The sequence below is a fragment of the Algoriphagus jejuensis genome, from assembly GCF_039523455.1.
GTDB lineage: Bacteria > Bacteroidota > Bacteroidia > Cytophagales > Cyclobacteriaceae > Algoriphagus > Algoriphagus jejuensis.
This window is the reverse complement of record NZ_BAAAFI010000042.1, coordinates 1-57,671: the sequence shown is the minus strand read 5'-3', so window position 1 is coordinate 57,671 and position 57,671 is coordinate 1. Positions and strand designations below refer to the sequence as shown.

Sequence of the window (57,671 nt, the reverse complement as noted above, 5' to 3'; positions counted from 1 at the left end):
GCAGGCCACCCATGTGGATAGTGAAGGAGCCCCGGTCGATTCCTTTTCGGCTCATAAATTCCCCCTCGGCATAGTACAGCACCTCGTCCGAATCGATGTTCGAATGATTATAGGGTGCTGGTATTGCCAGCGGATGGTAGTCGAAGAGCCTTGGCACAAAGGAACACACCACAAATCCCCAAGCCTGAAATGTCTGATGAACTGGCGGCGGCTGATGGATTCGTCCGGTGATGGGTTCAAAGTCATGAATCGATAGCGCGTAAGGATAGAGGAATCCATCCCAACCGACAATGTCCAACGGGCTGTGGCCGTAGGTGTACTGATGGAGAAAGCCCTGTTTTTTGATCTGGACGAGGTGAGTTTTTTTTTCAGCCTCCACCACCAATTCATGTGGAGGTCGAATGTCACGCTCGCAATAGGGGGAGTGCTCCAAGAGTTGCCCTACTTCATTTCGGTACCGTTTTACCGTTTCGATGGGACCATGTGATTCGATCACGAGAAGTCGCAATGGCCCGTCCTCTGCAAATTCAAATCGATAGATTGTGGTTCTTGGGATGACGACATAATCACCTTTTTTGACTTCCAATTTTCCAAATTGAGAGTAAAGTATCCCCTCTCCATCATGGATGTAGATGATCTCGTCTCCGTCCGCATTTTTGAAATAATAATCCATCTTGCGTTTTCGGGGCGTGCAGATACCCATCATCACGTCATTGTTCATCATTAGCATGCGACGTGCGCTGAGGTAATCTTCTCCGGTAGTTTCTACGCCGGAAGTTTTTAGATGGGTTTGTTTTAGGCCATGGTCTTTTGCGGCTTCCCAACTGTATGGTATGGGCTGGCCGATGGCTTTGACTTCGTTTGGATTGTGGGTGTGATAGAGGATAGAGTAGATACCGGAAAATCCCTTGGAGCTCACCAGCTCTTCTTTGTATAAGCTGCCGTCTGGTTGGCGAAACTGGGTGTGTCTTTTGGGAGGTATCTGTCCCAGTTTAAAGTAGTAGGCCATGATGTTGGGTTTATATGCCTTGCTAAATTACCATTTTTGGCTGGAGCCTGAAAGCTTTCGATTCTGGCGATTCAGTCTCTTTGTCCTAATCTGACTCAGAGGTTTTGGGAAAGTTTTGTATTTTTCTTGGAACCCAAAAAACATGAAACCCTTCTTACTGCTTTTCTTGGTGATGTTGTGCGGCTGTTCTGCCGTTTCCCAGCCGAATCCAGCGGCCAAACTGATTTGGTCGGACGAATTTGAAAATTCCGGACTACCCGATCCTGCCAAGTGGGATTACGACATAGGGGATCATGGTTGGGGCAACAATGAGTTGCAGTATTATTCTAAGGCAGATATGAAGAATGCCCGCGTCGAAAATGGCAGGCTGATCGTGGAGGCAATAGCAGATCCAGCCCATCCAAAGGGCTATACCTCTGCGAGATTGGTGTCGAAGGGAAAAGGCTTTTGGCAATATGGATACATTGAAGTGAAGGCAAAACTTCCCCAAGGCATCGGTACTTGGCCTGCGATCTGGATGCTTCCTGAGCAAAATACGTACGGTGGATGGCCTAAAAGTGGCGAGATCGACATCATGGAGCACGTGGGCTTTGATCCGGGCAAGGTTCATGGGACGGTACACACGGAGGCGTTCAATCATTCGATCGGCACTCAGAAAGGCGCACAAAAGATGGTTCCTGATTTTTCAGCGGAGTTTCACACCTACGCGATTGACTGGACGGCGGAAAAGATCGACTTTTTCATCGATGGTCAGGTCTACTTCACATTTGAAAATACGGGAGGGGATTACAAGGAATGGCCCTTTGATCAGCCCTTTCATTTGATCTTGAACATTGCTGTTGGTGGAAACTGGGGCGGTGCACAAGGGGTAGATCCAAACATTTGGCCACAAAAAATGGAAGTGGAGTATGTGAGGGTGTACGATCGGCAGCCCTGAGTTCTCGAAACGCATGAAGCGATTTCTTGGAATTTCTTCCTTTGGATTCTCTTAGAATGTGCCGTATTTAGAAGTTGAAGTATCTACCAAATACCTGACCCATGAAAGATTATAACCTGACCAGAAAAAAAATCCGCACACTGAGCATCATTGGAGTTTTGCTGCTGCTATTGTATGGGAAAAACCTCGTGGAAAGGCAGTCATTCACAAGCATCAGCAGTACTTTCACGGAGGTCTACAATGACCGGCTGGTCGTGGAAGGGTATATCTTTGAAATCTCGGATCGCCTTTTTCAGATCCAAAAACTAATAGATCACTGTACGATCGACTACGACTATTCTAAGGTAATCGAAGAAATCACAACGAATGAAAACTCGATTTTGGCAACAGTCGTGGAGTTTGAAAAAACCAAGCTTACCGATCAGGAAGCTATATATCTTGCCAATTTTAAAAAGATCATCGAGCAGGATCTGACGATTAAAAGTTATGATTTGCTGTATTCGGATTCGTCCGGAGTGAATCGTGAGCAAGTGAAAATCTACGATGCTAAAATCTCCCAGGCCCGTCAGGATCTTCAGAACCTGAGCAAAATTCAGATGGTGGAAGGAGAGAAGTTAATCAGCAAAGCCAAGATTCTGATCAACCGATCCCAGATTTGGGCGCAGTTTGAGGTGGCTTTGCTGATTATATTGGTGGTGGTAATATTTCTGCTTTTATTCAGGAAGTCAGATAGCGGTCAGGACACTGATCAATATTCCAGTGCTGATAGGTAAGTTGCGTTAGCCGCGGCCGCTTCCATCGGTGTGCCGGTTGGGAATCTTTCCTGCTCTACGATGAAATACTCCATGCCCAGACCCTTGGATTGTTTGATCAAGTCGGCAAAAGGAATCTCTCCTTTACCCACCAAAACTCCTCGCTGATGTGGATCGCCGGTCCCAGCCTCAGCGTCTTTGATATGGCAGAGGCGAAATCTTCCGGGATATTTAGCAAGGTATTCGGCTGGATTGATGTTGGCTACATGCACCCAATAGATGTCCATTTCAAAGTCTACCAAAGCTGGATCGGTATTGTCCATCAGGACATCTTGACCGAGTCCACCCTCTTGCGGAATAAAGCTGTAGTCATGATTATGATAGGCAAATCGAAGTCCGTGAGACTTTAGCTTTTCGCCGATTTGGTTAAACTCCTCCGCTCTTTTCTTGTAGTCATCCAAGGTTTTCTGAGCTCCGATCCAAGGGCAAATCAGGTATTTCATGCCGACCTCTGCCGCTTGTTCTGCCTGTGCGTCCAGATTTTCATATACGTTGGTGTGCGAAGACACCATCGTGGCGCCACTTTCCGACATCAAGGTCTTAAACTCTGCAGGTTGCATGCCCCATAGGATACCTTTGCCTCCGTCAAAACCTTCCAGTTGCTTGTATCCGTACCCTGCCAAAGACCGGATCGTTGCTTGGGCATCGGCACCCATATCTTCTTTCACAGAGTAAAGTTGGATACCGAAGCTATCCAGTTTAGACTTGGATACAACTGCGTCGGCAGCTGCCTCTTCTTTTTTCGGAGCAGTACAAAACTGCATGGGCATAAATGCTGCCCCCATGCCGAGCATGGTACTCATTTGAATAAATTTTCTTCGTTGGTTTTTCATAAATATTTCTGAATAAAAAAGCCTGCCACTCAACGGAGGCAGGCTCGATGTTAATTAAAATCCGGCTTACGCCCAGGCTCTGTCGCCTTTTTTGTATTCCATGCAGCCATCGTATCGACCCGGTACCTCTTCGTAACGAAGTGCCTGAGTTGCGCCGATTTCGGAGCTGAAATATCCCAATACAGTCAGGTCACGAAGCATGTTTATCACGATTGGTTCTCTGGAGTCTCCGCTGGCTTTGAATTTTTCTTGCATCGCATTCAAGTATACAAGCCGGTCTTCACCGCTTGCTTCCATGAAATCAGCACCTTTCTCAGCTTTGAAGTCTTTACTCAGCATATTCAAGCCGTCGATAAATGCTTTTTGTTGGTCGGCATCATAGCAATCTTTGACCATCATCACCATGAATTCTCCGATTTTGGTTGCTTTAGCTCCCGGAGTATCGGTAGTTGGAATGATCGTTTCTCCGATTTCATCCAAGAAAGCAAGATCTTCCGGAGTAAAATTCAGGTCTTTAAGCTGTCGCTCAGGAGAGCAACCGGTAAGTAGGGCAGAGGCACCGATCATTGTACCTCCCATCATCAGGGCGACGCTTTTCAGGGCGTCTCTTCTATTCATTACAGTCATGTCGTTTTCAGATTAGAGGTTCATCTTTTTCAGTTCATCCACTGCGAAAGCTGCCGCTCTAGCAGTCAAAGCCATGTAGGTCAGGGACGGGTTTTGCGCAGCGGCGGAAGTCATACAGGCTCCGTCGGTGACAAACACGTTTTTAGCGTCCCACACTTGGTTGTTGCCGTTTAGGACGGAAGTTTTCGGGTCGCGCCCCATTCTTGCAGTTCCCATTTCGTGAATGCCCTGTCCGAAGGTATAGCCCGCGTCGTAGGTGTTGATGTTTTTGAATCCGGCCACTTCCAGCATTTCTGCTGCATCTGCCATCATGTCCTTGCGCATGTCAAGCTCGTTTTGCTTGATCTCTGCATTCATGACCAATGCTTCCATGCCCCATTTGTCTTTCACGGTATCTGACAGCTTGATGGTGTTGTCGTGATAAGGAAGGATTTCGCCGAAGGCGGTAAACCCTGCTCCCCAAGGTCCCGGTTCCGTCAAGGCATCTTTCATAGGTGCACCAAATCCCAATTCAGCCACATCTCTACTCCAGCCGCTGCGGCTGGCAGCACCTTGGTATCCAAAGCCACGAATGTAATCTCTTTTTTCTCCGTTCAGATTTCTGAATCTTGGGATATAAAGTCCGGTAGGTCTTCTGCCAAAATAATATTTGTCATCATAGCCTTCCATCGTGCCATTGGCTCCCAATCGGAAATGGTGATCCATTACATTATGTCCCAATTCGCCTGAAGTAGAACCCAATCCGCCTGGCCAAATGTCCGTGGCAGTTCTCATCAGGATTGCTGTCGAGTTGAAAGCCGACGCACAGAGGAAGACGATCTTCGAATCGTAAACGACGGTCTGATTGGTTTCCGCATCCAGTACTTCTACTCCGGTGGCCTTTTGAGTGTCTTTGTCATAGATCAGTCGACGGACGATAGACCAAGGGCGGAGGGTCAGATTTCCTGTGGCTTGCGCGGCTGGCAAGGTCGAAGCTTGCGTACTGAAGTAGCCGCCAAAAGGACAGCCCAGGGAGCACTTGTTGCGATACTGGCAACCCGGGCGACCGGGCAGTGGTTGGGTAATATTTGCAGGACGACCGATCGTCCATGTTCTGGCACCTTTGTAGTGTTCCTTGATCTTAGCTGCAGCATCGGTTTCGACGCAGTTCATCGGCATTGGCGGCATAAATTCCCCGTCGGGAAGGATGTCCAGTCCATCCTTAGAGCCTGCTACTCCAATGAATTTCTCCACGTAGCTGTACCAAGGTGCGATGTCGTTGTACCGGATCGGCCAATCGGTAGCGATGCCGTCTTTTGCATTTGCTTCAAAATCTACATTTGCCCAGCGATAGGATTGTCTGCCCCAAAGGAGTGACCGACCACCGACTTGATATCCTCTAAACCAGGTGAAGGGTTTCTCCTCTATATAAGGTGATTCGTCCTCGTGTGCCCACCAGTCTAGATTGAGCTCATTGAGCACATAGTCTCGTCTGAGGTTTGGGTGATTTTCCAGTTGCTCTTGGGTTCTCCTGCCTCTATGTGGGACCTCCCAAGGCGCCAGTGTGGCTGTTTTATAATCTTTCACGTGCTCGACCATTGGGCCACGCTCCAGGAGCAGTACTTTCAGCCCCTTCTCCGTCAGCTCCTTAGCAGCCCATCCGCCACTGATTCCTGACCCAACTACAATTGCGTCAAACGCTTCATTTGCCATAAGTATGGATGTTTTGGTTTTAATGTTAGACGTCGCAAACCTGCACAGCCTGAGCCAATGCTGCAATTTTGTCGTCGGATTTTGGTATAAATTCATGGGAAACATATCCCTGATAGCCGGTCGCTACGATTGCATTCATGACTGCGGGATAGTTAATTTCCTGATTTTCATCTAGCTCATTCCTTCCGGGGTTGCCAGCAGTATGATAATGACCAAAATATTGGTGGTTTGTTTGAATGCTTCTGATTAAATCTCCCTCGTCGATCTGCATGTGGTAGATGTCAAAGAGCAATTTGAAGTTTTCGCTTCCGACCATCTTGCAAAGCTCCACGCCCCAAGGAGAGAGGTCGCACATGTAGTCTTTATGATTTACTTTACTGTTGAGCAATTCCATCTGGACGATCACGCCATGCTTTTCGGCTACGGCCATGATTTTTTTCAATCCTTCTGAGCAGTTTTTCATTCCCACTTCGTCATCCATTCCGTTTCGGTTTCCGGAGAAGCAGATCAGGTTTTTATAGCCGTATTTGGCAACTTGAGGAATGAGCTCGGTGTAGTTCTTGATCAGTTGCTCGTGGTATTGGGGATCGTTCCAGCCTTTTGGGATTCCCAGCTCGGCGCCGTTACACATGGAGCACTCGACTTGGTGGGTTTTGAGCGTGTCCCAGCCTTTTGGGCCGACTAGGTCGATGGCGTTGAAGCCGATTTTTTTTACCGCTACGCAAAGTTCGTCCAAACTGAGCGAAGGCATAGTCCAGGCGCAGACACCGTGGTGGATATTGCCTTTGAGTTGGAGTGGCGCTTGGCCTTCTTTCCAATCGAAAGAAGACAAAGTGCCCATTGCAGCTCCTCCTAAGATCATTTTCTTAAAGGAAGATCTCCTGCTTGAGTCAAAATTCATGGTTAATGGGTTTAATATTGAGGCTTTATTTTTTCTTCTTTGAAAAAAGAGATGAAAAATAGTAAAACCATGACGGAAATGCCAGCGGGAATTAACCAAATTGACCTCCAGGCGTGTATGCCGTTCTCATATAGGTAAAAATTTGAGATCTGCCCGGCAGCCCAAAAGCCGATAAGCATCCCCACACCATACGTTGCCAAGGTGAATAATCCCTGCGCCGAGGATTTGAATTTTTCGCCCGCATGAGAATCGGTATAGATCTGCCCTGCGACAAAGAAGAAATCGTAGCAAATACCATGAAGGACAATGCCGATCATCAGCATCCACAGACCGGAGTCAGCATCACCCAGCGCGAAAAACACGTAGCGAACGGCCCAAGCGAGCATTGCCGCGATGAGTGTCTTTTTGAGGCCGAACCGATAGAAGAATATTGGCAAGGCGAGCATGAACAATACCTCTGAGACTTGGCCCAAAGCCATTTTTCCGGTGGAATTGTTTACACCGATTTCTGTCAAAAATGGACTTGTGTTTTGGTAGTAAAAAGCCAAAGGAATGCAAATCAATACGGAGGAAAGAAAGAAGATCGCATAGTTACGGTCTTTCAAAAGACCCAAGGCATCGAACCCCAGGATCTCTGACAGTTTTAGTTTTTCGTTGGATTTGGCGCGGGGAGGAGTGGCTGGCAAAGTAAAACTGTAGATTCCCAAACACAGAGAAACGAATCCAGCCATGATCCAGGTGTTTTTCAGCAGGCCCTCAGCAAGTCCCGCCTGGCTGTCCCAAGCCAAAAAGGAGATCAGCAGCCCCGCCGATACCCATCCGATCGTACCCCACACCCGGATGATCGAAAACTCCTTGGCCGGATCTTTCATCTGATTGAAAGAGATCGAATTTACCAAAGCCAGCGTAGGCATAAACAAGATCATGTAGCCAAGCAAAAATGGAAAGAAGCCGGAAAAGTCTGTTGCGGAATACATCAAATACATCAAACCAGCGCCTATCAGATGGATCACTCCGAGGATCCGTTGTGCGTGAAAATATCGGTCGGCAATCAAACCCACGATAAAAGGCGCGATGATGGCCCCGAAGGACTGGGTGGAAAAAGCCAAGGAAATGTCCTGATCTTTTGCCTGGAGGTTGTTTCCAAGAAATGTCCCCAAAGTTACAAACCAAGCACCCCAGATAAAAAACTCCATAAACATCATCAGGGAAAGGCGAAACTTGGTCGGGAAATTCATGGGTTGATTTTGAGGGGTGGAAATGGAAATTCTTGCCTGAAATTTAGAAATTGGGCTTTTTGCCGTATTTTAAGCATCTCCTTTGAGAATCCTAAGAAAGTGACTTTAATGTTTTATCCAAGCCCGTTCATAACCCGATTTGACTACTGATCATATTACAGAATCTGAATTCTCCGGAACACCGAAATTCCCATCATGAACACTAATTTTCAACTCAAATAACCTATAAACTAATCTTTTGACCGATGTCAACAGCTAAAAAATTGAAACTCGGACTCATCGGCGGGGGGCCGGGTTCCTTCATCGGAGCGATCCACCTCAACGGTGCACTGATGGACGGAATGTTCGAACTGGTCTGCGGGGCTTTCAGCTCCAATCCTGCCAAATCCAAACAACGCGGTGAAGAACTCATGCTCGATCCTGCCAGAGTGTATGGTGACTACGATGAGATGTATGAGAAAGAATCTCGACTGCCCGAAGGACAACGCATGGATGTAGTCGCGATCGTGACGCCAAACAACGTTCATTTTGACCCTACCGTGAAAGCACTCAAATACGGCTTTCATGTAGCGCTAGATAAACCCATGACGCTGAATTACCCGCAGGCGAAAGAGCTTTATCATATAGTGAATGATGCGGCCCCGCGATTTCTCCTGACTCATACTTACTCAGGATACCCGATGATCAAACAAGCCAAGCAGATGATTGCTGACGGCGAGATCGGAAAGGTGCGCAAAGTCTATGTTGAATATCCACAGGGCTGGCTCTACAAACTTCTCGAAACCGAGAACAACAAGCAGGCGGAATGGCGCACTGATCCGGCCAGAAATGGCCTGGCGGGGTGTATGGGTGATATCGGAACCCATGCCTTTCACATGTCAGAATACATCACGGGTGAAAAAGTGTCCCATCTCTGTGCCGACCTATACATTAAGATTGAAGGCCGGCCGATCGATGACGACGGGGTAGTTTTGCTTCGCTTCGAAAATGGAGCCTCCGGCGTACTGATGGCTTCTCAGACCGATACCGGTTGCGAAAACAACCTGAAGGTCAGAGTCTATGGTGAGAAGGGTGGACTGGAATGGGAGCAGGAATTGAACAACTCATTGACGGTTCGATTCCCCGGTGAACCTGCGGAGATCTATCGTGCTGGCACTGGCTACTTGGGTTCTTTGGCGCAGGAAAACACCCGAACCCCGGCGGGTCATCCCGAAGGATATGTGGAGGCTTTCGGTAACTTATACCGCAATTTTGCGCGCTGCATCTATGCTGACCGCGCCGGAGAGACTCCTAAGTGGGAATGGGAAGACTATCCAGGTATCGAAGACGGTATCCGCGGAATGGCTTTCATCGAGCATGTCTTGGCTAGCACCAAGTCCGATACGAAATGGACTCCCTTTATCGTAGAAAAATAATTTTTGCATACTATTCAAACCCAGAACCAAAATGAAGACTATTAAAGGCCCTGCAATCTTTTTGGCACAATTTGCCGACGACATAGCACCTTTTAACAACCTGAAAAACATCAGTCAATACATGGCTGATCTCGGATATAAAGGAATCCAGATTCCTAGCTGGGATCCCAGAATGATCGATCTACAAAAAGCTGCCGAAAGCAAGACGTACGCGGACGAGATTAAGGGGGTCGTTGCGGATGCCGGGATGGAAATCACCGAGCTTTCGACCCACTTACAAGGACAGCTCGTCGCTGTGCATCCAGCCTATAACGAGCTTTTTGACGGCTTTGCTCCAGCAAACCTGAAAGGCGACCTGAAAGGCAAATCAGAGTGGGCAACTCAACAATTGATGTATGGAGCGAAGGCTTCTGCAAATCTGGGCCTGACTGCGCATGCGACTTTTTCCGGTGCATTGATGTGGCATACAGTTTACCCTTGGCCTCAGAGACCTGCAGGCTTGGTAGATACGGGATTCGGAGAACTGGCGAAGCGTTGGTTGCCGATCTTGAATGAATTTGACAAATACGGCGTAGATGTCTGCTATGAATTGCATCCGGGAGAGGATCTTCATGACGGGATCTCTTTTGAGATGTTTTTGGATAAAGTCGGTGGACACAATCGGGCTAACATTCTCTATGACCCAAGTCACTTTGTGTTGCAGTGTTTGGATTACCTGCAATTCATTGATTTCTACCACGAAAGGATCAAAATGTTCCATGTGAAGGATGCTGAATTTAACCCTACCGGAAAGCAGGGAGTCTATGGTGGATTCCAAGGCTGGGTAGAGCGTGCGGGGCGATTCAGATCTTTGGGAGATGGACAAGTTGATTTTGCAGGAATATTTAGCAAACTTTCGCAGTACAATTACAGCGGATGGGCAGTGCTGGAGTGGGAGTGTGCGATCAAGCATCCTGAGCAAGGTGCCGCAGAAGGCGCGCCGTTTATCGATAGCCACATCATTCGTGTTACCGAGAAGGCTTTTGACGACTTTGCCGGCACTGGAGCCGACGAAGCGTTTAACAGAAGAGTATTGGGACTGTAGTCGAATAGAGGTCTGCCTAAGTCAGTCACTACCTGGAAATCGGAGTGCCTTTCTCGGGATGAAACTTTGACGCGTGTAGAATAGTAAAGAAAAAACAACCTAAGAAAAAACTTAAAAACCAATAAATGAAAAAACAAATTTTAGTGTTCGCAATTGTTGCAGGCTTTGCTTTTGCCTGTGGAGGAGGAGAAAAAACAGCTGAGACCGCTGCTCCTGCCGCTGAATCTGCCGCTCCAGCTCCAGCAGCGGAAGTAAGTCTCGAAGACAAGTATAAGGACGATCCTATCTATATCAAGGGAGTCGAAAAAGTAAAAGGATCCGACTGCATGACATGCCACATGGTAGAACGGAAAATTATTGGACCATCTTATGCTGAAGTTGCTGCCAAGTACGAAAACACAGAGGAAAATGTGAATATGCTTGCTGCAAAAGTGATAGCAGGCGGGGCTGGTGTATGGGGCGAAGTAATGATGACTCCACATCCGGCAGTTTCAGAAGAAGATGCAAAGGACATGGTTCGCTATATCTTGCTTCTAAAGAAATAATGATGCGAGTGGATTATCTATCAGTTGTGGCAGCAGCGGGGCTTCTTTTAGCCTGTTCTGCGCCTAAATCAGAAGAAACTTCAACGGAAGAAATCGTCGTGGCAGAAACTACCGCAGGTGAATGGACGCCACTTTTCGATGGGCAGACATTCAATGGTTGGTCAAAGTACGGCGGAGGAGAAGTAGGTAAAGGTTGGAAGATCGAAAACGGTGAGTTTTACCTCGATGCCACCAACAAGGAAAATTGGCAGGACGGAGATGGTGGAGACATTGTGACGAACGAGGAGTTTGAAAATTTCCATTTCAAAACCGAGTGGAAAATCTCTCCTAACGGAAATAGCGGGATCATCTTTCTGGTGCATGAGTCACCGGAATTTGAACGGACCTATCATACCGGACTTGAAATGCAGGTGCTGGACAACGATGGTCATCCTGACGCCAAAATCATCAGCCACAGAGCCGGTGATTTGTATGATTTGATTGTCAGCAGCGAAGAGACGGTGAAGCCGGTCGGAGAATGGAACCAAGCCGAAGTAATCGTCAACCAAGGTAAATTGGATTTGATTCTGAATGGAGTCACCGTAGTCTCGACGACCCTATGGACGCCGGAATGGGAGGCTCTAGTCGCCGACAGTAAATTTAAGGATATGCCTGGCTTTGGTAAATACAAGAAGGGAAAGATCGCACTTCAGGATCATGGAGATGTGGTTCACTATCGAAATTTGGTCATCAAGAAATTGTAATCGAAAAAGCCTCCGAAAGAATTCGGAGGCTTTTTTCATTTTTATGACTAGTCCTAAAATAAGTTGACACCAAATCGACTTATTATGGGAAAAGATGAACAGCCTTTTCAAAAGGCAAAGAAGCGCAGCCAAAAGGATTACACCTTGGGCTTTAAATTGGGGCTAGTCAGCCGTGCGGAAAAAGGCGAGATGACCTACAAGCAGGCCCAAAGGATTTATGGGATTCAGGGAAGGTCAACAGTTTTGGTATGATTGCGCAAACATGGTAGCTTAGACTGGTCCAAACCCCACAGATCAGCAATGTGACTAGTCCTAAAACCGAGTGACGTTATCTTTGCGGATATAGGCAACTTTTTCCTTCCACTCGACTTCATACCAGATGTCCTTGGAAGCCTTGATTTTTACCCGGTGACCGGGCTCTACCAAATCGACCATTTCTCCTCCAGCGCTTGGTTTTGACACGATCAGTGTGGGGCTGTTAGTGACTAGAGCTGCGTTTTGTGCTTTGAGGAAATTGTTGGTAACAAATATCAGGGAAATCAAGATCACAGATGGCCAGTAGAAACGTGCCTCAGTTAGTTTGTTGCCCTTAGACCAAAGGAAGATCAGGGAAACAATGAGAAACAACGTGAGTGCACCGACGATTATCTCTTTGAATTCCACCAAGAAAAGTACAAATCTCATCCCGTCGCTCACTTGATATCCGATTAATTCGGTCTGCCCAGTTAGACTTTTGATCTTCGTGATCGTTTGGGGATTTGGGCTCAGGTCATAGTATTTACTCAGGTAGAGCGTAGCATTTTCCTTGTCTCCGATACCTTCCGAAATGAAGGACATTTTAAGCAGCATTGATGGGGAATAGATGCCCAATTGATAGTTTGTCTGGTAAATTGCCATCGCTTCCTTGTAGCTTCTCTGCTGAAACAAAGAATCTGCTACCAAAAGCTGAGGTACATTGGCTTGACAATGAATGCTTTGTAGAAATAGGAGAAAAAATATAGAAAGTTTTGCGAGAAAGATTGATTTGAGACTTGGCATTTAGAAATCAGAGTCATAAATTTGCAGTCCAATTACGGCAATGATTTAGCAAAAAGCAAGGCTAGGGAGTCAATTTGGAAGATTTAAGGATTGGAAAAACAAGGCTAAAAGTAGTCTTTTCTCGATAGTAGATTCTGTAGCTCAGCTGGTAGAGCAATACACTTTTAATGTATGGGTCCTGGGTTCGAATCCCAGCGGGATCACAAAATTAACTCGCAAGGGGTTAAAGAGTAGAAAGTTTCGGGGTGTAGCGTAGCCCGGTATCGCGCCACATTTGGGATGTGGAGGTCGTAGGTTCGAATCCTGCCACCCCGACTTTATTGGACTAGAGATAGTCAACGGGTCCTGTAGCTCAACCGGATAGAGCAACTGCCTTCTAAGCAGTAGGTTTCAGGTTCGAGTCCTGACAGGATCACACGAGTTTCAAGCGGAATTACGTTCCGCTTTTTATTTGTAGACAGTAGAGTAGAGTAGATTCTGTAGCTCAGCTGGTAGAGCAATACACTTTTAATGTATGGGTCCTGGGTTCGAATCCCAGCGGGATCACAAAAGCAGGCCATTAGGTCTGCTTTTTGTGTTTTTGGCCATTTGGTTCTACCACGGCAAAGAGCTAAGATTTATCGTTGGGTGGATGAATAAACTCGACGCTAGGGAAGACGAAGATTGTGGTTTAGATTTACGCAATCATCACTTTTAAACAATTATCTCGTGATAGATTTTAGACGAATTGACCATGTGTTGATCTGTGTCCCTCTGGGGGCAAGGGCTGCAGCACGGGAATTTTATGTAGAAAGACTGAAGTTGCCAGAAATTTCAGGTGAACATCCCAATGGTGCTTTGTGGTTTGCGATGGGAGATGCAGAGCTGCATATTCGAGAAGAAGATATAGATACTCGGGTTTCTGGTAGACATCCTGCCTTTGAAGTCAATGATCTTGCTGCGGCAAAGACATTTTTGGCGGATCAGGGGATAGAGATTGCATTTTCTTCCCGGATTGAGGGGAGAGACCGGTGTTTCTTTAGAGACCCTTGGGGAAATCGTTTCGAACTGATCGAGTTCGAGGGAAAGTAACTTCGTGCTTACCGATTCCAAAATTAAGCAGAACCCGAGTTTCACCCGCTTGTTAAGTTTTAGGTTGGCAGATTGGGTTTTAGGAATCATGTTTTTTACCTTTTCAAAACCATGGAAAAAACCCAATACCTACCCTTCCGACTGCCGGCACTTTTGTTTTTTGGTGCTTTGTGTTTCACTCTTTTGCCGCATGTCACGGTTTTGGCAGACTCAATCCCTCGAGAGGACTTTCAAGAGCTGCGTCCAAACATTATCCTGATCCTGACCGATGATCAGGGTTGGGGAGATTTGAGTAGCTCTGGAAACCCGGACCTGTCCACCCCCAATATCGATTTGCTAGCCAAAAATGGAGTTTCTTTTGATAAATTTTACGTGAGCCCTGTCTGCTCCCCCACGCGTGCCGAGTTGCTTACTGGTCGGTACCATGTTCGGGCCGGCGTATATTCCACTTCCGAAGGCGGAGAGCGAATGGACTTGGACGAAACGACCATTGCTGATATCTTCAAAGAAAACGGTTACCAAACTGCGGCCTATGGCAAGTGGCATAGCGGCGCACAATATCCCTATCATCCCAACGGCCGGGGATTTGATGATTTCTACGGCTTCTGTTCGGGGCATTGGGGAAATTACTTTGACCCGATGCTGGAGCGTAACGGTGAGGTAGTCGCTGGCAAGGGTTTTATCATCGATGACCTGACGGACAAGGCGATTGATTTTGCGGAAGCAAACCGTGACAAGCCATTTTTCCTCTATTTGCCCTATAACACGCCGCACAGCCCCATGCAGGTGCCGATGCCGTATTGGGAGAGGTTCAAAGGCAAACCACTCAGCAGCCATCGCTATACCGATCAGGAGGATCTCGACCACAGTCGGGCGGCCTATGCAATGGTCGAAAACATCGATTGGAACCTTGGTCGCTTGATGGAAAAGGTTGGACAGTTGGGGTTGTTGGATAACACGATTGTAATTTACTTGTCTGACAACGGTCCAAACGGATCGCGCTGGAATGGGGAGATGAAAGGTAAAAAGGGATCCGTCGATGAAGGTGGAGTCCGAAGTCCGCTGTTTATCCAGTGGAAGGGGAAGCTGGAAGCTGGAAAAAAGATTCCCCAAGTAGCAAGCGCAATCGACCTTTTGTCAACTCTGACTTCCCTGGCAAAAATTGAGCATGGATCAAAGAAAACCCTCGATGGCAAAGATCTTTCTCCTTTACTTTTGGGCGAGTCTGCGTCTTGGGAGAACAGGTATGTGATTTCTCACTGGGCAGGGAAAACAAGCGTTCGTGATGAGAATTTCATTTTGGATGAAAAAGACCAACTCTTTGACCTGAAGGCTGATCCAGGGCAGTACAAAGTGGTGACAGTAGAGCATCCGCAAATTCATGCAAAGATGCTTTCTGCGAAAAGAGAATGGATCGCAGAAGTGGCCACAGAGCTGCCTGAGGAGGATTTGAGGAGCTTTGCGTTAGGTCATCCCGATTTCCGATTTAACCAACTTCCGGCGCGGGATGCCGTCGGTCACGGGGGTGTCAAAAGATCCAGTCGGCACCCAAACAGCTCCTTTTACACCAATTGGACTTCGCTGTCCGACAGTCTTACTTGGGACGTAGAGGTGCTGGCAGATGGAGAGTTTGAGGTGGAGATATACTACACCTGTGAACCGGATAAAATAGGTTCTCAAATTCAACTGAGCATGGGGGCTGACTTACTGGAAGGTCGAATTAGTAGAGCCGTGGACTCCCAATTGGTCGGGGCTGATCAAGACCGCTCACCGAGACAAGAATCGTATGAGCAAAACTGGGGTAAGATGACGATGGGGAAGATCAGGCTGAAGAAGGGAGCAGGGCAACTCAAGCTCAAAGCACTGGAGATTCCGAGTGGAACAGTGATGGATTTCCGGTTGATGACTTTGACGAGGATCTAGCTTCGGAGCAAACGGCCGTGCTTTCGCCGATAGCAAAGATAAAGAGCCAGTAGACACTTCTGGGATCGCTAGAAGTTCAAAGGATCCAAGTGCTTGAAGTGCCCGTTGAGTTTGATCTTTTCTTTCGCCAGTTCCACGGCCTTGATCACTGGAATCATCCTCTTGAAATGTTTGATCAAATACTCAGTTCGCTGGCTCTCTGACTCCAGCTGAAGCAACTCCAGCTCTTCCTCCAGTTTCAGCCCCAGCTTGTGGGTGAAGGTGTAGGAGTTGACGGCGTCAGGATCAAAGTCTCCCTGGTAGTTCAAGAGATGAAGCATTTCCTTCAGGTAGAAGATGAACTCATGATGGAGGAACTCGGGGATTTTAGGATCGTCGTTCAGGTAGGCTATTGTTCCGCCGGCATAGAGCTTTCCCTCCATGGGGTTATCGAAACTCAGGATTTTGAACGGCCTCAGTCCGCGGGTTTGAATGTCCAGGCGGCCATCCTCGTAGCGTTTGTTTATTTTCTCTAGAACCACCTCTGTTCCAAACCCGCTCAGCGAGTTTAGATAGACGCATATTCCAAAGCTTTTCCGAGTCTCCTCTACGTCAGCAATGAGCTGTCGATACCTGGGCTCGAAAATATGCAGGTTGAGCTCCTCTCCGGGGAAAGCCACTAGCTTCAATGGAAAAAATGGCAGATACATAGTCAGATGTTTAAGTCGTAACCAAAAGCTATGATTTGGTTTGCATTAACTCATCCTTTGAAACGAAAAAAGCCCCGAAATCTTCGGGGCTTTTGATAATTATTTTTTCGCGATGAAGGCGAGCAAGTCAACAACCTTGTTGGAATAGCCCCACTCGTTGTCATACCATGAAACTACTTTCACGAATGTGTCAGAAAGTTGGATTCCAGCTCCGGCATCGAAGATGGAAGTTCTCGGATCACCGATGAAGTCGTTAGACACGACATCATCCTCCGTGTAGCCAAGCACACCCTTCATGGTAGTCTCGGATACTTCCTTCATTTTAGCACAGATCTCAGCGTATTTCGCGGGCTTCTTCAGTCTCACAGTTAAGTCAACCACAGAAACGTCCGGAGTAGGAACTCGGAACGCCATACCAGTCAATTTGCCGTTTAGCTCAGGGATTACTTTTCCTACAGCTTTAGCAGCACCAGTTGAGGATGGGATGATGTTTTGGCCGGCGCCACGTCCACCTCTCCAGTCTTTGGCAGATGGGCCATCGACGGTTTTCTGAGTTGCTGTAGTCGCGTGTACAGTAGTCATCAAACCTTCTTCGATACCCCAGTTGTCATTTAGGACTTTGGCGATTGGTGCAAGGCAGTTGGTGGTACAAGATGCGTTAGACACGAAAACCATGTCTGAAGTGTAGGCGTCTTCGTTTACGCCCATCACGAACATCGGTGTGTCGTCCTTAGACGGAGCAGACATGATTACTTTCTTGGCCCCTGCGTCGATGTGTCCTTGTGCGGTTTCTTTTGTCAAAAAGATACCTGTAGATTCGATGATATAGTCAGCTCCGATTTCGCCCCATTTTAGCGAAGCTGGGCTTTTTTCAGCAGTTACACGGATGGTGTTACCATTGACGATCAGGGAGCCGTCTTTTACTTCGACAGTGCCTTTGAATTGGCCGTGCGTCGAGTCGTATTTTAGCATGTAGGCCATGTACTCGACGTCAATCAAGTCATTGATGCCTACTACTTGGATGTCTTCTCTTTCTTGCGCTACGCGAAAAGCGAGGCGTCCGATTCTTCCGAATCCGTTGATTCCTACTTTAATCTTGCTCATAAGTATTGTTGATTTTGAATATAGGTTTGATTCCAAAAACTCGACAGGAGACCATCTTAGGTCAAAATTTCCCAGCGGCAGGCTAAGTTATTACAAATTAACGGTTACCCCAAACTTCTTTCCCCACACGAAATTGGGAATGACATTGATTTCGATTTCAAACGATTTCGTATTTGAAAATTTTACTTTGGATTGCGAAAATAGAACAGTCCCTATTTTCAAAGAGTTTCAAAACTGAATTTATGCACCTCACGTTTCTGGGCGATCGATAAAGTTTGCCGACACTAAAAAGTAAAACGCTCCAAGGGATCTAAAACCCTTGGAGCGTAGTATTCAAAAAAAGCCAGACTTTCACCTGGCTCTATCCTTAAATGTTATGAAATGGCTTAGGCCAGTTTCGCTAAGATCTCGTTGAAAGTCTCGCTTGGTAGCATGGCTTTCGCGGTCTTTGCAACGTCGGGCCTGAAGTATCCGCCGATGTCCACCGGCTTGCCCTGAGAGCTGTTGTACTCCTCGACGATTTTGTCCTCATTTTCTGCCAAAGCTTTTGCAATCGGCGCGAATTTCGCCTGAAGTCCAGCGTTTTTGGTTTGCGCAGCCAGTGCCTCAGCCCAATAAAGCGCCAAGTAGAAGTGACCGCCACGGTTGTCCAACTTGCCAACCACGCGCGCTGGGGACTTATCGTTGTCTAGGAACTTGCCGGTTGCAGTATCCAAGGTTTCTCCGAGAAGCAATGCCTCAGGATTGTTGAAAGTCTGCCCCAAGTGCTCCAAAGAAACCGCAAGCGCCAAGAATTCGCCCAAAGAATCCCATCTCAGGTGCCCTTCTTGGGTGAATTGCTCCACATGCTTCGGTGCAGATCCACCGGCTCCGGTCTCAAACAGGCCTCCGCCGTTCATCAGTGGAACAATGGAAAGCATCTTTGCAGAGGTTCCTACTTCCAAGATCGGGAACAAATCGGTCAGGTAATCTCTGAGTACGTTGCCGGTCACAGAGATCGTGTTTTTTCCTTCTTTGATTCTTTGGCAGGAGAAGATGGTCGCTTCTACGGGAGGCATGATGTGGATTTCCAAACTTGCAGTGTCGTGGTTTGGAAGGTATTTCTCTACTTTTTTGATCAGCTCAGCATCGTGACTTCGCAGCGGATCGAGCCAAAAGACAGCTGGAGTGCCGGAAAGTCTGGCGCGTGTCACGGCAAGCTTCACCCAGTCCTGAATCGGAGCGTCTTTGGTCTGGCACATTCTCCAGATATCTCCGGCTTCCACTTCATGCGAAAGCAACACTTTGCCAGCAGCATTTACTACGTTCACTTTGCCGGCAAAAGGAATTTCAAAAGTCTTATCGTGCGAGCCGTACTCTTCAGCCTTTTGAGCCATCAAGCCGACATTTGGCACGCTGCCCATCGTCGCTGGATCGAAAGCGCCGTTTTCCTTGCAAAAATCTATGGTCGCCTGATAAACTCCGGCGTAAGATCTGTCTGGAATGACCGCTTTTGTATCCTGGAGTTTTCCTCCTTTGTCCCACATCTTGCCAGAGCTGCGGATCATCGCTGGCATGGATGCGTCGATGATCACGTCACTGGGTACGTGTAAGTTGGTGATTCCTTTGTCGGAATTAACCATGGCTACTTCTGGACTTTCTGCGTAGCAGTCATCGATGTCTGAGAGGATTTCGGCTTTTTTATCGGCGTCTAGTTTCTCCAGGTTGGCAAGTAAATCTCCAAAACCGTTGTTTACATCCACTCCGATTGATTCGAAAGTGGCAGCATGTTTCGCAAATACCGGCTCGAAAAACACTTTCACTGCGTGTCCAAAGATGATCGGGTCGGAGACCTTCATCATAGTCGCCTTCAGGTGAAGCGAAAACAAAACACCTTTAGCTTTTGCGTCGGCTTTGGCTTTTTTCAAGAAAGCCTTCAACGCAGAGATGCTCAATGCTGATGCGTCAATGACTTCACCCTCGGACAGCTTCAAGCCAGATTTTAAGGTTTCTTTTTTACCGTCTTTCCCAACCAACTCGATAGAAACGGTGGTTTCTGAATCGAGAGTTACTGATTTTTCACTTCCGTAGAAGTCGCCTTCCGTCATACTGTCCACGTGTGACTTGGAGTCCGAAGCCCATTTACCCATGGAATGAGGGTGTTTCTTCGCGTAGTTTTTCACCGCCAAAGGAGCTCTTCGGTCTGAGTTTCCTTCGCGAAGAACAGGATTTACTGCGGAACCTTTGATCTTGTCGTATTTGGACTTGATGTTTTTCTCTTCTTCGGTTTTCGGCTCTTCCGGGTAGTCGGGAAGTGCATATCCTTGAGCCTGGAGTTCTTTGATGGCAGCTTTCAACTGAGGCACGGAAGCGGAAATGTTTGGAAGCTTCACGATGTTGGCCTCTGGCGTGGTGGCGATTTTGCCCAGTTCGGCGAGGTCGTCATTTATGATTTGTTCAGGCTTCAGATACTCGGGGAAGGTGGAAATAATCCGGCCAGAAAGCGAGATGTCTCTCGTTTCGACCTGCACACCAGCAGACTTGGTGAAGGCTTGTACAATCGGAAGGAGGGAATACGTAGCCAAGGCAGGAGCCTCGTCGGTCAGCGTATAGAGGATTTTTGGAGTTTGATCACTCATAGTTTCAATTGGATGCTAAAAAGGATTTACCTGCTTTGCTTTTCGGGCTTTTGGCTAAGGCCGTCCGTTGAAAAAGATAAAACAGGGTGTGAAATTTGGCGCCTAAAATACAAAAATTAGGCTTGTTTCAAACCCCGGTGGCGTAAAGTCCGGGAATTAAAGCTGAATGGATTTCAAAGGATTCGGAACTCATCTGCGTCTTTCCAGGCGGGAAACTTCGTTCGGAATTCGGTCAGCTTTTCCGCAGAGAAAGTAATGATTTGGATCTGGTCTTTTTCTCCCAAATCGGAGATTTTTTCTCCTTTAAAGTCATAGGCGGCTGAATGTCCGGAGTAGGCGATGCCGTTGCCATCGGAGCCGATCCGATTCACGCCAATGGAATAGGAGAGGTTTTCGATGGCTCTGGCGGGGAGCAACGCATCCCAAGCGGAGACCCGTGCGGCCGGCCAAGAGGCGATGTAGAAAATGACGTCGTAACTGGCGACATTGTTTTCCCATCGATTTCTCGACCAAAGCGGGAATCTCAAATCGTAGCAAACCTGCGGGCAGATTTCCCAGCCTTTAAGGTTGAAAACGGGGAGCTTGAGACCGGGAGAAAAAATCCGGTCTTCATTGGCCATTCTGAAAAGGTGTCGCTTGTCGTAGTGTTCGGTATAGCCATCCGGATTGACCCAAAGGAGGCGGTTGTAATATTTGCCTCCCTCTGAAATCACGACGCTTCCGGTGATGGTGGCTTTGGTCTGCGCAGCCATCTGCTTCATCCATTTACAGACCGTCAGATTCATCGGCTCAGCGATTTTTGCAGCCTCCATGCTGAACCCCGTCGGAAACATTTCGGGAAGGATAATCAAATCGGCTTTCTTTTTTAAGTCCCAAATTTTCTCTTCCAGCATCGCCAGGTTGGCAGTCTTATCCTGCCAATGAAGGTCTGTCTGCACGAGCGCGACGCGGAGTTCGGGGCTTCTTCCCATTATTTCAAAGGGTAAATCATTCGGTAGTCTGTAGAGATCTTGCCTTTACTGACATCGATCAATTTAGCTTGGATCATTCGCTTTTTCAAGCCTTTGAGATAGTCGATGAAAAGTATGCCTTCGAGGTGATCGTATTCATGTTGGATCACGCGGGCAGTCATGCCGGAGAATTCCTCTTCCTTCAGATTCCAGTTCTCGTCAAAGTACTCCAATGTGAGTTTGTCCGGGCGGATGATCTCTGCACGCACCTCTGGAATGCTGAGGCAGCCTTCCTCAAAACCGTAGTCGTCACCATATTCCTCGACGATAATCGGGTTGATGAAGACACGACGGATTCCTTTTTCCTCATCGTCTTCGTCCAGCATCAGGCTGCTGTCGATTACAAACAGTCTGACGCCTTGGTTGATCTGCGGCGCAGCGAGTCCAACTCCGCTGGCAAAGTCCATCGTGGCATACATGTCGTTGATCAGCGCTGTCAGATCAGTGCCCTCTGGAATATCTTCCGCTTCTTTTTTGAGGATGGGATTGCCGTAGGCGACTATCGGGTAAATCATTGTTGTGCGAGGTAAGATTGTAATATGATTGCCGCGGAGACTTTGTCCAGATTTCCGGTCTTTTCTCTGCGGTCTTTCTTTTTGCTACCCATGGCGATCATACTCTGCATGGCCATCTTGGAGGTGAACCGTTCATCCACCAGGGCTATTTTTTTTTCGGGGAAAGCTTTATCAAGTTCTTCTTTCAGCTTTATTACCCTTGGAGTCATTTCGTTGTCCTGGCCGTTGAGCCGGGTAGGCAGTCCGAGGACCAAGGCTTCGACCTCTTCTTTGGCACAATAGGCCTTGAGAAAAGCCATCAACTGACCAGTCTCGATGGTTTCCAGCGGACTGGCTAGGATTTTCAGCGGATCGGTAACCGCCAAACCCGTTCGCTTAGTTCCCAAGTCAATGGCTAGAACTCTGGGCATCAGTTGGTGCGGATTTTTTTTCGGATGGTGCGAAGCGCTTCCTTTTCCAATTCTACTGCTTTTGGGAAAAGCAATTCGTCTTCGATCTTGGCGTGGATGGCGAGTTCCTTCTCGAAATTTTGTAGCTCGTGATAGAGTACTTTCATCGTCAACGGTGCGCTCTCTTCCAGAAAATAATCCCGGGTCAACCGTCTGATTCCTTCCATTTCATCATCGTGAATTTCATGCTGATCGGCCAACAAATGAATCGGATCTTTCTCCAGGATTGTCAACGCATCCTGAATCCGGTAGTGTCCGTCTTCGATGTCCTGGAGGATTTCGATCCGCTTAAATAGACGGCTTTCCTCCTCGTGGATGTGATGGATGAAATCCTCCACAAAAAGCGGAAACATGATTCGGAGATCAGCCATTAAAGCACCAAAATTTTGCTCGGGCTGAATGCCAGAAATGAGATTGGACAGGAAAGGGAGCTCCTGACGGACGAAGAAATAGTGCTTTTTTTTGAGGTACGCGACGAGCAGCTCAATGGGGTTGAGGTAGAGTTCTTCGGGAGTAGGGTCGACCCGCATTGCCCAAGACTCCAATTCAGCGATCAGCGTCCTAGGATTGACTTTGTGTCTGCGGCAGACTTTTTCCAAAGAATCGGTCGGGTACTGATAAAAGCTGATTCCGAAATAATGCAGCACAGCCGCGAAAACATAGTTTTCCGAAACTAATTCACCTACAGAAGACTTTTCGAAATCCCGATTCGAGTACATCGCACAAAATTAATTTTTTTGGAGGAAAAAGGGGAATAAATCTGACCTTTAGCGATCCCGGTCGTACAAACAATCGTTAATTTTATCTAAAAACAGTTTCCTTCTTGGATCATTTATCGGTAGTTTGAGTTAATTGAATACAAAATCAGAGAAAAAGTGAGCGAGACTAAGAATACCAAATCACAAATCCGGCTGCCGATCATTCTTGCCCTAGCAATTTCTGCGGGGATTTGGATCGGAGCGACCTTTGCTGAGCCGAAGAGCAATCAAAACGATTTGAGAGCTGCGCTATACAAGCTTCAGGAAATCATGACCTATATCAATCGTGACTACGTCGATAGCGTAAACACGAATGAACTCGTGGAATATGGGATTACCAAAATGCTTGAGAATCTAGATCCGCACTCCAGCTATATCCCGGCACGGGACGCTTCCCTGGCCCAGTCTCAATTGGAGGGAGAGTTTGATGGAATCGGTGTTGAATTCGGAATTATCAGAGATACCATTTACGTGGTTGCTCCTTTGACCGGCGGTCCTTCAGAGGCGCTGGGAATCCAATCCGGAGATCAGATCATCACGGTGGACGGGGAAACCGTAGCGGGAATTGGCATCACCAATCGGGATGTTTTTGACTATCTGAGAGGCCCAAGAGGCTCAAAAGTCACCGTGGACATCAAACGAAGAAATCAACCCCAGCTGATTTCCTATGAGATCACCCGGGATAAAATCCCTCAATACAGCATCAACGCTGCCTATATGGTCAATCAGGAGATCGGCTATATCAAGGTAAGCCGATTTGCGGCGACCACCTACGAGGAATTCAAAACTTCCCTTGCCGAATTGGAAGCAAAGGGAATGAAAAAACTCATCATTGACCTTCAGGGAAATCCCGGCGGATACATGGGAGCGGCGATCAATATGGCTGATGAACTTTTGGGAGACCGTGACGTGATCGTTTCTCAAGTCGGGAAAGTTAGCCAGTACAGCCAAAAAGCATTTGCGTTCAAGCCGGGCATGTTTGAGGAAGGTTCTGTGATCGTCTTGATCAATGAGGGGTCTGCGTCGGCTTCAGAGATTTTGGCCGGAGCGATTCAGGACAACGACCGTGGACTGATTGTCGGCAGACGTTCTTTTGGCAAAGGACTTGTTCAGATGCCGATTGATTTGTCAGACGGAGCAGAGCTGAGATTGACCATCGCGAGGTATTTTACTCCCTCTGGAAGATCGATCCAGAAGCCTTATGATTCCAATTATGACGCCTATGAAACGGATTTGATGAATCGCTACACCCATGGGGAGTTTTTCTCTGCGGATAGTATCAAGTTTAATGACAGTCTGAAATACGAAACCAAGAAAGGTCGAACCGTCTACGGAGGCGGAGGCATCATGCCGGACTATTTCGTGCCGTTGGATACGACGATGAACAGCGTTTACGTCAACAAACTATTCAATACCGATGCTTCCAGAGAGTACATCCTTGACTTTGTTACCAAAAACAAGAGTAGCTTCTCGTCCATGAGCTTGGATCAATATTACTCCGACTACACCGTAAGTGATGCCATGTTGATGGATTTGGTGGAGTTTGGGAAAAAGAGCAAAGTGGAGTTTGATGCCAAGGATTTTGCCAAGTCGAAAGAATATCTTAGAATCTTGGTGAAGGCACATTTGGGACGGCAGATCTATGATGACAATGCGTTTTACCGAGTGGTTAATGATATTAATGAAGTGTACCTACAAGCAATGAATCTCTTCGGAGAAGCGGATCGAATCTCCATGGCGGAGACATTGAAGATGCCCGGAATCGAAGAGTAACTTTGTTTGCCAAACTATTGAGAAAGCCAATCCATATCGGATTGGTTTTTTTGTTTTTAAAAATTTGGCCCGACCTTAGGACATGAGTGAGCCTGCTTGGCTCTTTAATCATTTTTTATGACTAATAATTCAAAAATCAAAATCAACCATATCGCCATCCACGTAGCTGATCTGGGGCGTAGCAAGGTTTTCTTTGCCGACGTCCTGGGACTTCAGGAGATCGATGAACCTTTCAAAGATGGGCTGCATGCCTGGTATGACATTGGCGGTGGAGCTTCTGTTCATCTGATAGAGGAACTTCATTTGGTTCCTCCTTTGGAAATATCCAAAACCAATCACCTCTGTTTCAGTGTGGCGAATATGGATGACTACATCGAAAACCTCAGAAGAAAAAATTGCGCTTTTCAGGACTGGGCAGGAGAGCAGGGCAAGATTCATGTCAGGCCGGATGGAATTCGGCAGATCTTTTTCAGAGATCCAGATAACTATTGGATAGAAGTGAATGATGATTTTTAATCTGACCTGCAAATTCCTTTTCTCGGCAAATCTTAAAGTCGACTTATAAATAGAGATTTGCTTCAATTTTATTGAAAATCCTGAGCCTTTGGCCAAAAAAAACTATTATCGAAGAGTAAACCCCATAATGCCATGAAAAAAATACTAACCCTCGCGCTTGTTCTGTTTTCGTTCAGCTCCTTTGCGCAGATCAAGGTCAACCATATTGCAGTGCATGTTTCAGATTTGAAGAAAGGCATGGACTTCTACCAAAACGTCCTTTCTCTGAAAGAAATCGAAGAGCCCTTCAAAGACGGCATACACGCCTGGTACGATATCGGCGGTGGATCGGCACTTCACCTGATTGAAGTGAAGGATGTGCCAAAGGAAAAGTCCAAAACCAATCATCTTTGCTTCAGCATTCCAGACATGGAGTCTTTTGTCCAAAATATGAAAGACAAAAATTACCCCTTTGAAAGCTGGGCCGGAGTCAAAGGCGAGGTCACCAATCGGGTGGATGGGGTCAAGCAGATCTACATCCAGGATCCCGATGGTTATTGGCTGGAGATCAACGATGATTTCTGATTAGGGCGCTGAAGTCGGTTTTCCGGGGGCTCTTTCTTTTGACGATGAACGCTTTCGCTCACCTCTCCGGAGAAAACCGCCAAGGAAATTAACGGATAAGAAATATTCTCATCAGGTAATCTAACCCAACTTTTACGCATGTTTTTTACCCTCATCCGATTACAGTTTCTGAAGAGCTTTCGCTCTACTTCTTTTGCAAAAAGCCTATTGGCCAATATCCTGCTTGGGTTTTTGATGGTGTTGCTGTTGAGCTACGTAGTCGGGATCGGTGTCTTGCTCAAATTTATCCTAGAGAAAGTAGCTCCGGATCAAGATCACATTGCCTTGGTCAATAGCTTCATCATTTACTTTTTTCTGGGGGAGTTTCTTTACCGATATTTTATCCAAAAACTGCCGGTGGTCGAGCTGGAGAGTTTGCTTCATCTGCCCATCGGCAAGAGCCGGATCATCCAGATGCTCCTGACTCGATCATTCGTCTCTGCGCTGAATATCATCGCCATTCTGCTGGTGACGCCATTCGCCGTCCAAGTGATCAGCGAAACCTATGGCGGCTTTGGCGCACTGTCTTGGGTTGCTACGATCGCACTGGCGAGCTGGGCCCTGCATTGGTTTATGCTGTGGTTTAAGCAGCGCTTTGAGGACAGTCTGATCGGATTGGTTGGTGTTTTCATTGTTTTGGTTGCTGGGGCTGGGTCGAGCTACATGGGTTGGTTTAATCTGGGCGAGCTGGTGCAGCCGGTGTTTGCCTATGCCCTGGTCAGTCCCATTCCGGTAGTCGGGGCGCTGGTAGCGATGGGGATTGCATATTTCCTTTGCTATCGGTTTTATGTGTCCCATGCCTATTTGGAGGACCTTTCTACAGAGGAGGACGTACGATTTGTCAATCAGTCCATTGGCTTTTTTGCCAGATTTGGACTGGCAGGGGAGTTCGCCAACGTTGAATGGAAGCTGATTGTCCGTCACAAGAAAAGCCGAACCTTTCTGATGTTGACGGCTTTCTTCCTGCTGTACGGTTTGATCTTTTACAACAATCCCGCCTACACTACCGAGGATGGATTTAGCTTCATTTTCATCTTTGTGGGAGTTTTTATCACCGGGATTTTCATGATCCAATATGGTCAGTTGTTTCTTAGTTGGAATTCGTCCAATTTTGATTTTTATCTCAATCAACGGGGCGGAATAGAAGCTTTGGTGAAGGGGAAATACCTGCTCTTTCTCTCGATTTCCCTGATTTGCTTCCTTGCCTCCGTTCCCTACGCGTACTTCGGATGGCATTTTCTCCTGATCCACCTCGCGACTTTCCTGTTTAATGTCGGGATACTGGTTCACGTGATTATCTACCTTGCACTTTGGAAGCCAAAACCCATGGATCTCAACAAAGGAGCGATGTTCAACTACGAGGGCGTTGGTGCGGCTCAGTTCCTCATTATGATTCCCATGATGCTAGGACCGTACTTGATTTATGTGCCGTTTTCATTGCTTTTCAACGACTACGCCGGTCTCCTGGCGCTGGGAGTGACAGGTGTCTTGGGGATATTCGGATTTAAGCGTCTTTCCACAATCAACATCAACCGCATCCTCGCCAACCGCTACGAAATTTCATCCTCCTTCCGTCAAGAACTATGATTCAGCTATCTCAACTCAAAAAACAATACAAAGAAGCCGTCGTCCTGGATGTGTCCGCCCTCGAGATTTCCAGCGGAGAGTGCTTTGGACTCGTGGGAAACAACGGTGCAGGTAAGACCACCCTGTTTCGGATCATGCTTGATTTAGTGAGGGCGACGACAGGATCTGTCACCATCAATGGAGAGGATGTAAGCAAAACTGAGGAATGGAAAGCCAAAACCGGCGCCTATCTTGATGAGCATATGTTGCTGGCCTACCTCACTCCGGACGAATATTTCGAAACGCTTCGTGTTATCTATGGCCTATCGGTTGCCGACTTGAAACTGCACTTGGATAAGTTTACTGAGTTTTTCAACGATGAGGTATTGGGGAAAAAGAAGTACATCCGCGATCTGTCCAAAGGCAACCTGAAGAAAGTCGGTATCGCTGCCGCGCTGATGGGAAATCCGGAAGTGGTGTTGCTGGATGAACCTTTTGAAAATCTGGACCCCAGTTCGCAGATTCGCCTGAAAAAGCTGATTTTGCGAGAAAAGGAAAATTCAAAAATCACCTTTTTGATTTCCAGCCACGACCTAAACCACGTGACCGAGATCTGTGATCGGATCGTGTTGTTGGAGAAAGGGAAGATCATCCGAGACCTCCGCGAAAAAGCCGAGATGATGGCCGAGCTGGACGCGTATTTTACGGGGTGATTTTCTGTCAAAGCAAATGTAAGAAGTCTTCCGGAGAAAATCCGGAAGGCTTTTTATTTGGCGTTTGCCAAAGCCAGTTTGGCCAATTCGTAGATCTTTCCCACTTGCTTTTCTTGAAGATGGTTTTCCTTCACGTGTTTTCCTGCTCTGAGTGTAGTTCAAGGTTGAATTTTTGGAATGGCGTTGCCTAGGCGTAATTTGCAATTACGCCTTTCTATCGATACAAATTTGGAATTTGCTACTGTCAAAAAACATTTTTTATGGGAGAAGCCTACCAGATTAGGGATCAAGAAATGCCCTATTTTCTTACTTTTCAAGTGGTTGGTTGGGCTGATGTTTTTACAAGAAAGGCATATCGGGATTTTATTTTGGAAAACCTTTCGTATTGCCGAATAGAAAAGGGATTGTACGTATATGGTTATGTTATCATGAGCAATCATATTCATTTGGTAGTTCAGCAAAAGGACGGGGAATTGTCGGATTGGGTGCGAGATTTCAAGAAGTTTACCAGCAAGAAGTTATTGAAAATGATCCTAGAGAATCCGCAGGAAAGTAGGAGGGAATGGTTGAAGATGATTTTTGAGTATCATGCGGAGTTTAATAAGCGTTCAGGCGATTTGCAGTTTTGGACGCATGAAAATCATGCGATAGAATTGTATCGGCCTGAGATGATCGAGAGTCGGATGAAGTACATTCATGAAAATCCCGTTAGGGCAGGCTTGGTCGAAAATGCCGAAGACTACCTATATTCCAGTGCCAGAAATTATTCAGGCCTAAATGGCTTAATAGAAGTAGATTATTGGTGATGAAAGTGTCCTGGCCAATTGGAAATTGGCAGGGATATTAGGGTGAAGTTGCAAACTTCACCCAGTCCCGACGAAGATTTGACTACACCCAGACGGGGGAAAGGTGGGTGAAAGCGTTTCTGGGGGTGATTTTGGTTATGCCATCAAGCCTCCGTTAGGATCCTCAAATGGAATTGAAAACGTACTGAAGTCCGGAGAAGATGGAGTGATTAATTTGACCAAGACTCATCCGTCCTGCATCCTGACTGATCAGGCTGGCCTTGTCATTCCCGTAATCTATCAAAGCAATGGAAAAACCTTTGGCGGTGGTGAAATTCCAGACGCTGAGCAGGTAGTTCATTTGCTGGTTTACTTCCAGTAGACAAGTTTTTTTGAGTATAAGATTTTTGATGTCGTCGTTGATGTAGCCACACGCAGATTTTTTGAAACAGCTCCTACTAGTTTTTCTGTCCTGCCCAAACATTGGACATTATTACCTTCATTCTGGATTTTTGACTTTGTGATGGGGACTACTTTAGCAGGGTTGGGCAACTCCATCAGGTGGTAGGCAAAAATAATTATGAATATGATCACAAAGAAGATTTGGATAATTTCAGCAGTACTTAGCTGTATCGTTTTTCAATCATTTTCACAAACCGATAGTGCCATAAAAGATGAAAACGGCAGACATGTGATCCCGAGGGGCTTCGTAGTGAGTACAAACGATGCGGTGGGCGAGCTTTTTTACACCCCTGACGACTACCTGAGGATGGTGAGGATGGGCGCCAACTATCAGGTAATCCGGCTGGAGTTGGGTAAACTGAGCACCTTTCCCGGCGGGAAACTTTCGCCCGATTATCTGCTCAAGCTGGACAGTCTGGTCGACCTGGGACACAAGCACGGGATCAAGACCGTCTTCAAGATGACCGTGTACGGAGTGAGGGGCTTCAACTGGGAGAAGTTTTACCGAAACGAAGACGGAGAACAGGAAACCTACATCGATGCCTGGAAAAACATCTGGGTCCGATACAAGGACAACGCGGCCGTGAAGGGCTATGATCTGGTCAACGAGCCCAGAAAGTACGACATGGAGATCTCCTATACAGATCTGACCAACGACTACCTCGTCCCGATCTACCAAAAAATCATCGATGCGTATCGCAAGGTGGATCAGGGAAAACTGATGTACTGCCAGGCGATCTTTATGAATAAGGGCGACGCGATCAACCACAATCAATACGCGGAGATCACCAAGGCCATCGACCGCGAGGATGTGGTGTTTACCCCGCATATCTATCAAAACAAGAAACAATGGATAGGGCCGACCATGTTGCGGTTTGTCAAAGAGGCAGAACTCCAAGATGGCCCCATGCTTATCGGGGAGTGGGGTTTTCCCACGTTGATGTCTACCGATACATCCGCTGCGGATCAGCGGGACTACATGGACTACTACATCTACACCGTAAACTTGTTTGACAGCCTCCGAGTTGGGACGATCAAAGCCTGGTTTTCGGGAAATAGAGTGATGCAGGACTTTCTGCCCGGCGGGCCATCTACTTGGGCGATATTCAGCGATTCCGTTGGCGTGGGAACGGCAGAGAGAAAGTACATCACCGACATCATCGCGCGGCCCTATCCGCAGGCCATCGCAGGAGACATCCATTCCTTCAAATTTGACTTTGCCACGCGCAAGCTTCACGTGAGTCTCATGACTGATAGCTCCAAAGGAGCCTCAAGGTTGTTCATCGGAGCCAATCGCCACTATCCGGATGGATTTACCCTACGCGTGGGAGATGGGCTGGTATTAGTCCACGATCCCCTCAAGCAAGCCGGACTGGAGGTCGTGAAGAACACCGGAAGATGGGCCGTGGATGACTTCATCTGGGATGAAACCCGGCAGCAGTTGACTATATTAAGATGGCCAAAAGACCAAGCGGAACTTTCCCTCCTCGTGGAGCCGGGAGTGAGACGATGAGCCTCTCTTTATTGCTCAAGCCACTTTCTGCCAGAAAAATCCATCTCAGCATGTCCATCAAATTAGATAAAACGGTACCGGCAATAATTTTAGGGCTTTTGATCTCGGCTTCGGTTTGGGGACAAAAAGTGACCGGCCTTGTAGCCGAAGAGCAGCAGGGCCTAGTAGTCGTGGAGGCGGAAGCTTTTGCGCAGCAAACCCTGATAGAAAAGCGGAAATGGTACCTCTCCACCGAGCTGGATACGCCTACCGTGTCACCTGATCAGGATGGCAATCACGCCAAAGGTGCCAGCAAGCAGGCATATCTCGAGATCCTGCCGGACACTCGGGTTACCCATGACGATGAGTTGATCCGTGGGGAAAATTTCTCGGACCAGCCAGGCCTAATAGCGATAGTCCACTATCCGGTGAAATTCACCAAGCCCGGACGATACTACGTCTGGGTAAGGGCTTATTCCACAGGCAGCGAGGACAACGGCATCCATGTGGGCATAGACGGGACCTGGCCTGAGAGCGGTCAGCGGATGCAGTGGTGTGAGGGAAAAGACAAATGGACCTGGGAAAGCAAGCAGCGGACAAAGGAAGAACACTGCGGCGTGCCCCATCAAATCTTTCTCGATGTCGCAGAGGCAGGCATTCATACCATTCAATTCAGTATGCGGGAGGATGGATTTGAGTTCGATCAATTCCTGCTGACCCAGGATATCAACTACGTCCCCGAAGGAATCCTCGCAGCATCCCCTATTTCAACATCGACTGAAAGCGACAAAATCAGGATAGCGCCGCCGGCCGGAAGGATAGCGATCGTAGCCGATGGCAATTCCCCCGATCCCGATGACCTCGGCGGTACGGGCGTGTCCTTGGCTTTGCTGCGGGCAGCGGGACTGTCCGGGCGATTGGTGCATTATTCCCACAGCTGCGACTTGGTGAGAGGTGACAGGATCTCTGAAAAAGCGGAAAAGGAGCGGCACCACCTGATGCAGTTGGCTTGCGATCTGACGGCGCGACGCTGGGGCGGATACGATTCGCTGGTCTTTTATGATGCACTTTGGCAGCAGAAAGAGACCGTCAGCGATCTCGCCAAAGCGATCGATGCATCCTCGGCCGCAGATCCCTTGTGGATTGTGGAGGCAGGCGAGCCCGACATCATCGGCATGGCGCTGTCGGAGTCTGATCCGGAAAAGCACCGGTTTGTAAAGGTGATCACCCATCACCCGGCAAATGACGACGCGGGGGATTTTTACTCCTGGGCGCAAATCCTCGATTTCGGTGTCGAAGAAGTTCGGATTCCAGACCAAAATATAAACCTCAAAGTTGACCTGCCGCAATGGGATTGGGCCAAAGACCATCCCGACCCCCGACTCCAATGGATTTGGCTTCTCGGCAAGATGGCCGAAGTCGATGACGTGGTGAAATTCCAGAAAGGCAAATGGGATTGTTCCGATGCGGGCATGGTGCTCTACTGGATCACAGGAGCCACCGGCGGTGGCCTGGAGACGGGAAGTGTGGAGGATGTCAAAGGCTTGCTGCTGGACTATATCTCCACCAATCCTCTGTTCGATTGAAAAAAGGTTTTTGCTTCTTATAGTCTGGAAATCAGTTTGGTAAAATCCTTTTTTCCTGCGGGATGAGAAGTGAATATTCTTCCAGATTGGACAAAATCACCCTGTTTTCAGACTTCTGTGCGCCAAGCTTGAACTTTATTTGAGCTGTTCATTAACAATAAACTCAACAGTAAATTTTACCCACTATGCAGGTAAGACGAAATATTAGGCTCCTATTGAGCACGCTTATGATGGCTGCGGTCTTCACAGCCTGTCAGACCAATGCCATGGTCGAGCAGCACGATTCTGATATCGATAAGAAGGTTTCCGAACTATTGGATCAGATGACCTTGGAGGAAAAGGTGGCGGAACTGACGCAGGATGCGCCGCCAAACGAGCGTCTGGGCATTCCGATGATGCGATACAGCGAGTGCCTCCATGGCCTTTGGCTGCCGGGCGCCACAGTCTATCCGCAGGCGATCGCCTTGGGTTCGACCTGGGATCCCGAGTCCATCCGGGCTATGACGACTGCCATTGCCAAGGAAGCACGGGCAGCTAATCTCACGCATTGCTACTCTCCCAACTTGGATGTCATCACGGGTGACGGCAGATATGGAAGAGTAGAGGAGTCCTATGGCGAAGATCCCTACCTGGTGTCCAGGATGGGAGTGGCTTTCATCGAAGGCCTGCAAGGAACCGGAAAGGAGAAGTTTGACGAGAACCATATCCTGGCGACGGCAAAGCACTTCGTGGCCTATCCCGAAAACCGCCGCGGCATCAATGGAGGATTTAGTGATATCTCCGAACGCAGGCTATACGAGATCCATCTGCCGCCCTTTGAGGCAGCGGTGAAGGAGGCAGGCGTAGGTGCCATCATGCCCGGACATCAGGATCTGAACGGCGTTCCCTGTCACATGAATACCTGGTTGATCCAGGACTTGTTGCGCGACGAGTGGGGTTTTGACGGGTTTGTGGTCTCGGATAATAATGACGTCTCTCGGCTGCATCACATGCACTATATCGCCAAATCCAGAAAGGAAGCGGCTGTATTGGGATTGCAGACCGGCGTAGACATGGATTTGGTGATCGGGAAAAATCCTGCGGATGCGGCCTACATCATGAATGTGCTGCAGGACACGCTGAAAAGCAATCCGAGTCTGGTCAAATACGTGGACGAAAGCGTGACCCGCATCTTGAAGATGAAGTATAGACTGGGCCTGTTTGACCAGGAAAATTCCGACGAAGTGAGACCAGTGGTCAGCACTCCGGAAAGCCAGGAATTGGCGCTGGATATAGCAAAGAAGGCGGTTGTCTTGCTAAAGAATGAAAACAACTTGCTGCCTCTAAACAAGGATAAGATCAAGTCCATCGCGGTCATTGGCCCCAACGCCCATGAGGAGGTCGCTGAGGGTAAAAAATACACCCTGATGGGAGGCTATTCCGGCATTCCCCCTTACTATACCTCCGTGTTGGAAGGGATAAAGCAGAAAGTCGGTGACAAAATCCAGGTCAATTATGCCCAGGGAGCGAGTCTCAACAGCGATTCCAAAGCAGGCTTTCAAGAGGCGATAGCTGCTGCGCAAAAATCCGATGTGGTAGTCTTGGCAGTTGGTGGATCTACCCTGACCTGCGGTGAGGGCATTGACAGAGATGACTTGGAGCTTTTCGGAGTGCAAAACGAACTGGTCGAGGCGATCGTCAAGACCGGGAAACCAGTGGTGGTCATCCTGATAAACGGCAGGCCATTGACCATCAATTATATCGCCGAAAATGTCCCTTCCATCATCGAAAGTTGGTACCTCGGCATGAGGAGTGGGGATGCGCTGGCTGAAGTTCTTTTTGGGGACTACAACCCCGGTGGGAAATTGACCGTGTCTTTTCCGCGATCTGTGGGCCAGCTGCCGGTGACTTATCTCGAAAGACCCGATTTTGTAGGCTCAGGCAAGGGAGAGTATAAATTCGCAGATAAGACTCCGCTGTATCCTTTCGGCTTCGGACTGAGCTACACGCAGTTTGAGTATTCCAACTTGAGACTGGCCAAGTCACAAATCCTGCCAAATGAGAAAACCACCGTATCCGTCGATGTGACGAATAGCGGGAAGCTTCAGGGCGATGAGGTGGTGCAGATGTACATCAGGGATGATTTCGCCTCCGTGGGTCGCTATGACAAATTGCTCAAGGGCTTCGAAAGAATTTCCTTGGCTCCCGGAGAGACCAAAACGGTCGAGTTTGAGTTGAATCCGGATAACCTTTCCCTGTACAATCAAAAGATGGAAAAAGTGGTGGAGCCGGGAGATTTTACTATCTCTGTGGGCACCTCCAGTATGGAAAAAGACCTGAACACAATCAAACTGAGCGTACGTTAAGATCGTCAAAGCTCAGCAAAGATGGGTAGAGCTCGCCCATTTAGGGAGGGGGATAGATATCCTTCTCCCTTTTCTGCCTTCTGAGGTCGTGGTGGTTTTTACTCATTTGCCAAACAGTATAGGGCAGTACAGCGATGTCTGGATTTAGGGTGTACTTGACTAAAGTTTTGTTCAACTCCGGTACTGACACGAAAAACCCTTGTCTTTTGGAGATTCTGGAAGTAGGGAAAAAGGCCGTCAGTCGCTAAATTTTAGCAGATTTATAAACTTGGCCACCTGGAGTTTCTCTGAAAAATTCTCCATTATTAAGGAGCTATTACAAGTTGACTTCCGAAAAGTCGATTAACAACCCAAAATGATTGAAGGCTATATGAGCTATCAAAACGCATCGATAGGAGCGTGTTTGTGTAAGGCCTTTTTGGTTTGCGCAAAGACCTTGCTGCTTAAGCTATCCTTGCTTTCTCTACTATTCCTATGCGCAATAAGTCTGACCTTTGGTCAAGGTGAAAATTCATTTAGCTTTTTCACCCATCTACCGACCTCGGACGGCTTTTCCCTAAATCCGGTAAACAGCATCGACCAGGATGAGATGGGACTGATATGGCTGGGCACCCGAAATGGCCTGATGAAATACAACGGGCATGATCTGTCGGTCGTTCGTCGCGAGACTGGTGATGTGGATGATTTGAAGATCAATGACATCTATTCCATCACGGTGGATAGCGCTGGTGTCTGGGTGGGAAGCAAGAAGGGCCTGAGTTTCTTTGATCCCGTGCTGGAGACCTCCCATGATTTTGAGCCGGGCGACAAGGTCACCGTGGCTTCTTCCTTCGTGTACGACGTGCTGAGAGTTGGCGCGTCCGAGGTTTGGATTGCTACCAGAGAGGGCCTTCGGGTGCTGGATGAAGAAAGGGAAGAGGTCAAGATCCATACCTACAGGAGCGGGGACGAGACAAGTCTGAGTTCCACTTTTGTCAGCAAAATCTACAAGACACGAAACGGCGACATCTGGGTGGGTACACAGGATGGGATCAACAGGTTGACTGGGAGAGTAGGGGATAAATTGACTTTCAAGTCCTACGCACCGCAGTCTCTAGGCACTCAAGCAAGACGGCATTTTGACATCACCTGTATCAGGGAAGATCTGATCGGAAATCTATGGATAGGGACGAAGCAAGGCTTGTATTATTTCCGGCCAAATGAAGAACAGTTTGAGCGCTATGGGGATAGGGCAGAGGAAAGCCCGCTCACCAATCAGGAGATAAATGACATCACCTTTGACCACCACAACAGGCTCTGGGTCGGGACCTATGATGGGCTGAACGTACTGGATAACAACCACAAACTGCTGGCGCAGATTCGGCATGATTCCCAAAATCCCAACAGCCTGAAAGGGAATGACGTCAAGGCTTTGTTTACCGATCGCGATGGGGGGGTATGGATCTCCACCTACTTTGGGGGCATCAACTTCTGGAGCGAGAAGCAACTTAATTTTGAGAAAATCCAGGAGCATTTTGGTACCCAGCTCGGCTACAACGTGGTGAGTTCCTTTATGGAAGACCAATATTCCAACATCTATATCGGCACGGAGGGTGCCGGCATCAACATGATGCAATCGGGGCAGGAAGAGTTTACGAAGATCAACAGGCTCGCAGAAGACAATTACATCGGGTCGGTCAAGGATATGCTCTACGAAGACTCCCATCAAGTATGGATCGCAACTTTCAATAGAGGCCTGATACACTATGATCTGAAGACCAAACACTTTGAGGAATACCGCTATGATCCGAGGTCAAGGCCAAATGGCAGCATCTCCACTAACCAATTGCTGGAGTTGGAAAAAGCCCCGGATGGCAAGATTTGGATCGGTACGTTGAACCGCGGGCTGACACTTTTCGATCCTTCTAAAAAGGAATTTCGTCACTTTACAGCCGCCGTAGATTCGGCTTTTATACCCAACAACAACGTGCGGTCGATCCAGAAAACGCGGGCTGGTGATCTGTATGTCGGTACTGGGAAGGGAATCTGTTTTTTGCCCGCCAGCTCATACAGGGAGGGGAATTTCGACTTTCAGGTATTGAAGATGGAAGATGGGCAGGTGAGCAATCTGTACGTGCACGATGTCCTGCAAAGCAGGGGAGAAGACCGGGTTTGGATCGCGGCAAATGATTTCGGCCTGTTTTATGTGAAAGACGATGTGATCTATCCGGTAGGAATTCCCAAGGTGACCAGCGTTTTTGCACTCAGTGAGGACAGCGAAGGGAAGCTCTGGCTCAGCACCGACGAAGGGCTGGTTTCCTATGATCCGGTGTCCGGAAAACACAGGTTGTTTGACAGCAACGATGGAGTGCAGCCGAATGAATTTAATCGGGGGGCGAAAATATATACCAGCTCCGGGAGGATGCTTTTTGGTGGAGCATCGGGGGTGACCTCATTCTATCCCAGCAGGCTGCAAGTGGAGGTGGCGTCGGCTCCGCAGGTAGTCCTCAGCCAGTTTTATGTCTCCGGCCGACAGATCCGGGTCAACGATGGCACGAAGATCCTCGGGCAATCCATCGAATACACCTCTGAGATCACCTTGGACTACGATGAGAATATCTTCTCCATCCACTTCTCCATGCCCAATTATATCAACTCGGACAAGAACACCTACCTCTATCGCCTAAGGGGTTTGGAGGATGAGTGGGTCAAGACGGGCAATCCCTTTGTCTCCTATACCATCCAAAAAGGCGGGGACTATGTGTTTGAAGTGAGGGGGGTAAACAAGGACGGCGTAATCAGCTCCGAAGTCACCAGCTTGGCGATCACCATGAAAAGTGCCCCGTGGCTGACGGGCTGGGCATATTTGCTTTACACCATCCTGGTGCTGTCGGCTTTGTTCGTGTTTATCTTCTTCTTCCGCTCCAGACTGCGACTGCGACATCAGCTCGAGATGGAGACCCGGGAGTTTATGTACCAAAAGGAGTTGAATCAGCAGAAGCTTCAGTTTTTTACCAACATTTCCCATGAGTTCAGGACTCCGCTGACCTTGATATCGGCGCCGCTGGACAAGTTGATCTCGGAGTATAAAGGGCCCAGCGCGGTCTTTAGGCAACTTCAGGTAATCAAGAAAAACACCGACCATCTGTTTAAGCTGATCAATGAACTGATGGATTTTCGAAAGCTGGAAAACAAACAGATGAAACTTCAGGCTGCTGAAGGGAATATCGTCAAGTTTGCCAAGGAGATCTTTTTGTCCTTTTCCCAGCAAGCTAAATTGTATGAATTGGACTATCAGTTCACCACTTCGCAGGAGGATATCCAGGTCTATTTTGACCGGGACAAGTTGGAAAAGGTGCTCTATAACCTCATCTCCAACGCATTTAAGTATACTCCGTCAGGAGGGAAGATCGAGGTGAGCGTGATGCTGGAAGGGGCGAAAGTCCAGATCCATGTGCAGGACTCCGGCATCGGAATTCCCGCGGAGCATTTGGACAAGATCTTTGATAGATTCTATGAAGTGCCGTCCAATGAAAACAAGTCCAAGTTTAAGAAAGGCTCGGGGATCGGCTTGGCGATAGCCAAAAATGTGATGGAGCTTCACAAGGGACAGCTGAAAGTGTTCAGCGAGGAGGGCAAGGGCAGTGACTTTGTGATGGAGATGAGTCTGGGCAGGGACTATTTGTCGGATGAGGAGATCATAGCGCCCTTCCTGAACAGCGAGGACATCTCCAACTATGCAATTCCCGAAGTCGAGAATCCCAATAATCTGCTGGACGGAAGTGAAGAGCACATCAGTCCGCCGGCGGATGCACCTAAGGTCTTTATCGTCGAGGATAATCCGGAGATTGGAGCCTTTGTCCAAAGCGTGCTCTCCAAGGATTACAACACGGTCTTAATAGAAAATGGGGCGCTCGGCTATAAGCATGCGATCTCCGATCAGCCCGATCTGATCATCAGCGACGTGATGATGCCGGTCATGGATGGGATAGAATTCTGTGAAAAGGTCAAATCCGACATCCGCACGAGCCATATCCCATTCATTCTGCTGACCGCCCGGACATCCTTGGTGTATAAATACGACGGGCTCGAGTCCGGTGCGGATGAGTTTCTCAATAAGCCATTTGACTTCAGGGAACTGCTGTTGAAGTGTCGGAATATTCTCAATACCCATGAGAAGCTGCGAAAGAGGATAGCTGAGTCCGGCGAGTTTATTTCCTCCGAAGTCAGTGTCAACTCCAGGGACGAGGAGATGATGAAGAATGCTATACAAATTATAAAAGATAACCTGTCCAATGAGTTTTTTGATATACAACATCTGTGTGAAGAACTGGGTATAAGTAGATCTTTGTTGTTTACCAAGTTTAAAGCCTGGACAAATCAGACACCAAAGGATTTTATCTTGACTTTAAAGATGAAAAAGGCTGCGTCACTGATCGAACAGAATAAGACCAATATAGCCGAAGTGGGATATATACTGGGTTTTAAAGATCCCAATTACTTTTCAAAAGCATTCAAAAAACACTTCGGTATGAGTCCAAGTTCTTATTCATCGCGATTCAAAGAGGAGTTGGGGCTGGATTAGTATAGTTGTAAATAGCTGCTGCTATACGTGTCGTGTCACACTGTTTTCGGGCCAATATTACTAGGGTGGTATTGGCCCATTTTTGTTTAAAACACTGCGAAATCCCAAATCCAATGTCACAACACACTCGCTATATTTTTCTGGTTGATTGCCGCTGGTTTCTTTAAAGTCCATCCACATCGTGGAGCTGATTGACCCCTGTCCATTCCCTTTATCCATATCATCCCATCTCCTCGATCTGAGCCTGTCGGCTTGGATATGATGGATCCTTTCTTTTTCTATAAAAACAGCCATTGCTATCTCCAGAGGGCATAAACGGGCCGATATGTACGAAATTACCTATTATTTGGATTTTATTTTTTTGGAATATATGAAGCTTGGACTGTTCAAAACGGGCATTTGCTCGACTGATTTTCAGGAAAGCTTCCGGGCTTTTGTCGGCAGATGAATAAGAAACTGCACTGCGAAATCAAGCTCGCATAAAGCCCAATGAAATGCGGAGTGACAGAGGCCTTCAAAAGTTTTGAACAAGAAAGATTGAATGTGATTTGATATGATGGAACCCATTGAAGATCTGGTCAGGAACAATTGCCAGTCAAGTGTTGATCTTTATACAAGGGTACGGCCTGATAGATTCCGAGTGATTATGTGATTATTTTAATTTTCGTTTAAATGGATAAAATAAACCTTAAATAACCTTTTGACCCAATAACAGATCCTGAAAATGGATATCTACAAAAATGTAGAAATAGAAACCAATCGAAATTTAAATGGAATTAAGATGATTCATAAAATTTTACAAAGAATAGTATTACTGACCTTGTCGATGCTCTTGTATGGTACGATGGTACTCGCGCAAGAAGCTCCTGTGTCAGGGACAGTAGTATCTGTCGAAGACGGCTTGGGACTGCCCGGAGTGACCGTGATCGTCAAAGGCACCACTGCCGGCACTACGACGGATGTAGATGGCAAGTTCCAGATAAATGCCTCCCCCACTGACGTGCTGGTTTTCTCCTTTATCGGATACAATACCCAGGAGATCAAGGTAGGCAACCAAAGTCAAATCGATGTGACAATGGACTTGGACATGACCCAACTCAATGAGGTGGTCGTGATGGGCTACGGCGAGCAAAACAGGCGAGACCTGACTGGTTCGGTCGTGTCTGTGAAGTCTGAGGAATTGGCGCAGTCGACTCCGGTCGGCGTCTTGGACGGTATGAAGGGACGGATGGCAGGTGTGTCGATCACGTCAAACGGAGGCCCCGGTGAGCCCTCCGACATCCAGATCCGAGGGACATCCACGCTGAATGGCGGTACCGGTCCTCTCTATGTAGTCGATGGACAGCAGCTGGACAATATCGAAAACCTGAACCCGAATGACATTGCTTCCATCGAAGTCTTGAAGGACGGAGCTTCAGCCGCCATCTATGGTTCGAAGTCCGCAAATGGGGTCATCCTCGTCACGACCAAGAAGGGCGCGAGCGGAGCTTCGAAGATCGATGCGAGTTACGTTCGCAGCTACAGCTCTTTGGCAACCAAGATCCCGGTATCCAACACCGAGCAGGCCAGGATATATGAACTGGCCAGAGTTGGCAACAATGCAATAAACCCAGGTCCTCCGGCGGATTCGCTTTCGGCGATGTTTAATCAGGATTTTGACTATCAGGAGATGATCACCCGCGTGGGTATCCGTGACCAGGTAGGACTTGCCCTGAGTGGGGGAAAGGACGATGCCAATTTTTATTGGAATACAGGATATCTCAACCAAGAGGGCATCGTGGACAACTCCGGATTTGAAAGAATCAATACAACCCTAAATGTCAACTTCAATGTTGCAAAGAGACTGAAGCTCGGCACCCGTGTAAATGCTTCCTATATGGAGCGGAATGGCCTGAATGAAGGTTCTATCTTCGGACAGCTGGCTACCCACTTTCCCTATCTGCCTACCCAAGATGCAGATGGCACCTATGTGCCACAGACTTCCAGTCAACAGAACGTAGTCGCCGAAACCATCTTCACAGTTCGGCGAAGCCGAGACTATGTGGGACAGATGTTTACCTATGGCGAGATCGATATCCTGCCTTCGTTGAAGTTTAAGTCGACGCTCGGTATGAACCTGGACCTGAGCAGAAACAACGATTTTGATCCAACTGTGGTGCAGCCGCTGGGCAGTCCGCCCGCAGGCTCTGAGATCACCAATCTGGATTACAGCATTCAGCAGGAAAACTATCTCAGCTACAAAGAAACCTTTGGCGACCACAACCTCACCGGCGTGGTGGGGATCCAGTTTCAGAAATGGCAGTATGAGTATTCCCGATTCCGGTCGGTCAATTTCAACAACGACATCATTCGGACCTTCAACAACGTCGCTGAACTCGACGCTGCCAATACCAACACCACGGGCACCAGCCATTCGCTTGTATCCCAATTTGGACGGGTCACCTATGACTACAAAGGCAAATACCTTTTGGGCGCGACGGTCAGAAGAGACGGCTCGTCCCGCTTTGGATCAGCAAACCAATACGGTGTTTTCCCTGGACTATCCATTGGATGGAGGATCAGTGATGAGGCATTTTGGGATCCTTTGTCTTCCGTCGTATCGGGATTTAAGCTGAGAGCGGGGATCTCCCAAAACGGAAACGAGAGGATCGGCAACTTTGACAGTCGCACGCTTTATTCCCCCGGATTCCTCTACAACGGCCAAAATGGAATTTCCATCACCCAGTTGGGTAACGAAAACCTGTCTTGGGAAACCACACAGCAGTCCTATCTAGGTGCCGACCTCGGCTTTATGGACGGCAGGATCAATGCAAGTTTTGACTACTACGAAAAATTGACCTCAGACTTGCTTTATCCCACCCCACTTCCAGAGGAAACGGGCTTCAGCAGCATCAGCAATAACATCGGTGAGATTAAGAATAAGGGTATTGAGTTTAGCATCAGTGGAGACGTGATCAACAAACCCGACTTCAAATGGTTTTCGAGCTTCAACATCGCTACCAACATCAACGAAGTGGTAGACCTGGCCGAAGACAATGGTCAGATCATCAGGGGTGAATTTATCATCCGAGAGGGTGGGTCGATTGGAGATATGTGGGGATATACCGCGCTGGGTGTTTTTCCATACAATGAATCAAATGCCTTCGATGACAATGGCAACCAGCTGACGCCGATTTTCAATGAGCAAGGTGGATTTATCAGATACGAACAGGACGGACAGACCTATACCGGTAATGTCAACAAGCTGAAAGTTCAAAACCGTGATCTGGTGGGCGGTGACGTGATGTGGAAAGATTGGAATGGTGATTTCAACATCGACCCAAACAACGATAGAACGGTGATCGGAAACGGTTTGCCGAAGCTGTTTGGTGGATTCTACAATGAGTTTGTGTACAAAGGGATCAAACTCTCCGTCATGGTCGACTACAATTTTGGCAATGATATCTATAGAAGCTACGACGAAAGCCGAAACCAAAGACTGGTAAGGACGGTAGTGCCTGGCCCGGACAGGGTAGAGGAAGCTTGGTTTCAACCGGGTGACATTGCGAAATACCCTAGCCTGAACGCCAGCGGTAGCTCCCGAAACAGCTTGGGCCCGAATACTTTTTGGGTCAGCGATGCAGACTTTATCAAGTTGAGATCCTTGAGATTGGACTACTCCATGCCGGCATCGGTGATGGATAAGGTGAGCTTCCTGTCCAATGTTTCAATCTATGCTTCAGGAAACAACTTGTTGACTTGGACCAATTACGAAGGCTACAATGCCGAGTTGGGATCGAGAGGTAATGCGCTCCAGCCTGGCTTGGACAATCTGCGATACCCACTGTACCGAGAATACATATTCGGTGTAAGTGTCAATTTTTGAGGTTTATAGTATTGAAAATCAAGAACAATTACGATATGAGAGTTATACACAAATTAAGAATAGGATTTCTGTTGGCGTCTACCCTTTTCATTTCCCAGGGCTGTAACGACATACTGGAAGAGAATCCACAAAGCGAGATCTCGGACGCGCAATTTTGGAAAACAGAGGCGGATGCACAGGCGGGTGTCGCCGGGATCTACGACGCGCTTCAATCGGCCTATTCCCGAAAGTATTTTGTCTGGGGAGAATTCCGATCCGACAATTTTAAAGCCTCTCCGGCAGGAGAAAATCCCGAAGCGCTACAGCTGACTACCAACAATCTCAATGACCAGAGCCGTAACTATGGAGGCTGGGGTGATACCTACAATGCACTCTTGAGAGCGAACTTGGCGATCAACAATATCCCCAACATCTCCGGCGATGTGAATGGACTCTTGGGCCAGGCACACGCGATACGGGCATTTATCTACTTCGACCTCGTTCGGGTCTTTGGCGATGTTCCCTTGTATCTGGATGTGATCACGGGAGTGAATGACGATATCTATCGTTCGAAGGTCTCCGGCGAGGAGATCATGAACAATGTGATCATCCCCGATATGAAGAAGGCCGAGGAACTCATCCTTACCCCGCGCGACAAGGGAAGATTTTCCCTGTCAAGTGTGTATTCCCTGCAAGCCGAAGTTTACATGCATCTGAAAGAGTATGCTTTGGCAAAACAAGCCCTGGATAAGCTGGAGCAAATGCGTCAGTTTGCCCTGGTCAATACGGCAGAGGATTTTCATGCCCTCTTCCGCAACGAGCCCGAAAGATCTGGTCTGCCTTCCAACCAGATGGAGACTGGACCAGAACTCATCTTCTCCATTGTCCTGAACATAGAGGAAGATCAGGGAGCTGGCGGGATTTATAGCCTGTTTTGGGCTGGCGTACCTCCGTTTTTTATCTCCGACCATTTGGAAAACAAGTGGATAGAGACCTTCCCTACAGATTCTGTCTCTTGGCACGCAAAGTATCCGGACTACACGCCCAAGACCGTCGACGAGAATACCGGCCAGACGATCTACGGTGATTATTTCAGGTACTTGCAGCTCGCTGAGTCGGTGAAGGACCTCGGAGAGAGAAGGTATGGGAAATACAATCTGACAAATTACTCAGGCAATGAGGACGATACGGATGTCGTGGTCTATCGGTATGCGGGCATGCTGCTGCTGAAGGCTGAGGCGGAGATGCAGCTGGGAAACAAAGAGGAAGCAGTGCGGCTGGTCAATAGAGTAAGGCAGGCAAGGGATCTTCCGGGTATTAAGTTGGAAGACTATCCGACTACCGATGATCTCCACAATGCTATCCTTGACGAGCGCCAGTTTGAATTGCTGGCAGAAGGTAAGAGATGGTGGGACCTGATCCGCACAGACAAGGCAGTGGAAGTGATGGGCCCCATCAATGGACAAGGAGAAGACAGGTTGCTTTTCCCGATCTATTTCCAGCATCTGGTGGACAATCCGAAACTGACTCAAACTCCTGGTTACTAATTAAAACTAAAAGGACATGAACTTATATATTAGAAAGGCAAGTAAGCTATTGATTGCAGCAATTGTCGCCATTGCAACTTTCAGTTGCGATCTGGAGCTGCAGAAAGAATGGGAATATGTTCCCCAGCCATTTGGAAATCGGCCGCTGGGAATGACTACCCTCGAGTGGATGGAGATGATCAACAACGATCCCTCCTACAATGACGCAGGTGGCTTACCGGAATTCAAATACCTGTTGGAAGCCATCGAGAAAACTGGGCTGGAAGAGCTCTATCTGGGTCAGGATACCACCAAGACCTTTCTCTTGTTGAGAAATAGCGCTTGGAATGGAAATAATCAGTTGATCCACAACATGACTGGAAACAGGAACTACCCCGTGGATTCCATCAGTGCCGAAAGACTCGAGCATGTGCTGAAGTACCATATCATCGATGAGTACCTGTCTCAGCCTGCGATTCCGAAGAATGATTTCTTCCTGTACTACCAGACCTTGGTTCCCGGTGATACAGGCGTGATAGAGATCAATAAGCGCTTGTTTGATCAGTCTATCCGGATAAACACGACCATCGCGAGGATTGGCTCTCCATCTACGCCAAGCAATATGCCCAGTACTTCCAGAGGTACGGCGGTGAATCTGCACAACTTCATTTTCACCAATGGTATCGGGCATCAGCTTAACAGCTATGTGAGGTATCAGCCCTTTTAAGCATCCATTTACAGCAAGAGGAAAGGTAGGCGGCAGCGCTTACCTTTCTTTTGATCCTGTCCTCGGGGAAACTTGCCCTGATCCCTAGGTGCCACAAGCACAGGACAGACAGGTGGGTTCTGGGGTATAATTTGGAGTTCCCTGTAATTCCCACTAAGTCATTTATCACGTCAGGACATCAATTAAGAATTCGCCCAATTTAATGAACAAGTTTATAGCACTCATTTGCCTTTTTGGCCTGCAAGTCCATGCGAACAATGGCTTCGCACAGAAATCCAATACCTCCCCGGACCGGCCCAATATTATCTTCATCCTGACGGATGACCAGCGGTTTGACGCCATAGGCTACGCCGACAATAAGTTTGTCCAGACTCCCGAGATGGATAGGCTCGCAGAGACGGGAGTCTATTTCGAGACGGCGATTGTGACCACCCCGATCTGCGCAGCCAGCCGGGCCAGCTTATTCACCGGGCTCTATGAGCGATCCCATAATTTCAATTTCCAAACCGGCAATATCCGGGACGAGTACATGGAGGATTCCTATCCGACTGTCTTGAAAAACAACGGGTACTACACTGCCTTTTTTGGAAAATACGGTGTAACGTATGATCATCTGGAAAAGCAGTTTGACGAGTATGATTCCTATGATCGCAACAATCAATATCCAGACAGAAGAGGGTATTACTACAAGACCATTGATGGAGATACGGTTCACCTGACCCGATACACCGGACAACAAGCCCTCGATTTCATCGACAAGGCGCCCTCCAATCAGCCCTTTAGTTTGTCCCTGAGTTTCAGCGCTCCCCATGCCCACGACGGGGCTCCGGAGCAGTACTTTTGGCAAACCAGCACCGATCAATTGCTTCAGAATACCACCATTCCTCCGGCAGCACTCAGCGAGGACAAGTACTTTCTCTCCCAGCCACAGTTTGTGAGGGATGGATTCAACCGTTTGAGATGGACCTGGCGATACGATACTGAGGAAAAATACCAACACAGCCTCAAAGGCTACTATCGCATGATTTCGGGTATTGACCTGGAGATCGCCAAGATTCGTCAAAAGCTGGCCGAAAAGGGACTTGATAAAAACACCGTGATCATCCTGATGGGCGACAACGGATACTTCCTCGGAGAGCGTCAATTGGCGGGTAAATGGCTGATGTATGACAATTCGGTGCGCGTTCCATTGATCATCTATGATCCGCGTGTAGGCAAGCATCAGGATGTGAAAGACATGGTGCTGAACGTGGATGTCCCGGCCACCATCGCAGATCTGGCTGGTGTCGAGGCTCCCGCAAGCTGGCATGGAAAAAGCCTCCTGCCCATAGTTACAGGCAAGGATCAGAAAGTCGGCAGAGATACCGTGTTGATCGAACATATCTGGGAGTTTGATGAGATACCGCCCAGCGAAGGTGTCCGTACCGAGGAGTGGAAATATTTCCGCTATGTCAACGACCAGACTGTGGAGGAGCTGTATCATCTGAAGGATGACCCTCAGGAGATAAACAATCTGGTCCATGATTCTCAATACAAGGCCGTTGCTGATAAGCTTCGAGCCAAGACGGATGAGCTGATCACCAAATACAGCAATAAGTATAGAGCGGCACCTTCGCACCTGACCGTGGAACTCATTGCTGATCCACAGGCTGCGGTGGAAATCGTCGATACCAAGCCGGAATTTGGCTGGAGGGTACCGGAGTATGCCAAGTCCCAATCTGCTTACCAGATTCTGGTAAGCTCCAGCGAGGAGCAGATAAATTCCAATCTGGGTGATGTATGGAACAGTGCCCAAGTACGGACCGCGAAATCTACCAACGTGGAATACCAGGGCAAGGCATTGGAAGTGGGAAAGAACTACTACTGGAAAGTGAGGATCTGGGACGATGAAAATCGAGTCGTGGACTATTCCAAGCCGCAGAAATTCACGGTGGGAAAAAATGCAAATGGCATGATCGCCACGGCCAATGTCAGGAATGCAAATGGGGTGAAGTCACGGGATCTTGAGGAAGCGAGTGCATTTGAAAGCTCAGATGCTATCCTCAATGAAGTATGGGGATTGTCCAAATCTTCCCTCGAATCCAGCTCGGCTAGTGGGAGTCAAACCTCTTTTGAATCAAAAGCCTACCTGAATCAGCTTAGCCAATACAGCGTCAGTGCCGATTATGCAGCGGCCAGAACGGCGATAGAGTACTTCATGGAGCATCCCACTGGGACTACGGAATGGCAGCTGCATGTGGCATTGATGTTTTATGCGGACTACATGTACACCGGGAATACCGAATTGATTGAGAAATACTATGATGCACTGAAGTATAAGACACTCTATGCCTCGGCAAAGGGGGATGGATTGATCACTTCTACCAAGATGGATCATGACTACATGCGGAAGCTGGGATTTAATGATGGTTTTGAAAAGGGGCTCACGGATATCGTAGACATGCCTGCGGCAAAGGGTGAAGGACAGGAGGCTATTGGGAATCTGGACGGATTTGTCTTCAAGCCATACAATACCGTGGTCAATGCATTCTTTTATGAAAATATGAGGATCATGGCTGAGTTTGCCAAGATCATGGGCAAAGCCCAAGAAGCGCTGGAATTTGACTACCGAGCTGCACAGGTGAAGAAGTCGCTCAATGAGCAAATGTTTGATCCTAAAAGGGGCGTGTACGTGGACGGCATCGATACCGACCATGCATCCCTTCACGCCAACATGATGCCCTTGGCTTTCGGGTTGGTGCCTGAGGAGTACAAGGACTCTGTTGTGGAATTTATCAAATCGCGGGGGATGGCCTGCAGCGTGTATGGCTCCCAGTATCTGATGGAGGGGCTCTATCGCGCCGCTGATCAGGATTATGCCCTTTCCCTCTTGGTGGGCACCGGTGATCGGAGTTGGTCTCATATGATTCGTCAGGAATCATCCATGGAGGGCGAGGCTGTGAATAGCCTCGACTGGGATCATCCGTGGGGAGCCGTTCCGGCCAACATCATCCCTCGAGCTTTGTGGGGAATACAGCCTAAAACTCCCGGCTTTGGTATCGCCCGGATCCAACCCCAACTGAGCACACTCAAGTCAAGCGCTGTCGAAGTTCCGACTGTATTGGGACCCATCAAAGCCAACTATGTCTTCAACAATGCAAGGTTGCAGACCTATGAGATTGAAATACCCGCCAACATGGTAGCCGAGCTATCCCTGAGTGGACTGGAAGGAAAGGACCTGATCCACAACGGCCAAAAAGTCGCCACAGCTTTCGGTACCATCAGGCTTGAGCCTGGCAAACACAGCATCTTGCTAAAAGTCAACTCTTTCTGATTTGCCAAAAAGGCAAGCTTGGTGTGGTTTGAAAGGGGGTGAAAGTCCCCGAGTCGATTTAACCTCCTGACTGCTGCCAGGAAAATTCAGCGTTTCAATAACCTCAAATCCAATTAGCCCTGTGAAGATATTTTCCAAAAAGACATTCAAAAGCCGTGCTTTAACACTGCCCTGTATCCTGGTCCTTTTGGCTATGGTTTCATGGGCTTGCAATACTCAGCAATCGGGCAGCGGATCGGCTAAGGATAGTTCCGCTCAGCTCCCAAAACGCCCCAATATCCTGTGGCTAGTGACCGAAGATATGGGAGCCTATATCCCCGCTTTTGGAGATTCCAGCGCCGTTACGCCAAATTTGAACCGCCTGGCAAGAGAGGGGGTCATCTACACCAATCTCTATTCCACCTCGGGAGTGTGTGCGCCGAGCAGAGCGGCTATCGCTACGGGAATGTATCCTTCCAGCATCGGGGCCAATCATATGCGAACTGATTCTTATACCGAAGTGACTGGACTTCCAAAATATGAAGCTGTTCCTGGGCCCGAGGTGAGGATGGTCAGTGAGCTGCTTCGAGAGAAAGGATATTACACAAGTAATAATTACAAAGAAGACTATCAGTTTAAAGCTCCCGTGACCGCTTGGGACGAGAGTAGCCCCTATGCGCACTGGAGAAATAGGGCGGAAGACCAGCCCTTTTTCTCAATATTCAACTTTACCACGACACACGAGTCGGGACTTTTTGAGCCTTATGGGTTCCGACATATAGAGATGAGGCATTACCATGCGGGTGATACCACCTATAAGTGGGCGCCGGGCAATATGACGGAAGAGGAAACACCTGTGCATGTCCCCAAAGACCAGGAATTTGCCGTGCCGCCCTACCTTCCCAATACCCCTGTAGTACAGCGGGATATGTGGAAGCTCTACAATAATATCTCCGAAATGGACCAACAACTGGGAGCAATCCTCGCCCAATTGGAAGAAGACGGACTGCTGGAAAATACAATTATCGTCTTCTATGGAGACCATGGTGGACCGCTTCCCCGAGAGAAGCGCCTGATCTATGACTCCGGGTTAAATACCCCCATGATTATCCGATTTCCCAATTCTTGGAGGGCGGGCGAGACGGATGAGCAGCTATTGAGCTTCGTGGATTTTGCGCCGACACTTCTTTCCTTGATTGGTGAAAAACCCCTTGAGTACATGCAGGGGCAGGCTTTTCTCGGAGACTATCAGGCCGAGGACGAACGGCAATACATCCATGGCGCGGCGGATCGCTTTGACGAGATCACTGATGCTATCCGGGCTGTTCGCGATAGCCGATTTAAGTACATCAGAAATTACCGACCCAATCAAGGCTACTATCTGCCCATATCCTATCGGGAGCAAATTCCGACGATGCAGGAATTGTTGCGCCTGAAGCAGGAGGGGGGATTGAATGACGATCAGGCGCAGTGGTTTCGGGAATCCAAACCCAAGGAGGAGCTGTATGATTGTGAAGTGGATCCTTTTGAGCTAAACAATCTGGCCGAAGACCCCAAGTACCAGGATAAGCTCAGGGAACTGAGCAGGGAGATGGATCGCTGGCTGACTGATATCGGCGACATTCCCAATTTTCCCGAGCGAGACCTGATCCATCGACTTTGGGCGGGCGAGGATCGCAAGCCGACGACCGCTGATCCCGAAGTGGTCGTCAGCAGCGGCAGAGCTGAAATCACATCTGCCACAGCAGGCGCATCCCTGGGATACAAGATTGTCCGTGCCAATGGCGAGCAATCACCTGATTGGGAGATCTATCAAAAACCCATAGACCTGGCCGATGGAGAGACTGTCTGGGCAAAAGCCCATAGGATAGGCTACAACCCAAGTCAGATTATCAAACAAGGCTTAAACTAGGAACCAGACCAAGATGAACAGAAGAAAATTTATCCATAGGACCGCCTTGACCGGTATAGGTCTTTCCTTGCCCTTAGCGCAACTTTTTGCCAAAGGAAGCGGCATCGCCAATCATTCGGAAGAATACCGGGAGCTGGTCTTTGGGCTTTTGAAGGAATGGTGTGACGGGATGATCAAGGTTCAGATCATTGACCCTTCCAATCCCAAAGTGCACGGCCTGCTGGACTGTCCGGCCTGCGAAACTATCCATGGACGGGTTTCTGATGCTGTTTATCCCTTTTTCTACCTAGCCAAGGCTACAGGGGAGAAAAAATACCTGGATGCCGGCATCGCCGTGTTTGAGTGGAGCCAAAATGTCTCCCATCCCGATGGAAGTTGGACAAATGACCTCGATCCCAAGTCCTGGAATGGGACAACCGTATTTGGAGCGATAGCACTGGCCGAGACGCTGAAATATCACGGGGATCTGCTGGATGCTACGCGTCGGCAGACTTGGACGGATCGATTGAGTGAAGCAGCGGAATTCATCTACATGAAATTCCCTACGATCGATGCGACTAACGTGAACTACGGCGCGACCAACGTCTACGCGATGAACCTGATTGGTAGTCTGCTGAGCGAGCCAAAGTATACCGCCCTCAGCAAAAAACTCGCCTCCGAGGTGAAGAGCTATTTCACCCAGCCCAATGCCCTCTTGTATGGAGAGATGAAGCCCTCTGCACATAAATTGAGCGAAAAGGGGCTTTTAGGCGTGGATTTGGGCTATAATGTGGAGGAGTCGTTGAATAGCCTGGTCATGTACGCCTTGCACGAAAAGGATGAGGAACTGCTCGGGATTTTGCAAAAGTCCCTGGAAGGCCATCTGGAGTTTATGCTGCCGGACGGAGGCTTTGACAATAGCTGGGGCACAAGGATGTTTAAGTGGACCTACTGGGGGAGCCGCACGTCTGATGGATGCCAACCCGCATTCAGCCTGATGGCGGGCTATAATCCTGCCTTTGGCACCGCCGCCGTCAAAAACACGGAACTGCTCAAGCGATGCACGGCTGACGGACTGCTTCACGGTGGTCCCCACTATGTGTCTCATGGGGTCAAGCCCTGCATCCACCATACTTTTACCCATACCAAATCACTGGCGGTGATCTTGGATCATTGGGATCAGATGCCCAAGGTCGACGTATCAAATCCCCTTCCCCGTGCCGAGTCCGATGGGCTCAGGTACTTTGAGGAATTGGATACTGTGTTGTTTGCTAGGGGAGACTGGAGAGGAACGGTGTCGGCCTATGATGCTGAGTACAATCCCAAGATGGACCTTCGTCAGGCCACCGGCAATTCCTTGAGCGTCTTGTATCACGATCAGGTGGGATTGCTCTGCGCAGCCAGCCTGGCAGTGTACAAACTGATGGAGCCCCTAAACCAACAGGATGCGCCCGGCAAGGACATCGCCTTGACTCCGCGCCTGGAGACATTCCGCGGGGGCCAATGGTTTACCAACCTATTTGACCTGCCTGCCAGCTTTTCGACTGATGACCAAGATGGTGAGATCAGTATCTCGGGGGATGTGAAGTTGAAAAATGAGGCAAGGGAAATTGTGCAAGGCTCCGCTTCTGACTTTAGGATCAGTTATCTGTGTTCCGAGTCGGGCATGCGGATCAAGGCAGAGACTGATCAAACTTTGCAGGAGAAAACCTCATTTACGCTACCTATCATTTCCAAAAATGACGAGCCCGTCGAGCAGCCGGAGGAGCATGTGATCATCATCACCAAGCCTGGAGGTAAGGTGAGGATAGTAGCCAATGTGCCGCTGACGATTATCGAGACAGCCAAAAACCGGACGTTCAATATGGTGCCCGGAATGGAAGCCCTGCCGATCAAAGCAGACTTCGTCACAGGAGCTGTGGAGTTGACGATCACCGTAATTTGAATTATTTGACTCGAAAGTTATAACGCGTGATGATGCGAAACATTTACATAAAACTAGGAGCCTTGATCTGTTTCTTCTTGATGGCTGTGACAGGCCCTCTGAAGGCACAGCAGGCAAAGAACGTTCTGATTTTTTTGGTGGATGACCTGAGGCCAGAGCTTGGCAGTTATGGCAATACCCTCATCAAAACACCGCATACAGACAAGCTGGCGGCAGAGGGGATGGTATTCAACAGCGCCTATGCCCAGCAGGCGATTTGTGCTCCTTCCCGGATGAGTATATTGACAGGCCTAAGGCCGGAGACGATCGGGATTTACGACATCTTCACTCCCTTGCGGAGCGTTCACAAAGACATGTTGACCATGCCTCAGTTTTTTAAGAAAAACGGTTTTACGACGGTCAGTATAGGAAAAGTCTACCATCATGGCCATGACGACCAGGAAAATTGGACTGTCTATTTTCCAAAAGAACCCAACAGCTACTTGGATCCTGACAACGCCAAACTGATGGCCAGGCTGGAGGCCGAAGGGAAGGGAGGTAATGGCCCAGCCTATGAAAGTGCCGACGTAGAAGACGAGGGGTACAAGGATGGACGGGTCGCCAGAGATGCCATAGAGACCCTCGCCCAGCTGGGGGATGAGAGATTTTTGATGGTCGTCGGCATGAGCAAACCTCACCTGCCTTTCAATGCTCCCAAAAAATATTGGGACCTCTACGATAGGGGGTCTTTGGTGGTTCCCTCCCGCAGCAAGCCTGAGCACATGTTTTCGATGGCTTTGACCAACTGGAACGAGTTGCGTGGCTACCATGGAATACCCGCCGAGGGTGACTTGGATGATGAACTGACCCGGACGCTGATCCACGGCTATTACGCATCTGTGAGTTACATTGACGCCCAGGTGGGCAAGGTCATGGATGCACTCGATACCTTGGGACTTCGGGAGGAGACGCTGGTGGTGTTTATGAGCGACCACGGTTATAAGATCGGAGAATATGGTGCCTGGTGCAAGCATTCCAATTTTGAATTGGATGTCCGGGTGCCTTTGATCATCAGTGCCGGAAAGTCCCAGAAGAAAACCAACACGAGCGATGCTTTGGTGGAAAATATCGACGTTTTCCCAACTATAGTCGAAGCATGCGGCCTCGAGCGGCCCAGTCTGGAAGGGAAAAGTCTGATGCCATTGCTCGAGTCTCCCGGCCAAGGCTGGGCTGAAGCAGCTTACAGCCTGTATCCCCGAGGTGAGAAAGTTATGGGCTGCACGGTTACCGATGGGCAGTGGCGCTATACCGAATGGAGAGATAGCAGGTCACAGGAGATCAAAGGAGTGGAACTCTATTCTGTAGGGGAAAAGGTAAGGGCTGAAGCGAATCTGGCGGGATATGCCAAATACCAAAAAGACGAGGAGTCCATGCGCTTACTGCTCGAAAAGCGGTTTCCGCGGAATAGAGCCTCGTTTTATTGATTGGATGCAGGCGGGTTTGTTTAAAACAGAATTCAAGAATTTATAGCCTGAAGTAGGTTGAAAGTTCTGGCACTCTGCCTGTCCTATATGGGACGTTGTCATATTACAGGAATACTATGAGGGAAAATATCTTAGCCGTTTTGCTTTCATCCTTATTGATCTTCTCCTGCGCCGAGAAGAAAGAGGAAAGACCCAATATCATCTTGATAATGGGGGACGATATTGGTATTTCGGATATTGGCCCTTATGGTGGAGAGATCGAAACCCCAAACCTCGATCGTTTGGCAGAGGGAGGATTGAGGTTCACCACTTTTTACAATATGGCCAAGTGCAATCCCACTAGATCATCGCTGCTAACTGGCCTGTATACTGGGGGAAATGGCGCTGTACACCTGGCAAATTTGACCAAAAACGCAGGCTACTCGAATATTATGAGTGGAAAAGAACACTTTGATCCATGGGTGCCTGAGTACTGTAAGGCAGAGAACGTATTCGACCATTCATTTTATTTTTGGGCGACTACAGAATATTTCTTGCCTCCCTCCGGGGAGTTTGAGGAACCGTTTTTTCTTGAAGGAAGGGAATTAAAGGCGACTGAAATTGAATATGAAAAGTCGCCGATGTATAAGACGGATTTCATCACGGACTATGCTTTGAAATGGTTAAAGGAATCCTTTCAACAGGATGCCCCATTCTTTCTTTACCTGCCTTACCATGCCGCCCATTTTCCGCTACAGGCCCGACCTGAAGACATAGAAAAGTATAGAGGGAAATATCGTGTAGGTTGGGATAAGCTTCGGCAGGATCGTTTTGAGCGGATGCAAAAATTGGGAGTGCTCCCACAGTCTGCAAAATTAAGTCCGCCGGAGGATAATTTGAACAAAGCTCGTGGACCGTTCATCTCCGATTATACAGATTATTACCCATGGGATAGCTTGTCTGAAGGGCAAAAAGACTCGCTGGATCTTGAAATGGCGGTGTATGCTGCAATGGTTGACCGCATGGATCAAAATATCGGACGTGTTTTGAAAATGCTCGAGGAGAATGGGAAGTTGGAAAACACATTGATCATGTATTTGAATGATAATGGGTCCTGTCCCTTCTACACAAACAAGATTCCGGATGTACAGCCAGGGCCTGCCGACTCCTACTGGAGTTTGCGTACCTCCTGGGCGAACTTAGGAAATACGCCTTATCGACAATACAAGCAATGTGGCCATGAAGGGGGAAGCCATACACCTTTTATAGCCTATTGGTCAGGTAAGATACCGCCCAATACCATTACCCATCAGCCAGGACATGTCGTAGATATCGCCCCTACATTTTTGGATTTATTGGATATTCAATATCCAGACTCTATAAAAGGCTATCCTACTTTACCACTTCATGGAAGTTCGTTATTGCCTGTTTTTTTGGGAGAAGAGCGAAAGGAACCAGACTATTTTATGTCAGGACTGGAAAAATTCAGGATGTTTAGAAGTGGTGATTACAAAATTGTCAGACTCAACGGCGGGGCTTGGGAATTATACAATATTAAAGATGATCCCACCGAGCTTGTGAATTTGGCTGATTCCTTACCCAATAAAGTCAATGAATTGTCAAATTATCATGCTAGCACCCAATCGGATGCAATCAAGAAGCCTTAGCGACTTCAATTACTCTATCGAACCATGAGATGAATAAGATAATACGAGTACTGCTGTCTGTCCTTTTTATGTGTCGGCTGTCTGATTCAATAGCGCAAACAAGCGACGGGCCTTCGGATAAGCCTAATGTCCTGTTTATCTCCGTTGATGATTTGAATAATTGGATAGGGGTCCTCAATAATTTCTCCCATACCAAGACGCCCAATATTGACAAACTGGCGGCCAAAGGCGTGCTTTTTTCCAACGCACACAGTCAAGCTCCCCTGTGTCGGCCCTCACGGGCTTCCATCATGACGGGACTGCGTCCCTCGACTACGGGTATCTATGGGATGATCAGTGACGAAAAAATCAGATCTGAAAATCCGACGACCTCAGAAACAACTTTTCTCCCCGAGTATTTCAGAGAGCAGGGCTATCATACCATGGGTATCGGAAAGTTGTTTCATGACCATGCCCCCGAGGGCGTCTTTGCGGAGTCTGGAGGTAGGGAAAAAGGATTCGGTCCCTTGCCCGATAAGCGCTTCGTCTGGGATGGTTTCGGTACCTCAGATCGCAAAAACTATGGACGTACCAGTACCGATTGGGGAGCTTTTCCCGAGTACGATTCTCTGATGCCGGATCATCAGTCGGTGGACTGGGTGATCGAACGATTACACAAGGAATATGACAAGCCCTTCTTTATGGGCTTGGGATTTTTGAGACCACATGTACCGCTCTATGTACCTCAAAAATGGTTTGACATACACCCTCTGAGTGACATTAAGGTAGCTCCTTACCTGTCAAATGATCTCGATGATATTCCGGATGTTGGACTTAAAATCAATGATTTGCCCATGATGCCCTCTACCGAGTGGGCGATTGAATCCGGTGAATGGAAGAAAATAATCCAAGCCTACTTGGCATGTGTCAGTTTTGTCGACTACGAGATAGGACGGGTAATGGATGCACTGGAGGAAGGCGGGCATGCCGACAATACCGTGGTTGTCCTGTGGTCAGACCATGGTTATAGACTGGGGGAGAAAGGGACTTTTGCCAAGCATGGCCTATGGGAGTCTGCGACCAAAGCGCCGCTGCTGTTTGTCGCTCCAACTCTGCCAAAGGGAAAAGTGATAGACTCTCCGGCTGAGATGCTCTCGATCTATCCGACGCTCTTGGAGCTATGTGGCTTGCCCGCCTATGACAAGAACGAGGGAAAAAGTCTGGTGGCGACCATGCGAGGGAAAAACCATGACAAGAACGCTTACGCCCTTACAACCTATGGGATGAACAACCATGCGGTCAAGGTGTATCGCTTCCGATACATCCGCTACGAGGATGGCACGGAGGAATTGTATGACCACGAAGTAGACCCCAATGAATTTACCAACCTCGCTGGCAATCCCCGATACGCAAAGGAAATCAAGAGGCTCAAAAAGTTGCTGCCGGAGCATAACTCCACCTGGGATCCCAACTCATCCTATACCTTTCAGCCTTACTTTGTGGAGCAGAAAGCCCGGACCAGCGGCAGTGACGGCAAGCCGGTGAAGGTGATTGGTGCGGATAGATAGCGCTGAAAGTCAAGTTGCCTTCTGCGCCTTCCCTCTACTTATTGAGTTTGGTTTTCCCGGCAGTGATATCTGAGAGGATCAAGTGTGTGGTCGTATGGCCGTACTCCATGATAGAATCTATGTAGCGCTGAAGATGAAGCTGATCTTTTAGTACCAGTTTCATATGGACATTGTCGCTGCCGAGTATTCTATGGCATTCCTTGATTTCCGGGTAGTTTGGCACGATGGTCAGGAATTCCTTGAGTTTGCCATGGAATATTTTCAATAGCATAAAAGCTTCAATCGTCTGCCCCAACTACTCTTATGGTTTAAGCAAGGGGATGGATATAATTTTTCTCATATTCTCGACCTTGATTGATGATTGCGAAAATTCG

The 57,671-nt window shown here is 48.2% G+C and carries 44 protein-coding genes and 4 tRNA genes (1 of these 48 running past the window's edge); 32 read left to right on the top strand and 16 right to left on the bottom strand.

What is annotated here, in order from left to right; translation table 11 throughout:
- Nucleotides 1-1,009 carry the 5' portion of a homogentisate 1,2-dioxygenase gene (locus tag ABD031_RS16700; RefSeq protein WP_343853536.1) on the bottom strand. The gene continues 155 nt to the left of window position 1, outside the view, so the window shows 1,009 of its 1,164 coding nt (coding positions 1-1,009); the start codon lies at nt 1,007-1,009; its stop codon lies off the left edge, out of view.
- Nucleotides 1,010-1,151: 142 nt separating this feature from the next.
- On the opposite strand from ABD031_RS16700, the gene ABD031_RS16695 reads away from it, so the two are divergent.
- Both ABD031_RS16695 and ABD031_RS16690 read left to right on the top strand, forming a co-directional pair.
- A complete protein-coding gene (locus tag ABD031_RS16695) occupies nt 1,152-1,946 on the top strand; it encodes a glycoside hydrolase family 16 protein (RefSeq protein ID WP_343853534.1) in 795 nt (264 codons plus the stop codon).
- A gap of 101 nt (nt 1,947-2,047) precedes the next feature.
- Entirely contained in the window at nt 2,048-2,719 is a 672-nt protein-coding gene (locus ABD031_RS16690; protein WP_343853531.1) for an MCP four helix bundle domain-containing protein, read from the top strand.
- On the opposite strand, the gene ABD031_RS16685 is transcribed toward ABD031_RS16690, so the two are convergent.
- The 5 genes from ABD031_RS16685 to ABD031_RS16665 all read right to left on the bottom strand — a co-directional run bounded on the left by ABD031_RS16685 (nt 2,695) and on the right by ABD031_RS16665 (nt 8,049).
- Nucleotides 2,695-3,561 (bottom strand): sugar phosphate isomerase/epimerase family protein, encoded by an 867-nt coding sequence (locus tag ABD031_RS16685; RefSeq protein WP_343853529.1) that lies wholly within the window; start codon nt 3,559-3,561, stop codon nt 2,695-2,697. The genes ABD031_RS16690 and ABD031_RS16685 overlap by 25 nt on opposite strands.
- 96 nt (nt 3,562-3,657) lie before the next feature.
- Nucleotides 3,658-4,209, bottom strand: coding sequence for a gluconate 2-dehydrogenase subunit 3 family protein (locus tag ABD031_RS16680; RefSeq protein WP_343853527.1), 552 nt, complete (start codon nt 4,207-4,209; stop codon nt 3,658-3,660).
- Between the two features lie 21 nt (nt 4,210-4,230).
- On the bottom strand, nt 4,231-5,910 hold the full coding sequence (locus ABD031_RS16675) for a GMC oxidoreductase (protein WP_343853525.1): 1,680 nt from the start codon (nt 5,908-5,910) through the stop codon (nt 4,231-4,233).
- A gap of 25 nt (nt 5,911-5,935) precedes the next feature.
- Entirely contained in the window at nt 5,936-6,811 is an 876-nt protein-coding gene (locus ABD031_RS16670; protein ID WP_343853523.1) for a hydroxypyruvate isomerase family protein, read from the bottom strand.
- An 11-nt stretch (nt 6,812-6,822) separates the two neighbouring features.
- Nucleotides 6,823-8,049 carry a nucleoside permease gene (locus ABD031_RS16665; protein ID WP_343853521.1) on the bottom strand — a complete coding sequence of 409 codons (1,227 nt, stop codon included), beginning with the start codon at nt 8,047-8,049 and terminating at the stop codon, nt 6,823-6,825.
- 245 nt (nt 8,050-8,294) lie between these two features.
- Here ABD031_RS16665 and ABD031_RS16660 point away from each other — a divergent pair, with 245 nt between their 5' ends.
- The 5 genes from ABD031_RS16660 (at nt 8,295) to ABD031_RS16640 (ending at nt 12,088) form a co-directional block, all read left to right on the top strand.
- On the top strand, nt 8,295-9,464 hold the full coding sequence (locus ABD031_RS16660; protein WP_343853518.1) for a Gfo/Idh/MocA family protein: 1,170 nt from the start codon (nt 8,295-8,297) through the stop codon (nt 9,462-9,464).
- Between the two features lie 31 nt (nt 9,465-9,495).
- Nucleotides 9,496-10,548 (top strand): sugar phosphate isomerase/epimerase family protein, encoded by a 1,053-nt coding sequence (locus ABD031_RS16655; protein WP_343853516.1) that lies wholly within the window; start codon nt 9,496-9,498, stop codon nt 10,546-10,548.
- A 125-nt stretch (nt 10,549-10,673) separates the two neighbouring features.
- Nucleotides 10,674-11,093, top strand: coding sequence for a c-type cytochrome (locus ABD031_RS16650; protein WP_343853514.1), 420 nt, complete (start codon nt 10,674-10,676; stop codon nt 11,091-11,093).
- A gap of 2 nt (nt 11,094-11,095) precedes the next feature.
- On the top strand, nt 11,096-11,836 hold the full coding sequence (locus ABD031_RS16645; protein WP_343853600.1) for a 3-keto-disaccharide hydrolase: 741 nt from the start codon (nt 11,096-11,098) through the stop codon (nt 11,834-11,836).
- 84 nt (nt 11,837-11,920) lie between these two features.
- On the top strand, nt 11,921-12,088 hold the full coding sequence (locus tag ABD031_RS16640; RefSeq protein WP_343853604.1) for a hypothetical protein: 168 nt from the start codon (nt 11,921-11,923) through the stop codon (nt 12,086-12,088).
- A 60-nt stretch (nt 12,089-12,148) separates the two neighbouring features.
- Here the strand turns inward: ABD031_RS16640 and ABD031_RS16635 are convergent, their stop codons facing one another.
- Entirely contained in the window at nt 12,149-12,673 is a 525-nt protein-coding gene (locus ABD031_RS16635) for an SH3 domain-containing protein (RefSeq protein ID WP_343853512.1), read from the bottom strand.
- Between the two features lie 331 nt (nt 12,674-13,004).
- Here ABD031_RS16635 and ABD031_RS16630 point away from each other — a divergent pair.
- The 6 genes from ABD031_RS16630 (at nt 13,005) to ABD031_RS16605 (ending at nt 15,868) form a co-directional block, all read left to right on the top strand.
- Nucleotides 13,005-13,077, top strand: a tRNA-Lys gene (locus ABD031_RS16630).
- Between the two features lie 38 nt (nt 13,078-13,115).
- Nucleotides 13,116-13,189 (top strand) — tRNA-Pro (locus ABD031_RS16625).
- Nucleotides 13,190-13,215: 26 nt separating this feature from the next.
- Nucleotides 13,216-13,289: transfer RNA gene (locus tag ABD031_RS16620), tRNA-Arg, on the top strand.
- A 58-nt stretch (nt 13,290-13,347) separates the two neighbouring features.
- A tRNA-Lys gene (locus ABD031_RS16615) sits at nt 13,348-13,420 on the top strand.
- Nucleotides 13,421-13,582: 162 nt separating this feature from the next.
- Nucleotides 13,583-13,945, top strand: coding sequence for a VOC family protein (locus ABD031_RS16610; protein WP_343853510.1), 363 nt, complete (start codon nt 13,583-13,585; stop codon nt 13,943-13,945).
- A gap of 111 nt (nt 13,946-14,056) precedes the next feature.
- Entirely contained in the window at nt 14,057-15,868 is a 1,812-nt protein-coding gene (locus ABD031_RS16605) for an arylsulfatase (protein ID WP_343853508.1), read from the top strand.
- A 68-nt stretch (nt 15,869-15,936) separates the two neighbouring features.
- Here the strand turns inward: ABD031_RS16605 and ABD031_RS16600 are convergent, their stop codons facing one another.
- The 7 genes from ABD031_RS16600 to ABD031_RS16570 all read right to left on the bottom strand — a co-directional run bounded on the left by ABD031_RS16600 (nt 15,937) and on the right by ABD031_RS16570 (nt 22,972).
- The gene (locus ABD031_RS16600; protein WP_343853506.1) at nt 15,937-16,557 is read right to left on the bottom strand and encodes an LON peptidase substrate-binding domain-containing protein; all 621 of its coding nucleotides are present in this window, start codon (nt 16,555-16,557) and stop codon (nt 15,937-15,939) included.
- 99 nt (nt 16,558-16,656) lie between these two features.
- Nucleotides 16,657-17,661, bottom strand: coding sequence for a type I glyceraldehyde-3-phosphate dehydrogenase (gene gap / locus ABD031_RS16595; protein WP_343853504.1), 1,005 nt, complete (start codon nt 17,659-17,661; stop codon nt 16,657-16,659).
- Between the two features lie 386 nt (nt 17,662-18,047).
- Entirely contained in the window at nt 18,048-20,279 is a 2,232-nt protein-coding gene (locus ABD031_RS16590; RefSeq protein WP_343853502.1) for an NADP-dependent isocitrate dehydrogenase, read from the bottom strand.
- 173 nt (nt 20,280-20,452) lie between these two features.
- Nucleotides 20,453-21,250, bottom strand: coding sequence for an amidohydrolase (locus tag ABD031_RS16585; RefSeq protein ID WP_343853500.1), 798 nt, complete (start codon nt 21,248-21,250; stop codon nt 20,453-20,455).
- Complete coding sequence (gene def / locus ABD031_RS16580; protein ID WP_343853498.1) at nt 21,250-21,804, bottom strand: peptide deformylase; 555 nt, start codon at nt 21,802-21,804, stop codon at nt 21,250-21,252. Before def ends, ABD031_RS16585 begins: the two co-directional genes overlap by 1 nt.
- Complete coding sequence (gene ruvX, locus ABD031_RS16575; protein ID WP_343853496.1) at nt 21,801-22,214, bottom strand: Holliday junction resolvase RuvX; 414 nt, start codon at nt 22,212-22,214, stop codon at nt 21,801-21,803. The genes def and ruvX overlap by 4 nt, the downstream gene beginning before the upstream one ends.
- Complete coding sequence (locus ABD031_RS16570) at nt 22,214-22,972, bottom strand: hemerythrin HHE cation-binding protein (RefSeq protein WP_343853494.1); 759 nt, start codon at nt 22,970-22,972, stop codon at nt 22,214-22,216. The genes ruvX and ABD031_RS16570 overlap by 1 nt, the downstream gene beginning before the upstream one ends.
- A gap of 156 nt (nt 22,973-23,128) precedes the next feature.
- Here ABD031_RS16570 and ABD031_RS16565 point away from each other — a divergent pair, with 156 nt between their 5' ends.
- The 6 genes from ABD031_RS16565 (at nt 23,129) to ABD031_RS16540 (ending at nt 28,988) form a co-directional block, all read left to right on the top strand.
- Nucleotides 23,129-24,784: a S41 family peptidase gene (locus ABD031_RS16565; RefSeq protein ID WP_343853492.1), complete on the top strand. Its 1,656-nt coding sequence runs from the start codon at nt 23,129-23,131 to the stop codon at nt 24,782-24,784.
- 117 nt (nt 24,785-24,901) lie between these two features.
- Nucleotides 24,902-25,300, top strand: a complete 399-nt coding sequence (locus ABD031_RS16560) for a VOC family protein (protein ID WP_343853490.1) — start codon at nt 24,902-24,904, stop codon at nt 25,298-25,300.
- 132 nt (nt 25,301-25,432) lie between these two features.
- Nucleotides 25,433-25,864 carry a VOC family protein gene (locus ABD031_RS16555; protein WP_343853487.1) on the top strand — a complete coding sequence of 144 codons (432 nt, stop codon included), beginning with the start codon at nt 25,433-25,435 and terminating at the stop codon, nt 25,862-25,864.
- 138 nt (nt 25,865-26,002) lie between these two features.
- Nucleotides 26,003-27,490, top strand: coding sequence for a DUF5687 family protein (locus ABD031_RS16550; protein WP_343853485.1), 1,488 nt, complete (start codon nt 26,003-26,005; stop codon nt 27,488-27,490).
- Complete coding sequence (locus ABD031_RS16545; RefSeq protein WP_343853483.1) at nt 27,487-28,182, top strand: ABC transporter ATP-binding protein; 696 nt, start codon at nt 27,487-27,489, stop codon at nt 28,180-28,182. Before ABD031_RS16550 ends, ABD031_RS16545 begins: the two co-directional genes overlap by 4 nt.
- A gap of 260 nt (nt 28,183-28,442) precedes the next feature.
- Entirely contained in the window at nt 28,443-28,988 is a 546-nt protein-coding gene (locus ABD031_RS16540) for an REP-associated tyrosine transposase (RefSeq protein ID WP_343853481.1), read from the top strand.
- 163 nt (nt 28,989-29,151) lie between these two features.
- Here ABD031_RS16540 and ABD031_RS16535 read toward each other — a convergent pair whose 3' ends face one another.
- On the bottom strand, nt 29,152-29,328 hold the full coding sequence (locus ABD031_RS16535; RefSeq protein ID WP_343853479.1) for a hypothetical protein: 177 nt from the start codon (nt 29,326-29,328) through the stop codon (nt 29,152-29,154).
- 219 nt (nt 29,329-29,547) lie between these two features.
- Between ABD031_RS16535 and ABD031_RS16530 the strand changes: the two genes are divergently transcribed.
- The 13 genes from ABD031_RS16530 to ABD031_RS16470 all read left to right on the top strand — a co-directional run bounded on the left by ABD031_RS16530 (nt 29,548) and on the right by ABD031_RS16470 (nt 57,297).
- On the top strand, nt 29,548-30,942 hold the full coding sequence (locus tag ABD031_RS16530; RefSeq protein ID WP_343853477.1) for a cellulase family glycosylhydrolase: 1,395 nt from the start codon (nt 29,548-29,550) through the stop codon (nt 30,940-30,942).
- Between the two features lie 50 nt (nt 30,943-30,992).
- Nucleotides 30,993-32,507 carry a carbohydrate-binding protein gene (locus tag ABD031_RS16525; RefSeq protein ID WP_343853475.1) on the top strand — a complete coding sequence of 505 codons (1,515 nt, stop codon included), beginning with the start codon at nt 30,993-30,995 and terminating at the stop codon, nt 32,505-32,507.
- 185 nt (nt 32,508-32,692) lie between these two features.
- Complete coding sequence (locus ABD031_RS16520; RefSeq protein ID WP_343853473.1) at nt 32,693-34,852, top strand: beta-xylosidase; 2,160 nt, start codon at nt 32,693-32,695, stop codon at nt 34,850-34,852.
- Nucleotides 34,853-35,222: 370 nt separating this feature from the next.
- Nucleotides 35,223-39,416, top strand: a complete 4,194-nt coding sequence (locus ABD031_RS16515) for a hybrid sensor histidine kinase/response regulator transcription factor (RefSeq protein ID WP_343853471.1) — start codon at nt 35,223-35,225, stop codon at nt 39,414-39,416.
- Between the two features lie 781 nt (nt 39,417-40,197).
- Entirely contained in the window at nt 40,198-43,281 is a 3,084-nt protein-coding gene (locus ABD031_RS16510; RefSeq protein ID WP_343853469.1) for a SusC/RagA family TonB-linked outer membrane protein, read from the top strand.
- A 35-nt stretch (nt 43,282-43,316) separates the two neighbouring features.
- Nucleotides 43,317-44,807, top strand: coding sequence for a RagB/SusD family nutrient uptake outer membrane protein (locus ABD031_RS16505; protein ID WP_343853467.1), 1,491 nt, complete (start codon nt 43,317-43,319; stop codon nt 44,805-44,807).
- A 16-nt stretch (nt 44,808-44,823) separates the two neighbouring features.
- A complete protein-coding gene (locus ABD031_RS16500; RefSeq protein WP_343853465.1) occupies nt 44,824-45,513 on the top strand; it encodes a fasciclin domain-containing protein in 690 nt (229 codons plus the stop codon).
- A 202-nt stretch (nt 45,514-45,715) separates the two neighbouring features.
- Entirely contained in the window at nt 45,716-48,826 is a 3,111-nt protein-coding gene (locus ABD031_RS16495; protein ID WP_343853463.1) for a sulfatase-like hydrolase/transferase, read from the top strand.
- Nucleotides 48,827-48,947: 121 nt separating this feature from the next.
- On the top strand, nt 48,948-50,717 hold the full coding sequence (locus tag ABD031_RS16490; RefSeq protein ID WP_343853461.1) for a sulfatase family protein: 1,770 nt from the start codon (nt 48,948-48,950) through the stop codon (nt 50,715-50,717).
- A gap of 13 nt (nt 50,718-50,730) precedes the next feature.
- Nucleotides 50,731-52,641, top strand: coding sequence for an ulvan lysase-like protein (locus tag ABD031_RS16485; protein WP_343853459.1), 1,911 nt, complete (start codon nt 50,731-50,733; stop codon nt 52,639-52,641).
- Nucleotides 52,642-52,670: 29 nt separating this feature from the next.
- On the top strand, nt 52,671-54,104 hold the full coding sequence (locus ABD031_RS16480) for a sulfatase (RefSeq protein WP_343853457.1): 1,434 nt from the start codon (nt 52,671-52,673) through the stop codon (nt 54,102-54,104).
- A gap of 116 nt (nt 54,105-54,220) precedes the next feature.
- Complete coding sequence (locus tag ABD031_RS16475) at nt 54,221-55,750, top strand: arylsulfatase (RefSeq protein ID WP_343853455.1); 1,530 nt, start codon at nt 54,221-54,223, stop codon at nt 55,748-55,750.
- Nucleotides 55,751-55,779: 29 nt separating this feature from the next.
- Nucleotides 55,780-57,297: a sulfatase gene (locus ABD031_RS16470; protein WP_343853453.1), complete on the top strand. Its 1,518-nt coding sequence runs from the start codon at nt 55,780-55,782 to the stop codon at nt 57,295-57,297.
- A gap of 34 nt (nt 57,298-57,331) precedes the next feature.
- Here ABD031_RS16470 and ABD031_RS16465 read toward each other — a convergent pair whose 3' ends face one another.
- Nucleotides 57,332-57,568 carry an Lrp/AsnC ligand binding domain-containing protein gene (locus ABD031_RS16465; RefSeq protein ID WP_343853451.1) on the bottom strand — a complete coding sequence of 79 codons (237 nt, stop codon included), beginning with the start codon at nt 57,566-57,568 and terminating at the stop codon, nt 57,332-57,334.
- Between the last annotated feature and the right edge of the window lie 103 nt (nt 57,569-57,671).

Coding starts and splice junctions, on each gene's coding strand:
- gap (WP_343853504.1), bottom strand. CDS start 17,661: ATGAGCAAGATTAAAGTAGGAATCAACGGATTCGGAAGAATCGGACGC.
- ABD031_RS16600 (WP_343853506.1), bottom strand. CDS start 16,557: ATGTATCTGCCATTTTTTCCATTGAAGCTAGTGGCTTTCCCCGGAGAG.
- ABD031_RS16540 (WP_343853481.1), top strand. CDS start 28,443: ATGGGAGAAGCCTACCAGATTAGGGATCAAGAAATGCCCTATTTTCTT.
- ABD031_RS16495 (WP_343853463.1), top strand. CDS start 45,716: ATGAACAAGTTTATAGCACTCATTTGCCTTTTTGGCCTGCAAGTCCAT.
- ABD031_RS16545 (WP_343853483.1), top strand. CDS start 27,487: ATGATTCAGCTATCTCAACTCAAAAAACAATACAAAGAAGCCGTCGTC.
- ABD031_RS16665 (WP_343853521.1), bottom strand. CDS start 8,049: ATGAATTTCCCGACCAAGTTTCGCCTTTCCCTGATGATGTTTATGGAG.
- ABD031_RS16670 (WP_343853523.1), bottom strand. CDS start 6,811: ATGAATTTTGACTCAAGCAGGAGATCTTCCTTTAAGAAAATGATCTTA.
- ABD031_RS16590 (WP_343853502.1), bottom strand. CDS start 20,279: ATGAGTGATCAAACTCCAAAAATCCTCTATACGCTGACCGACGAGGCT.
- ABD031_RS16560 (WP_343853490.1), top strand. CDS start 24,902: ATGACTAATAATTCAAAAATCAAAATCAACCATATCGCCATCCACGTA.
- ABD031_RS16640 (WP_343853604.1), top strand. CDS start 11,921: ATGGGAAAAGATGAACAGCCTTTTCAAAAGGCAAAGAAGCGCAGCCAA.
- ABD031_RS16680 (WP_343853527.1), bottom strand. CDS start 4,209: ATGAATAGAAGAGACGCCCTGAAAAGCGTCGCCCTGATGATGGGAGGT.
- ABD031_RS16480 (WP_343853457.1), top strand. CDS start 52,671: ATGATGCGAAACATTTACATAAAACTAGGAGCCTTGATCTGTTTCTTC.
- ABD031_RS16505 (WP_343853467.1), top strand. CDS start 43,317: ATGAGAGTTATACACAAATTAAGAATAGGATTTCTGTTGGCGTCTACC.
- ABD031_RS16660 (WP_343853518.1), top strand. CDS start 8,295: ATGTCAACAGCTAAAAAATTGAAACTCGGACTCATCGGCGGGGGGCCG.
- ABD031_RS16645 (WP_343853600.1), top strand. CDS start 11,096: ATGCGAGTGGATTATCTATCAGTTGTGGCAGCAGCGGGGCTTCTTTTA.
- ABD031_RS16605 (WP_343853508.1), top strand. CDS start 14,057: ATGGAAAAAACCCAATACCTACCCTTCCGACTGCCGGCACTTTTGTTT.
- ABD031_RS16475 (WP_343853455.1), top strand. CDS start 54,221: ATGAGGGAAAATATCTTAGCCGTTTTGCTTTCATCCTTATTGATCTTC.
- ABD031_RS16510 (WP_343853469.1), top strand. CDS start 40,198: ATGATTCATAAAATTTTACAAAGAATAGTATTACTGACCTTGTCGATG.
- ABD031_RS16535 (WP_343853479.1), bottom strand. CDS start 29,328: ATGAACTACCTGCTCAGCGTCTGGAATTTCACCACCGCCAAAGGTTTT.
- ABD031_RS16520 (WP_343853473.1), top strand. CDS start 32,693: ATGCAGGTAAGACGAAATATTAGGCTCCTATTGAGCACGCTTATGATG.
- ABD031_RS16655 (WP_343853516.1), top strand. CDS start 9,496: ATGAAGACTATTAAAGGCCCTGCAATCTTTTTGGCACAATTTGCCGAC.
- ABD031_RS16695 (WP_343853534.1), top strand. CDS start 1,152: ATGAAACCCTTCTTACTGCTTTTCTTGGTGATGTTGTGCGGCTGTTCT.
- ABD031_RS16675 (WP_343853525.1), bottom strand. CDS start 5,910: ATGGCAAATGAAGCGTTTGACGCAATTGTAGTTGGGTCAGGAATCAGT.
- ABD031_RS16585 (WP_343853500.1), bottom strand. CDS start 21,250: ATGGGAAGAAGCCCCGAACTCCGCGTCGCGCTCGTGCAGACAGACCTT.
- ABD031_RS16500 (WP_343853465.1), top strand. CDS start 44,824: ATGAACTTATATATTAGAAAGGCAAGTAAGCTATTGATTGCAGCAATT.
- ABD031_RS16650 (WP_343853514.1), top strand. CDS start 10,674: ATGAAAAAACAAATTTTAGTGTTCGCAATTGTTGCAGGCTTTGCTTTT.
- ABD031_RS16550 (WP_343853485.1), top strand. CDS start 26,003: ATGTTTTTTACCCTCATCCGATTACAGTTTCTGAAGAGCTTTCGCTCT.
- ruvX (WP_343853496.1), bottom strand. CDS start 22,214: ATGCCCAGAGTTCTAGCCATTGACTTGGGAACTAAGCGAACGGGTTTG.
- ABD031_RS16555 (WP_343853487.1), top strand. CDS start 25,433: ATGAAAAAAATACTAACCCTCGCGCTTGTTCTGTTTTCGTTCAGCTCC.
- ABD031_RS16465 (WP_343853451.1), bottom strand. CDS start 57,568: ATGCTATTGAAAATATTCCATGGCAAACTCAAGGAATTCCTGACCATC.
- ABD031_RS16525 (WP_343853475.1), top strand. CDS start 30,993: ATGTCCATCAAATTAGATAAAACGGTACCGGCAATAATTTTAGGGCTT.
- ABD031_RS16485 (WP_343853459.1), top strand. CDS start 50,731: ATGAACAGAAGAAAATTTATCCATAGGACCGCCTTGACCGGTATAGGT.
- ABD031_RS16635 (WP_343853512.1), bottom strand. CDS start 12,673: ATGTCCTTCATTTCGGAAGGTATCGGAGACAAGGAAAATGCTACGCTC.
- ABD031_RS16515 (WP_343853471.1), top strand. CDS start 35,223: ATGAGCTATCAAAACGCATCGATAGGAGCGTGTTTGTGTAAGGCCTTT.
- ABD031_RS16570 (WP_343853494.1), bottom strand. CDS start 22,972: ATGTACTCGAATCGGGATTTCGAAAAGTCTTCTGTAGGTGAATTAGTT.
- ABD031_RS16685 (WP_343853529.1), bottom strand. CDS start 3,561: ATGAGTACCATGCTCGGCATGGGGGCAGCATTTATGCCCATGCAGTTT.
- ABD031_RS16690 (WP_343853531.1), top strand. CDS start 2,048: ATGAAAGATTATAACCTGACCAGAAAAAAAATCCGCACACTGAGCATC.
- ABD031_RS16530 (WP_343853477.1), top strand. CDS start 29,548: ATGAATATGATCACAAAGAAGATTTGGATAATTTCAGCAGTACTTAGC.
- def (WP_343853498.1), bottom strand. CDS start 21,804: ATGATTTACCCGATAGTCGCCTACGGCAATCCCATCCTCAAAAAAGAA.
- ABD031_RS16470 (WP_343853453.1), top strand. CDS start 55,780: ATGAATAAGATAATACGAGTACTGCTGTCTGTCCTTTTTATGTGTCGG.